The organism is Streptomyces sp. NPDC014006, from assembly GCF_043088925.1.
GTDB lineage: Bacteria > Actinomycetota > Actinomycetes > Streptomycetales > Streptomycetaceae > Streptomyces.
In genome coordinates this window covers 816079-871127 of record NZ_JBICAJ010000001.1, presented here as the reverse complement: position 1 = coordinate 871127, position 55049 = coordinate 816079, and the positions used below count along the sequence as shown (strand labels likewise).

The following is a 55049-nucleotide window of genomic DNA, read 5'->3' as shown; positions in this document are numbered from 1 at the left end:
ACGCGCCCGCGAGCGCAAGCGCCACGGGTCGCCGCGCGGCAGGTAACACGGCGAAGTTGAGAGCGTCCTCAAGGGCGGCGAGGTGCCCTGTCATCTGGTCTACCAACCCCGCCGCACCTATCTGCCTGTCCATCGTGCGGAGTAGTTCCGTCTGGTCGTTGAACGCCTTCACCATGGACGCGCTGACGCTGCTGGCGGAGTCGATCCGGCTGAGCAAGTCGTCGTAACCGTCGGCCACTGTCGGCGAGGCCTCCGGAGCGACGCCCCGCAGCTCAAGGTCTGTGACCCCCAGGAGCTTTCGCAGTATCGCTGCGTAGCGGTCCGAGATCGAACGCCGACCGTTCTCCCACTCGGAGACGTACACCCGCAGGCTCGCGGTGGAGGCAACGTCGGTGAGGCTCCGTCGGGCGTAATGCTCAATCTCGCGGATGAGTCGCTCTTGGGACCAACCGCGTGCCTTCCGGGCACTTCGCAGTCCTGATCCTTCGCTCACACGGCACCCCGCTCAGCATCGGTCCGATCACTGCTACCTCATGGTGCCTCACATTGCCGCAGGTCAAAAGGGGTTAACAGCGACCCTAATCCACCCCTTATGAAGGTCAGTTGGCTGCCGCAACGCCCCTCCACGGCGGTCTCCTAGAGGTGCACCGCGAGAGGGGATCACCACCCAATCTGGCGAATCGCCTTGACTCTGGTGCGCACCAGTTGCACTCTACTGGTGCGCACCAGTTCAAGGGGCTGGCTCCGATTCGTGGTGCGTGATGACGCCCGGAGGGCTCTGGGAGGGGCTCGAAGGAAGCGCAGGCACTTTGACAACTGCATGGGGATAACGCCGCCTCTCCTCGGGCCAAGTAGGCGGCCACGCGGGGCCACCCGCGTGATGTACAGCGCCAACCAAACCTTTCCGCAGCCTTCCAGCTGCGGCCGGTTGCCTCCGCTGCTCGTCTCGTACGAGCAGCGCTGAGGGGAGCCGGGCCCCGGACGCCCGTCGGCGTACCGGGTCGGTATCCACACACCCGTCGACCTGAGAGGACCCTTATGTCCGAGCGCTTGAAGGCCCAGGCCAAGAAGAACCGCGAGGCGGCTCGTGTGGTGCGTAACCGCGGAAACGAGGAGGGCGCCCAGCGTCTGGAGCGTCGCGCCGATGAGCTGCAGTCGGGACGTGTCACCGACGTCACCGACACCGTGAGCGGTCTCATCTCCTGGGCGTTCCGCCGCTGACCCCAGGCCGCACGACGCGGGAGCGACCCCGCTCGAAACGCCCCACCCACCGCTCATCAACGACATGCCGCGCCCTCTGCGCGGCTGATCACCCCATCAACGGCGCGCGCCCCCGGAGGTGCAACTCCGGGGGCGCTGTTCGGGCCGTACCAACCTGCAAGGGAGAACACGACCCAATGGACCACATCGTCACTGTTCAGGACGCTGTTACCGCGTTCGCCGATTGGCGTGAGCCGACGGCCGCGGAGCTGGACGCGATCGAGCAGGAGATGCCCGCCATCCTGGCGGAGGTCGACCTGCTCGACGCGCAGATCGTCACCCTGGACCGCACCCCGTCCGAGCTGGACGCCCGCCGCATCCGCCGCGCCCGCCGCCGGGTGCTCGCGGAGCGGGCCGCGCTCGCCAACCGCACCGCCACGGTGCCGACGGGGGGTGCCGCGTGAGCGCCACCGACTCGAACCTGACCGCGATGCTCGCCGAGGTGAAGGCGGAGATCGCGCGGACGGACACCAAGACCGGGCTGCTGCTGGCGTTCGTCGGCGCCGTGCTCGCCGGCGCCTGGTCCGTCGCCCGCGACCTGCCCCTGAACCTCGCCGCCTACATCACCGGCGGCCTTGGGCTCGCGGTGCTTGTGACGGCGGCCGGGCTGCTGCTGCGGTCGACGCGGCCGAACCTGCGCGGCCGACATGGTTTCCCGCACTGGGCCACGCTCACCACCGACCAGGTCGCCACCACCGCTGCCTCCCGGGATCTGTCCGCCGACGTCGCCGGCCTGTCCCGGCTGGCGGTCGCCAAGTTCGCCCACCTGCGCCGCGCGATCGACCTCACCTTCGCCGGTGGCGCGCTGCTCATCCTGGCCGCCCTGCTCGCCCTCGGGGGTGCGGCGTGAAGACCAGGACGGTTCTGCCCGCCGCCGTGATGACGGCGGTGTCCATGGTGCTCACTCTGGCCGTGGTTGTGATGTGGCTGGGTGGGGCGGTGCCGTGGCCGGTCGCGCTGGTCGTCGGTCTCGGGATCGACGGCGGATGGCTGGCCACCCTCGCCTATGAGCGCCGCCTCGCGGCGCAGGGCGACCACAGCGCGCCGGTGACCGCCGTCGGCTGGTCCTTCGGCCTGCTCGCCACCGGCGTCCTGGTCGCTCATGCGGTCACCGCTGACGATGCCCGTGGGGCGTGGCTGGCGGTGGCGTGGCTGCCGCTCGCCGCGAAGGCCCTGTGGCTGGTGCACGGGCTGTGGGAGCGCACGGCGCTCACCGCGGCCGCGTTGGACGCCATCGCCGGGATTCAGCAGGAGGCGCGCGACGAGGCGGCCGTGGCCCGTGCCCGGTTGCGCGCGGAGGCCGCAACCGAGGAAACCCGGTTGACGGCCGTGACGCAGGCCGGGGCGCGCGTCGCACGCGTCCAGGCAAGGACTGCCGAGACCCTTGCCGGTGCCTGGTCGACGCTGGAGGCGGCGCGGCGGGGGGAGGGCACCGGCAGGGCTCTGACCAGCGTGACGACTCCCGTCACACCGAGTGTCACGGCCCGCTGGGAACTGCCCGTCTGGGGCCCCAGTGAACCCGTCGCGGCGCTGGAGTCCGCACCTGCGCTCACCGATGAAGCCCTGGACGCGCTGGTGCACGAGATCCGGCACAGCGAGACCCCAGCCCTGTCCTACCGCGAGATGGCCACCCGCTTCCGGGCGGCCGGCCACTCCGCCTCCGAGGTCCGTCTGCGGGCCGCCTGGAAGCGGGGGGTCGCGTGAAGCTCCACCGCGAGAGTCCGGCAGAGGACAACGCCCGCACCCTGCGCCTGCTAGACGCCGCTGACGCCGCGTTCGAGCACGAGCCGACCAGCGCGCTGGCCGCCGACTTCGAGGCGGTCGTCATGGAGGGCCTGCTCACCGACCGCTCCGTCCCCGTCTATCCGCCCGCCCGCCACACCTACCCCCGGAGGGACTGACATGGGCAAGCCCGACACCCGCCGCCTGGACAAGGCGATCCAGCAGAACGAACGCAAGCTCGCCGCGGTGCAGAACCGCGAGATGTGGCCGCTGGACGGCCGCGAGCGCCGCGCCGTGCTCCGCGCGGTCGTCTCCGGCACCCGCAGCCTGCACAAGGGCAACGGCACCCGCCGCGCCGACCGGCAGATGGACACCGCCTGGCACAGCGCCGAAACCCGGCTCATCACCGAGATCACGGCGTTGAAGACCGAGCGGCAGCGCATCGTCAACGAGGCCGCCACCGCCAAGGCCGCGAAAAAGTCGTCGGGGTGGTGGTGAGCGCCCACCGCGCCTTGAACAGCCCGTAGCAATGCCCCCGGGGGCGGTCATCCCGGCCAAGGAAACAGACCGCCCCCGGGCCCCTTTCACCACCCGTTTACGAGTAGCAGGGAGCACTCAGCATGACGGACAGCACGATGGGCCCGCACCTGCGGCCCGTGCCCGACACCGGCCCCGACGAGGACGCCCCGGCGACGCCGGTGCCGGTGGACAACCCGGCCCTGCCGGACCCGAAAGTGACCATCGAAAAGCGCAAGCCGGTGCTCGCCGGATGGCTCACCAACAAGCGCGACTTCCTCGCCACCGCCCGCCACGCGGGCGCGAACGTCAGCTACGCCGCCCTGTTCCACGGGGTGCGCGTGCCGGTGTATGCCGGACGCCTGGCCCTGGTGTCGCCCCGCGGTGCGTGCCGGTTCGTCGCGGCGACGAACCGGTGGGTGTGGGACCGGGAGGCCGCGCCCCTGCGGGAGTTCGCCGTGCGCACCGAGGACGTCGAGGAGTACATGCGCCTGGCCCGGCTGCGTGCCGGCCGCATCCGCCTGCGCGGTCTGGTCACCCTGGTCGCCGCCGTGTTCGGTCTCGGGTTCGCCCTCTACCTGTACGTCCTCGCCCCCGCCTACCTGTACGCGTTCGCGGCCGGCGGTGTGCTGCTGCTCGGCCTGGCCGGGCAGCAGCCCGACGCCCCCGTGGTCGGCCCGGCAGTGCTGAAGACCGAGGTGCAGAAGCTGACCGGCTCCATCGTCCTGCGCGGCCTCGACAGCATCGGCAACGCGAAGATCACCGCCGCTATCAAGAAGGGCGGTGACATGAACGGCCTGCGGTTCGTCTCGGAGATCGTCCGGGACGGCCCCGGCTACCGCGCCGACCTGGACCTGCCCTACGGCGTGACCCCCGAGGACATCATGGACGCGCGCAAACCGCTCGCCTCAGGTCTGCGGCGCAAGGTCGGCTGCGTGTGGCCCTCACCGGACCCCGAACAGCACGAGGGACGGCTGGTGCTATGGGTCGGTGACCGGCCCATGAACGAGACGACGAAGCCGGCGTGGCCGCTGCTGAAGGACGGCCGCGTCGATCTGTTCAAGCCCGTCGTCTTCGGCAATGACCAGCGCATGCGGTGGGTTGAGGTGACGTTGATGTTCGTCTCGATCGTCATCGCCTCGGTGCCCCGCATGGGCAAGACCTTCCTGATGCGGCTGCTGCTGCTGATCGCCGCTCTCGATCCGCGCGCCGAGATCCACGCGTTCGACTTCAAGGGCACCGGTGACTTCGGCGCGCTGGAGCCGGTCTGCCACCGCTACCGCGCCGGCGACGACGAGGACGACATCGAATACGTCGTCCAGTCGCTGCGCGAGCTGCGCGAGGAACTGCGCCGCCGGGCGAAGGTCATCAAGTCGCTGCCCCGCTCGCGCTGCCCGGAGTCCAAGGTCACCCCGGAGCTGGCCAACGACAAGAGCCTGGGACTGCACCCGATCGTGATGGCGGCCGATGAGTGCCAGGTGCCGTTCGAGCACGCCAAGTACGGCGCGGAGATCGAGGAGATCTGCACCGACATCACCAAGCGCGGCCCCGCGCTCGGCATCATCGGCGTCTTCGGCACCCAGCGGCCGGACGCGAAGTCCCTGCCGCCGGGCATCAGCGCCAACGCCGTGTTGCGGTTCTGCCTGAAGGTCATGGGCCACACGGCCAACGACATGGTCCTCGGCACCGGCGCCTACAAGGCGGGCATCCGCGCCACGATGTTCTCCCGATCCGACCGGGGCATCTGCTGGATGGCCGGCGAGGGAGACGACGCCCGCATCGTCGCCTCCGCGTTCGTGGACGCGGTCGGCGCGGAACGCGTCGTCACTCGCGCGCGCAAGATGCGCGAGGACTACGGCAACGTCACCGGCCACGCCGTCGGCAAGGGCCCCGACAAGTCCGGCACTGGCTCGAACATCCTCGCCGACGTTCTGGACGTGATCGCGTCCGACGAGAAGGCCGTGTGGTGCGAGCGGATCGCCGCCCGCCTGGCCGCCGCCCACCCCGAGACGTATGCCGGCTGGGCCGGTGAGAACGTCACCGCCGCGCTCAAGCCCTGGGGCATCAAGCCGGGCCAGGTGTGGGGCACCACGGACGAGGGCGAAGGAGCCAACCGGCGCGGCATCAAGCGCGCCGACGTCACCGCCGCAATCACTCGCCGTAACGCCGATCGGGCCGCCGCCTGACCCAAGCGGCACTGCTAGACCTAGCAGCCGCCACCGCTAGGTCTAGCAGCCCCACTAGCGCCCCACAGGGCCGCTGATCAGCGAACTAGCGCCTAGCGGCCCATCTGCGAAATCCCCCGGAAACCGCCCCGAGAAGGGATGTGAGCCTCCGTGGCTCTCGCTAGCCTCGCCATCCTGCTCATCCTCGCCGGTTACACCGTGTTATGCGCGGTCCGGCCGTTCGCATCATGCCGCAGGTGCTCCGGGACCGGCATCCGGCAGGCCCGCCGCACCGTCAAAGCGTGCTCCCGCTGCCGTGGGCGCCGCTACCGGCTCCGCATCGGACGCCGCCTGCTCAACACCGGACGGGACATCCACCGCGCCGGCACCCAACCGCACCGCCGCCACGACTCCGACAGGGGGTTCACGCCGTGGCCGTGACCGTCTCACTCGTCGCCTTCTTCGGCCTCGTCCTGTTCTTCCTGCTGCGCTCCCGCAGCCTCACCCCAGGCGCCGCATTCGTCGCCGCCATGTTCGGGTTCTTCCTCGCCTCCACCGGCGCCGCCGGACCCATCAACCAGATGACCGCCGCCATCGTCCACGCCATCCCCACCCCCTAACCAGCCCAGCCACCCCGCCCCCGCACCGGAAGGAACTCCATGAACCCAGAACAGCACCTCCCGGCGCCCACGCTGCGGGCCGTCGAGACCCACCGCCCCGCCCCCACCACCCCGGCCACCGTCGTACCAGCGCCCCTCGCCCCCATACAGCCGGGCACCGTTCCCACGGTCGCGAGCATCGTCCTGCCCGACGGGAGGATCGTCACCGGCTACACCGTCAGCGCCATGCAGCCCGAACCGCTCACCGACAAGCCGGCCGTCTCCCGTGCGGCGGTGAACGTCGCCCTCGGGGGTGTGGGGTTCCTCGCCGTGTGCGGCGGCCTGCTGCTGCTCACTACGTTCATCGCCGCGCTCGCCGCGCTCATCCAGCAGCTCGTCATCCTCGCCGCCGTCATCTTCGGCGGCTTCATCGCCGTCCAGGTCTTCGGCCGCCGCCCCGACCGGGGCGGGACCACGGTCAACATCCGCAAGGCCGTCTTCAAGCGCAACCACTTCCACCGGTAGGGAGATCCGGCATGGACATCGACCCCGACGAGATCGTCACCGTCGAACTGAGCTGGGACAACGACGGCGAGCCGACCAGCTACAGCCGCGACATCAGCCGCCGCCAGCTCGGCGCCCTGCTCATGCAGGTCGACGACATGGCCGCCGACACCGAAGACCACACCGCCTAACCCCGAGGGAGTCCCGTGTTCGAGATCCGCGCTATCTGCGACCCGGCCGACGCCGACCGCGTCACCGCCGCGCTCAGCACCGCATTCACCACCGGCAGCGTGCGCCGGCACCCCACCCGCGACGGCCAGCGCGTGCGCCTGTACATCACCGCCGACCACCGCTCTGCCGCGCAGGCGTGGCCAACACCCGAGCAGGCGTACGCCATCGCGCCGAGCATCCTCGACGAGATCGACTGGACCGTGCAGACCATCTCTCACACCCCCTGCCACGTCCCGCTGGACCGGGAGTTCTGGCTGCGCAAAGCCGCCCTGCTGGACCGCATCGCCCTGGCCAAGAGCCCGGACGGCTTGAGCGACGTCGACCAGGACGCCAAGGAAGCCGCCTCCCGCCTGATGGAGGAGGACGACCCGCCCGTGATCTGCGACCCGCGCACCTACGTCCGTCAGCAGTACGCCCACTGGGCCCAGCACCACTAGCCACGCCAAGGGCGGCCCCCACTCCGCCAAGAACCGGGGCCGCCCCCGCCCACCGCCACCAATTGACCTGTGGAGGTCTCCCAGCATGACGCAACTGACCGACATCCGGCGAGAGAGCACCGTGCACGTCGCGCTCGATCTCGCTGTGTCCGGTGTGCCGGTGCTTCCCCTGCGCCGGGGCAAGGTGCCGTTCGGTAACTGCCCGGCGTGCGCGGACAACGCGTGCGGCGGCCGGCCGAACATGAAGACCTCGGGGCCGTGCCTGTGCCCGGATGTCTGCCACGCGTGGGCCGCGGCCACCGCCGACCCGAGCGTTATCGTCTCGTCCCCGTGGCGGGCGGCGTGGCGGCAGGCGGTGTGCGTCGGTTACCACCCCGGCGGCGCCGGACTGACCGTGGTGGACCTGGACGACGCGGACGCCATTGCATGGGCCCGTACCACCCTGCCCGCCACACGGACGGTGGCGACGACGCGCGGGGAGCACTGGATCTACCGGGGCGTGATGGCCTCCCGCAACGCTGTCCGGTCCGGCGTCGACATCAAGTCGACCATGGCCTACGCCCGCTACCTCGGTCCCGGCACCGGCGCCATGGCCGACCTGCCCGACGCGGTCCGCGCCCTGGCGGTCAAGGCACCCTCCCCGGTCCGGCCGGTGTCTCTGTCCAGCGGCGCGTCGGCCGGGGGCGGGGAGTGCCCCCACCGCACCCCCGTCTACCTGGAACGCGGCATCGCCATGGCCGAGCACCACATCACCGCTGCCCGCAGCGCCATCCATGCCACGGTGTACCGGACGTTCCTGGCCGTGCTGTCCCGGCACGGGCGGTGCGGCTGCCTTACTGACGCCCACATCGAGCGGCTGTTCACCGCCGCCCAGACCAAGGGCGAAACCCCGCGACACTGCACCGACGCGTGGACCAACGCCCGCACCACGTTGGGACTGTGACCCATGACGGACGACGACAAGAACCCCGCCCGCCAGGTCATCACCGACTACGCCCAAACGCACTTCCGGTACTTCCGCACCGCCGACGGCACCGTGTACGCGCAGAAGAACGGCCACCCCGTGGCCCGCCCGATCCGCTCCCAGGGCACCACCGGCAGCCACCGCCAAGAACTCATGGTCGGACTCTTCCGCGACGGAGTCGGCGTCTTCAACGGAACCGCCCTCAAGGAGGCTCTGGACTTGATCGAAGCACTCGCGCTGACCGAGGACGTGCAGCCTGTCAACATCCGCGTCGCCCCCGGATTCGACGGGGCGACGTGGCTGGACCTCGGGCGCAGCGACGGGCAGTCCGTCCGCATCCACGCCACCGGATGGGACATCGCCGTGCCCGACCCGCGCGAGGTGTGCTGGCGGCGCACTCAGCTCACAGGGGAGTTGCCCCTGCCGGCCAAGGACACCAACGGCAAGGGCATCGACGCCCTGCTGAGGCTGTGCAACTTCGCCAATGCGGAGACCGAGTGCCTAGCCATCGCCTGGCTCATCGGCTGCCTGGAGCCGTCCGTGCCCGTCCCCGCCCCGTTCCTCACCGGACCGCAGGGCGCGGGCAAGTCCACCGGCGGCCGGATGCTCGTGCGAGTCATCGAGGGCATGAGCGGCGACCTGCGCCGGGCACCGAAGGACGAGGAGAACCTGATCGCGGCCGTGGCGGCCGGATGGGTCACCGCCCTGGACAACCTCTCCCACATGACCCCCGACCTGTCGGACGCCATGTGCTGCATCGTCACCGGGGCCGAGAACGTCAAGCGGGCGCTGTTCACCGACGGGGACGTCTTCCGCGCCCGCTACCGGCGCCCCCTGCTCCTCACCGGTATCGACGTGGGCGTGATCCGACCGGACCTCGCGGAACGGCTGCTGCCGCTGCGGCTGGAGCGGCCCAAGGTCAGGCGCACCGAGGCGGAGCTGTGGGCGGAGTACGCCGAGGCGCTGCCGGTCATCCTCGGGTCCCTGCTCGACCTCACGGTCAAGGTCCGCGCGGCACAGGCGGACATCCCGACCGACCTGCGGATGGCCGACTTCGCCCACCTGTGCGCCCAGCTCGACGCCGCCACCGGCTTCGGGTCGCTCGCTGCCTACCGGGCCAGCCTGGACGACCTCAACGACGATGTCATCGAGGGCGATCTGTTGGCGCAGACGGTGCTGAAGCACGCCGCCGAACTGGAGCCGGGGACAGAGCAGCGGATGACGTCTGCAGAGTGGCTGCACTGCCTGTCCGGTCTCTATAGCGGCGAGGACTGCCGTCCCCTGCCTAAAGGGTGGCCGACCACCGGCAAGGTGCTCTCAGACCGCCTCAAGCGCCTCCAGCCCACCCTTGCGGCCCGGGGCGTCCTCATCGACTGGGGCCGCACCAACAAGGCCCGGTACATCGAAATGGCCCGCCCGCCGGCCGCGCCCCTGCACCAGCAGCAGCCCGCCTTCTGACCAACAGCGCCGCCGGACCCCATGCACAAGCAAGAAGAGCACCCGCACCCGCGTGCTCTTCTTGCTGTTCGGCGGCGACGCCGCCGCTCAATAGGCGTGCCGCAACGCGGCTCCTTCTTTCGTTCTGAGCCGCGCACCACAACAGACACCACCCTCTCTTGTCCGAAGTAGAGAGACGCTGCGTCACCTGCGTCACCCAAGACCGGAAAACGGCCCCTGACCAGCCGCTACAGCGGTGACGCAGACAGGCGGCGGCTGCGTCACCCAGCGTCACCCGCGTCACGGGTAACGAAAGCATGCGTCACCCGTGACGCACTCCTGCCCGCCTTGCGTCACCCATCGCCGCAGGTCAGAGCCTCGCGCGACGCAGATGACGCAGTGACGCAGAGATCCATACCTCGGACAGGTGCGGCCATGCCCTCACCGCTTGGAGTCTCTTTGGCAGAGCCGATAGATCCCGACGCCCGCGCCACCCTCCGGAGCGGCCTCCCGGACCGGTACCTCACCCCCGACGACATCGCCGAGATGTTCGAGGTGCCCTTGGAGACCGTCTACCAGTGGCGCAAGAAGCGCACCGGCCCGCGCGGCTTCCGGATCGGCAAGCACCTGCGCTACGACCCCGCCGACGTGCGGGCCTACGTCGACCAGCGCAAGCAGGCCGAGACCGCCGCCTAACGAGCACCCCCCACGGTAGGGAGGGCCGCCCATGCGGCTCTCCCTGCCGCATGTCGAGAGGACCACTGCCTGATGGCAGGACACATCCAAGACCGGTGGTACAAGACCGAACCCAACGCCGCCGGCAAGCCCCGCCGCGTCCGCACGGACCGATACGGCACCGGAATGCGCTACCGGGCCCGCTACATCGGCCCGGACGGAACCGAGAAGAGCAAGTCATTCCCCGACGGACAGAAGCGACTGGCCGATCAATGGCTCGCACACATCGAGGCGGATATGTCTCGGGGGCTGTACGTAGACCCGGCGGCGAGCCGAGTGACCTTCCGGCAGTACGCCGAGAAGTGGCTGAACACCCAGACCACCGATGTGACGACGCGAGAGTCTGTGGAGTCCGCCATTCGCGGCCACGCCATCCCATACCTGGGACCGCGACCGCTCGGCTCGTTCAAGCCGGAACACATCCGGGATTGGCTCAGCGAACTGGAACGGGCCGTCCCTGCGTCGTCCTACCGGCGCGTGATCTACAACAACGTGTCCACGGTTCTCAACGCGGCGGTGGACGATGGGCACCTGTCGAAGAACCCGTGCCACGCGCAATCGGTGCGTCCGCCTGCTGCGGGACGTGGACGCGTTGTGCCGTGGAGTGCGGAGCGTGTCTTCGCCGTGCGAGCGGCGCTACCGGAGCGCTACCGCGCAACGGTCGACCTCGGGGGCGGATGCGGACTCCGGCAAGGGGAGATCTTCGGATTGCCCGTCGATGAAATCGGCTTCGACTCCGGATGGCTGCACATCGTGAACCAGGTGAAGGTGACGAAGGAAGGTCTCGTGTTCGCCCCGCCCAAGCGGAACAAGATCCGCGACGTACCCTTGCCGGACCGCGTGGCGCACGTCCTCAAACAGCACATGGAGGCGTTTCCCCCGGTAGAGATCACGCTGCCGTGGCTTCGAGTGGACGGTCCGCCGGTCACGAAACGGCTACTGTTCACCCGCCTCGACGGCGCGGGCGCGGTTCGGCGTACCGATTTCAACGACCGCGCATGGAAGCCTGCTCTCGTGGCCGCTGGGGTGATCCCAGCACCGAAGCCGGGAGAGCGGCACCAGGCTGCCCGCGAACACGGCATGCACGCTCTCAGGCACTTCTACGCCTCGGTCCTGTTGGATGCCGGCGAGAACATCAAGGCACTGAGTCACTACCTCGGACACAACGATCCGGGATTCACACTGCGTGTCTACACACACCTGATGCCGAGCAGCGACGCACGGGCCCGGAAGGCCGTGGACGGCCTGTATGAAAAGGTCCGGAACCCATTGACGATTCAACCTCCCGCACCATAAAACCAGCGGTTGAAATGCCCCGACTGGGGGTCTAGCCTGCAAATAGGCCAGCCATCTCAGCTCGGCGTCCCACCGGTTGTGAAAGCCCTCAGAGTCGGCGTGGTACGCCTGGCGTGTTGCGTCGGCCTGGCATCAGTCGATGCCAGGTGAGCTGATGAGAGGGTGTGGTCAAGATGGCTAGGAAGAAGGCAAAGGGCCAAGCTAAGGCAGAACTCAAGGTAAGAGCAAGATTCCGTTTCAGGTTCAATTACCGACTGTTTCTTGTTGTTATCTTTGTTCTAACCTTTGGTGCAGGAATCTTTACCGTCTCCTAGTTGGGAAGGCGGGAAGGATTCAGCTACGGCTGAGTCCTTCCCTTGAATGTCCGGGCCGGGTCGTTGGGCCGGCCGTCCAGCTAAGACGTTCTGCCACGTCCCGGAGGTGCACATAGCCCAGCCTCAGGACGGCTAGGGCAGGAGATGCGCCCGGACGGCCCAGAGACGGCCCAGGCTCTCATCGACACGGCGGGGCCGGCGGTCCATGACCGTCGGCCCCGCCGGTCTGTTTCAGCGGGCTCACGCCCTGAGCTGGGCTTATAGCACCGGCAGGTTCTTCCGCAGCTCGAACGCCGTGACCTCCGAGCGGTACTCCTCCCACTCCGAGCGCTTGTTGCGCAGGAAGAAGTCGAAGACGTGCTCGCCGAGGGTTTCGGCGACGAGGTCGCTGTTCTCCATCAGGGTCAGGGCCTCGCCGAGGTTCTGCGGGAGGGGCTCGATGCCCATCGCGCGGCGTTCGGCGTTGGACAGGGCCCAGACGTCGTCCTCGGCGCCCGGCGGGAGTTCGTAGCCCTCCTCGATGCCCTTGAGGCCGGCGGCCAGCAGGACGGCGTAGGCCAGGTAGGGGTTCGCGCCGGTGTCCAGGGAGCGGACCTCCACGCGGGCGGAGCCGGTCTTGCCGGGCTTGTACATCGGCACGCGGACCAGGGCCGAGCGGTTGTTGTGGCCCCAGCAGATGTAGGAGGGGGCCTCGCCGCCGGCGCCGGCGGTGCGCTCGGAGCCGCCCCAGATGCGCTTGTAGGAGTTCACCCACTGGTTGGTGACCGCCGAAATCTCCGCCGCGTGCCTCAGCAGACCCGCGATGAAGGAGCGGCCGACCTTGGACAGCTGGAACTCCGCGCCCGACTCGTAGAAAGCGTTGCGGTCGCCCTCGAAGAGGGACAGGTGCGTGTGCATGCCGGAGCCGGGGTGCTCGGAGAACGGCTTCGGCATGAAGGTGGCCTGCACGCCCTGCTCCAGCGCCACCTGCTTCATCACCAGGCGGAACGTCATCACGTTGTCGGCGGTGGACAGCGCGTCGGCGTAGCGCAGGTCGATCTCCTGCTGGCCGGGCGCGCCCTCGTGGTGGGAGAACTCCACCGAGATGCCCATCGACTCCAGCATGGTGATCGCCTGGCGGCGGAAGTCCATGCCGACGTTGGTCGGGGTGTGGTCGAAGTAGCCGGAGTTGTCGGCGGGGGTGGGGCGGCTGCCGTCGAGCGGCTTCTCCTTGAGCAGGAAGAACTCGATCTCGGGGTGCGTGTAGAAGGTGAAGCCGAGGTCGGAGGCGCGGGCCAGGGCGCGCTTGAGCACGTAACGGGGGTCCGCGAAGGAGGGGGAGCCGTCCGGCATGAGGATGTCGCAGAACATGCGGGCGGTGCCGGGGGCCTCGGCGCGCCAGGGCAGCACCTGGAAGGTGGACGGGTCCGGCTTGGCGATCATGTCGGACTCGTAGACCCGGGCGAAGCCCTCGATGGCTGAGCCGTCGAAGCCGATGCCCTCGTCGAAGGCCTGCTCCAGTTCGGCGGGGGCCACGGCGACGGACTTGAGGAAGCCCAGCACGTCCGTGAACCACAGGCGTACGAACCGGATGTCGCGCTCCTCCAACGTCCGGAGCACGAACTCCTGCTGCTTGTCCATCTTCCGCTTCCCCATCCTTGCTGGTCAGGCCGCCTGTCCGCGGTGAGGCGGGAGGCGGTCGGGCACCTGAGCAGCATCCCATCACACGACCGTTTCATGCGCGTTGCGGACCATGATCGACCGGGCGGCTGCGGGCCGAACGTCCCGTGCGGCTGCGGGCGTGCTGCTCTTGACGCCCATCTTGCCTGCTCGGGCCCGCATCCGTAACGGCCGGATCGGTGTGCGACGTGAGCGACGACACGCCCCGATAATTTGCATCTCAGATGCAAATTTTCATACCGTCCGCATCAGTCGAGCCAGGAGGAGTCCTGATGCTGTCCGAGCAGTCAGCAGCCACCGTCCGTGCCACCCTGCCCGCCGTCGCCGGCGCCATCACGGAGATCACCGAGCGCTTCTACGCCCGGCTCTTCGAGGCCCACCCCGGACTGCTGCGGGACCTGTTCAACCGCGGCAACCAGGCCTCCGGCGCCCAGAAGCAGGCCCTCGCGGGTTCCATCGCGGCCTTCGCCGTGCATCTGCTGGACCACCCGGACCAGCGGCCCGACGCCATGCTCGGCAGGATCGCCCACAAGCACGCCTCCCTCGGCGTGACCCCCGAGCAGTACGAGGTCGTGCACGAGCACCTCTTCGCAGCCATCGTCGAGATCCTCGGCGAGGCCGTCACCCCCGAGGTGGCCGCCGCCTGGGACGAGGTCTACTGGCTGATGGCCAACGCGCTCGTCGCGATCGAGAAGCGGCTGTACGAGGAGAGCGCCCGGACGGGCCTGCGGACGTGGGAGGTCGTCGAGCGCATCGAGGAGACGGCGGACGTCGTCACGTTCCGGCTGCGCCCGGCCGACGGCGGCCCGGTGCGCGACTTCCGCGCCGGCCAGTACGTCTCCGTGCAGGTCGAGCTGGGTGACGGCGCCCGGCAGATACGCCAGTACAGCCTGTCCGGTGCGCCGGGCGAGACCGTGCGCCAGTTCAGCGTCAAGCGCGTGAGCGGTGACGCCGCCTCCCCCGACGGCGAGGTCTCCAGCCACCTCCACGCGCGTGTGCGGGTCGGCGACACCCTCGAGCTGTCCGAGCCGTACGGCGACCTCGTCCTCGACGACGCCCCCGGCGCCCCCGTGCTGCTCGCCTCCGCCGGTATCGGCGTCACCCCGATGATCGCGATGCTCGCCCAGCTCGCCGAGGACGCGCACGCCGCCCCGGTCACCGTCGTGCACGGCGACCGCTCCCCCGCCGACCACGCCCTGCGCACCGAGCAGGAGGCCTACGCGGGCAAGCTCGCCGACGCCACCGTGCACTTCTGGTACGAGCAGGACGCGCCCGCCGGCGCCCGCGGCGGCCTCGTCGATCTCACCGAGGTCACCGTGCCTGCCGGCACGCGCGCGTACCTGTGCGGTCCGCTGCCCTTCATGCGCGCCGTGCGCGAGCAGCTCCTCGCCAAGGGGGTGGCCGCCGCCGACATCCACTACGAGGTGTTCGGGCCCGACCTGTGGCTGGCCCAGGGCTGAGCCGTCGCCTCACGGGGCTCTGGTGATCCCCAGCAGCAGCGGTCCCGTCGGGTCGGCGACGATGTCCGCCACCGAGACCGGGTCCAGCGCCGCGAAGAACGCCTCCTGGGCCCGGCGCAGGGCGCCGCGCAGGCGGCAGCCGGAGTTCAGGGGGCAGGGCGCGGACCCCTCGCAGTCGACGACGTCGCCGTCGCCCTCGAAGGTGCGCACCACCGCGCCGACGGAGGCCGTCCGGCCCTTCTCGGTGAGCGAGAGGCCGCCACCGCGGCCCCGGCGGGCGTCCACCAGGCCCAGATGCTGCAGCTCGGCGACGACCTTGGCGGCGTGCGTGTACGGCACGTCCATGTCCGCGGCCACCTGCCGGGTCGGCGGTGTGGACGTGCCCGCGACGGCGAGCCGCATCAGGACGCGCAGCGCGAGGTCGGTGGAGCGCAGGAGCCGCATACCGCCAGCCTAGGTAATGCGCATCCTGGAGTCCAAATATCGCGCGGGCAGGTGCAGGCGCCCGCGCGGGCACAGGAGCCCGGGCGGTCACCGGATCGTGGCGCTTCGCGTACCGCGGCCGGTGTCTGCCTACTGCGCGCCCCTGCTCCCCCACTACGATCAGCGGGCCCCACCGTCCCCGTCCCTTTCCCCGAAGGACACGCCCCATGGGTTCCGCGAACACCGATCACGACACCAGCGCCGCCCGCAAGGCCCACGTCGCCGCACTGCGCCAGGCCGAGCAGGCCCGTCAGCGGCGCCGCCGGGGTCTCACCGCCGCCGCGAGCGCGGTCGTCGTGGCGGCGCTCGCCGCCGGTGCCGTGTTCGTGGTGAAGGCGCGGTCCGGCGACGGTGGTGGCGGCAAGGCCGAGGCGGCCGCCAGTGCCAGCGCCGACGGCAAGAACACCGGCGTCGGTGCCAAGAGCGCGGCGGGCGGGCAGTTCGTCCCCGGCCCGGACGGCGTGCGGACCTGGAAGGGCACGCTGAGCCGCAACCACGTCACCACGCCGGTGGCCTATCCGATGCACCCGCCGGTCGGCGGCGACCACAACCCCGTGTGGGCGGACTGCAACGGCACCGTCTACACCGAGCCGGTGAAGGACGAGATGGCCGTGCACTCCCTCGAACACGGCGCCGTCTGGGTGACGTACACCGGCAAGGCGGCGAAGTCGGACGTGGCCGCGCTCGCCGCTCGGGTGAAGGCGACGCCGTACACGCTGATGAGCCCGTACGCGCAGCAGTCCGCCCCCATCGTGCTGTCGGCGTGGGGACACCAGGTGAGTGTGCGCAGCGCCGACGACCCGGCTGTGAACACGTTCCTCTCCACCTATGTGCAGGGCGCCCAGACGCCGGAGCCCGGCGCGTCCTGCTCCAGCGGGATGATGAAGTGAGGCACGTCGGGCTGATCGCCGGCGCGGCCGCGGCCGCGCTCGTCGCCGCCGGTGCGATCACCTACGCCGTCGCCGAGGACGAAGGGTCCTCGGCCCGCACGCCGGGTACGGAGTCCGCGGACGCCGGGTTCGCCCGGGACATGGCCGTCCACCACCAGCAGGCCGTGGAGATGTCGTACATCGTGCGCGACCGCACGAAGGACGAGGACGTGCGGCGGCTCGCCTACGACATCGCGCAGACGCAGGCCAACCAGCGCGGCATGCTGCTCGGCTGGCTCGACCTGTGGGGGCTGCCGAAGGTCACGTCCGAGCCGCCGATGACCTGGATGGACATGGGGGGCATGGCCTCCGGCAAGGCCTCGGACGGCGCGTTGATGCCGGGCATGGCGACCAACGCCGAGCTGAGGGAGCTTCAGGGGCTGAGCGGGAGGCGCGCCGAGGTCCTCTACCTCCAGCTGATGACGGACCATCACAAGGGCGGCATCCACATGGCCGAGGGGTGCGTCCGCAGGTGCACGGTGGAGGTCGAGAAGCGGCTCGCCCGGGGCATGGTGGAGGGGCAGGAGTCCGAACTGAAGGTGATGGCCGACATGTTGAAGGAGCGAGGAGCCGCACCCAGGGCCTAGCAGACTTTATTGGGTTCCTCTTGGCCTTCTTATTCCCCTGACATGAACAGTTCATCGACAGAGTGTCACCGTCGAGTGATCCACTCGTCGACGAACCGCACAGGGGGTTCCATGAGATCCAACCGCGCCGCGCTGCGCGCCTCCGTGAGCCTGGCAGCCACCCTGCCCATGCTCGCGGGCGCGCTCGCGCTCGGCATACCCGCGGCCAGCGCCGCGGACAACCCGCACCGGGACGCGCTGGCCGGGACCAAGCCGGCGTGGGCCACGGCCAAGGCGGACAAGGGCGCGACGGCGGACACCTCACAGGTGTCCGCGCGCGTCTACCTCGCCGGCCGGGACGCGGCCGGGCTGGCCGCCTACGCACGGGCCGTCTCCGACCCGTCCTCGCCGCAGTACGGCAAGCACCTGTCCGCGCGCCAGACCCAGGCGCGCTTCGGCGCGACGGCGGCGCAGGTGGCCGCGGTCAAGTCCTGGCTGACGTCCGCCGGACTGAAGGTCACGTCCGTCAGCGCCCACTATGTCGCCGTCAGCGGTGACGTCGCGGCCGCGGAGAAGGCGTTCGGGACGCAGCTGCACAACTACGCCAAGGGCGGCGCCACTTACCGCGCGCCGGTCTCCACCGCGTCCGTGCCCGAGGGCGTGCGGGACGCCGTCCTGACCGTCACCGGTCTCGACAACGCGCCGCACAAGGCGAGCCACAAGGACCAGCTGCCGCCGCCGGACGCCGTGTTCCGCAACTCCGGGCCGTTCTCGTCGTACTACGGCTCGAACATCGCCTCCACCCTGCCGGACGCGTACGGGCAGAAGATCCCGTACGCCGTGCGCGGGTACACCGGCAAGCAGCTGCGCGCCGCGTACGGCGCGGGGACGTACACCGGCAAGGGGGTGCGCGTCGCCATCACCGACGCCTACGCCTCGCCGACCCTCGCCTACGACGTGGCCACCTACGCCGGCAAGCACGGGGACGCCCGCTGGAGCACCGGGCAGCTGCGGCAGGTGCTGCCGAAGAACTACACCAAGACCGAGGCGTGCGGGGCCGCCGGCTGGTACGGCGAGGAGACGCTCGACGTCGAGGCCGTGCACGCGGTGGCGCCTGCCGCGCAGATCACGTACGTCGGTGCGGCTTCTTGTTACGACGACGATCTGCTGGACTCGCTCAGCAAGATCGTGGACGGGCACCTGGCCGACATCGTCTCCAACTCGTGGGGCGACATCGAGGCCAATCAGACGCCCGATCTCGCGGCCGCCTACGACCAGGTGTTCCAGTTCGGTGCCGTCGAGGGCATCGGGTTCTACTTCTCCTCCGGTGACAACGGCGACGAGGTCGCCAACACCGGCACCAAGCAGGTGGACACGCCGGCGAACTCGGCGTGGGTGACCGCGGTGGGCGGTACCTCGCTGGCGGTCGGCAAGGGCGACAAGTACCAGTTCGAGACCGGCTGGGGCACCGAGAAGGCCGCGCTGTCGGCCGACGGTCGCAGCTGGGTCGGCTTCCCCGGGGCGTTCACCTCCGGTGCGGGTGGCGGTACGAGCCGGACCGTGGCCCAGCCGTACTACCAGAAGGGGGTCGTGCCGGACGCCCTCGCCAAGGCCAACGGCGCCGCGGGGAACCGGGTCGTGCCGGACATCGCCGCGATCGCCGACCCGAACACCGGGTTCCTGGTCGGGCAGACGCAGACGTTCCCGGACGGAACGCAGCGCTACGACGAGTACCGGATCGGTGGTACGTCGCTGGCGGCGCCGGTGATCGCCGGTGTGCAGGCGCTGGCCCAGGAGGCCGGGGGCGGTCAGGCGCTCGGATTCGCGAACCCGGCGATCTACGCCCGGTACGGGTCGAAGGCGTACCACGACGTCACGGACAACCCGACGGGGAAGGGGCTGGCCGTGGCCCGCGTCGACTTCGTCAACGGGGTGGACGCGAGCGGGGGGCTGAGCACGTCGGTGCGGAGCCTGGGGAAGGACAGCTCGCTGCAGGCCGTGAAGGGGTATGACGACGTGACGGGAGTCGGGTCGCCGGCCGGTGGGTACGTGGCGTCGTATCGGCGTCACTGAGGTTGTTGTGCGGCGCCTGGCCCCTTGCGGGGGGCCGGGCGCCGTTTTTGTGTGCGGGTGGGGGTGCCTGCGGGTCTGGGCCGGTTTTTCTCTGCGGGTGCGTTGTGGCTGGTGGCCGTACGCGGGTGCACCAACGCCGTGGCGCGTGTGGCTGCGGGCCACCGTCCAGGTGGCTGCGGGCAGTAGTGCCGCTGGGGCGGCACGGGTGGGCTGGGGGTCCCCCCTGCTCGAAGAGCTTGGGGGAGGAGCCCCGCCAGCGCCGGTGAGCGCACCCACCCCCGGTCGGCCCGGCGCCGGGCAGCCAGGAAACGCCGGGTGCGTAGCCCTATGCGGCCCGTCGGGGGACATTATGTCGAGGTGACGATTACACTGGGCGGCGTGCCTCAACTTCGTCTCGCTCTGAATCAGATCGACTCGCGCGTCGGCGACCTCGCCGGGAACACCGAGACGATCGTCCGCTGGGCCCGGCACTCCGCCGAGCAGGGGGCGCATCTCGCGGTCTTTCCGGAAATGGCGCTGACCGGCTATCCCGTCGAGGACCTGGCTCTCAGGTCCTCGTTCGTGGAGGCGTCCCGCACCGCGCTGCGCGCGCTCGCCGCCCGGCTCGTCGAGGAGGGGCTCGGGGAGCTGCCCGTGCTCGTCGGCTACCTCGACCGCTGCGAGACCGCCCAGCCGAAGTACGGCCAGCCGGCCGGCGCGCCGCAGAACGCCGCCGCGGTGCTTTACCGGGGGGATGTGGTGCTCACTTTCGCCAAGCACCATCTGCCGAACTACGGCGTCTTCGACGAGTTCCGCTACTTCGTGCCCGGTGACTCCATGCCCGTGCTGCGGCTGCACGGCGTCGACATCGCCATGGCCATCTGTGAGGACCTGTGGCAGGACGGGGGGCGGGTGCCGGCGGCGCGTTCCGCCGGAGCGGGGCTGCTGGTCTCCGTCAACGCCTCGCCGTACGAGCGCAACAAGGACGACACCCGGCTGGAGCTGGTCCGCAAGCGGGCCCAGGAGGCCGGCTGCACCACCGCCTATCTCGCCATGATCGGCGGGCAGGACGAGCTGGTGTTCGACGGTGACTCGATCGTCGTGGACCGTGACGGGGAGGTCGTCGCCCGGGCGCCGCAGTTCTCCGAGGGGTGCGTGGTGCTCGATCTGGAGCTGCCCGCCGCCGATCCCGGGGCGCCCGACGGGGTCGTGGACGACGGGTTGCGTATCGATCGGGTGGTGTTGTCCGAGGAGCCGGTGGCGCCTTATGTGCCGGAGCACCGCGGTGGGTACGCCGAGCGGCTCGACGACGAGGAGGAGGTCTACTCCGCCCTCGTCGTGGGGCTGCGTGCGTATGTGCAGAAGAACGGGTTCCGGTCCGTGCTCATCGGGTTGTCCGGGGGCATCGACTCGGCGCTCGTCGCGGCAATCGCCTGCGACGCCGTGGGGGCCGAGAACGTTCACGGCGTGGCGATGCCGTCCAAGTACTCCTCCGAGCACTCCCTCGGGGACGCCGCCGAACTGGCCCGGCGTACCGGGCTGAACTTCCGTACCGTGTCGATCGCGCCGATGTTCGACGCCTACATGGTGGCGGCCGAGCTGACCGGGCTCGCGGAGGAGAATCTGCAGTCCCGGCTGCGGGGCACGCTGCTCATGGCCCTCTCCAACCAGGAGGGGCACATCGTCCTCGCTCCGGGCAACAAGTCCGAGCTGGCGGTCGGTTACTCGACGTTGTACGGCGACTCGGTGGGCGCTTACGGGCCCATCAAGGACGTCTACAAGACGTGGATCTGGCGGCTGGCCGAGTGGCGCAACCGGGCCGCCGTCGAGCGGGGGCAGACGCCGCCCATTCCGGAGAACTCCATCACCAAGCCGCCGAGCGCCGAGCTGCGGCCGGGGCAGGTCGACACCGACTCGCTGCCGGACTATCCGGTGCTCGACGCCATCCTCGAGCGGTACGTCGACCGGGATCTCGGGGCCGATGCCATCGTCGCCGCCGGGTACGACCCCGGGCTGGTGACCCAGACGCTGCGGATGGTGGACACCGCCGAGTACAAGCGGCGGCAGTATCCGCCGGGGACGAAGATCTCGCCCAAGGGGTTCGGGAAGGACCGGCGGCTGCCCATCACCAACGGGTGGCGGGAGTCCTTCTGAGACGGCCGGGGGCGCCTTCGGGCGCCCCCTTCGTCGTCAGTGGTGCAGGGTGGGCGCCTCGTGCGGGACGTGCGTCGCCACCACGCGGCCCGCGTGCGGGGACCTGCGGTCCACCGCGTAGGCGATCGCCGCAACGCCCAGACCGAGCACGGCCAGCAGGGCGCCGGCCAGCGCCGGGGACGTCGCGCCGAAGCCCGCGGCCAGGGCCAGGCCGCCGATCCAGGCGCCGCCCGCGTTGGCCAGGTTGAACGCCGCCTGGTTGGCGGAGGAGGCCAGGGACGGGGCCGCGGACGCCTTCTCCATCACCATCAGCTGCAGCGGGGAGCCCGTGACGAACGCCGCCGTGCCCAGGAGGGCCACGGCGAGGGCCGCGGTGATCTGCGTGTGCATCAGCAGGGGGAACAGGGCCAGGACCGCGGCCAGTGACACCAGGCCGCCGAAGAGGGTGCCGCGCAGCGAGTGGTCCGCCAGGCGTCCGCCCAGCAGGTTGCCGATCGTCGCTCCCACGCCGAACAGGGCCAGCAGGACGGTCACGCTGGCGTCGGCGTAACCGGCGGCGCCGGTGAGCATGGGCGTGATGTAGCTGTAGGCCGCGAACAGCGCGCCGAAGCCGGCGACCGTGGTGCCCAGGGCCAGCCACACCGGCAGGGAGCGCAGGGCGGCCAGTTCGCCGCGCAGGCCCGTGGCGGACGCGTGGGTGTGGTCGTGCGGGATCAGCGCGGCGAGGGACGCGATCGCCGCCAGGCCGATCACGCTGACGCCGAGGAACGCGGCCCGCCAGCCGAGGTGCTGGCCGACCAGGGTGGCCACCGGGACGCCCGCGATGTTGGCGACCGTCAGGCCGAGGAACATCAGGGAGACCGAGCGGGCCTTGCGTTCCGGCGCCACCATGGTCGTGGCGACCACGGCTCCCACACCGAAGAAGGCGCCGTGCGGGAGGCCGCTGAGGAAGCGGGCGGCCAGCAGGGTGGCATTGGTGGGGGCGAACGCGGAGAGCGCGTTGCCCACGACGAACAGGACCATCAGCGCGATCAGCACCGTACGGCGGGACATGCGCGCCGTGAGCGCCGCGAGGAGCGGGGCGCCGATGACCACACCCAGGGCGTACGCCGAGACCAGGTGGCCGGCGGCCGGGATCGAGATGTGCAGGTCGTCCGCGACGTCGGGCAGCAGCCCCATCATCACGAACTCGGTCGTACCGATGCCGAAGGCGCCCACGGCGAGGGCGAGCAGGGCCAGGGGCATGAAGTACCTTTCGAGACTTTGGGGGCGTTCGGAAACTCTCTATGTTTCCATTCGGAACAAAGTCTCTCAGGCGGAGTATTCCGCCAGGTGGCGCCCGGGTTACGGCCCTGCTGCGACCTGCGGTTTTACGCCTCCGGTGTGGTCACCTTCACACGGGCGGCGACCGGGAGGTGGTCGCTGGACGTGGCCGGCAGGGTCCAGGAACGCTCCGGCTCGACACCCTTGACCATGATCTGGTCGATCCGGGCCATCGGGAACGACGCCGGCCAGCTGAAGCCGAAGCCGTCACCGGCCGCGCCCTGCGTGGAGCGCATCTGGGAGGTGACCGCGTTCAGGGCGCGGTCGTTCATGGTGCCGTTGAGGTCGCCGAGCAGGATCACCCGGGGCAGCTTCTCGCCGGCGATGGCCTCGCCGAGGGCGTCGGCGCTCTTGTCGCGCTGCCGGGCCGTGAAGCCGGCGGCCGCCTTCACCCGCACCGACGGCAGGTGGGCGACGTAGACCGCGACCGGGCCCTCGGGGGTGGCGACCGTGGCGCGCATCGCCCGCTTCCAGCCCAGCCGGATGTCCACGGCCTCGACGCCGGACATCGGGTACTTGCTCCACAGGCCCACCGTGCCCACGACCGCGTGGTGCGGATAGGTGGCCGCCAGCGCTCGTTCGTACGTGGGGACCGCGGACGCCTTGATCTCCTCCAGGGCGACCATGTCCGCGCCGGACGCGGCGACCTCACGGGCGGTACCCGAGGGGTCGGGGTTGTCGGCGTTGACGTTGTGGGTGGCCACCATCAGGTCGCCGCCGCTGCCGCTCTTGTCGCTCAGCAGCCCGCCGAACAGGTTCAGCCACACGATCGCGGGCAGCACCACAGCGATCAGGGCGGTCGCCGAGCGGCGGACCAGGGCACCCACGACGAGGAGCGGGATCAGCACACCCAGCCAGGGCAGAAACGTCTCGGTGAGGCTGCCCAGGTTGCCGAAGGTGTTCGGGATGCGGGAGTGGATCAGCATCACGAGGGCGAGGGCCACCGCGACCGCCGCGAGGAGGAGCCCGCGCCGCCAGATGTTTCTGTCCCCGCGCCACGACCGCAGCCAGCGGGCCGCAACGCGCCGGATCCGGGTTCCCGGGCGCTGGTCCCCCGCGCCACCGTCGGCCGTCTCCGTCACGTATGCCTGCTGCGCCATACCGTCGCCTCACTACCTGCCGTGCACACCGTCGTCCCCCGCGCCTCTACGACCCTAGGGGATGATCGGCTCTGTCCCTGCCGTCTCGGACGGCCGTACGGGCACGAGGACGAATGGGGTGGCGCGTGGAGTTCCGTCTGCGCCCCCCGGGCGCGGTGGTTGTGACGAAACATGCACATTACGGCTGGGAACTGACGGGGCGTAGTCCTTCCATGACCGCGTCGACGATCCTCTCGGCCAGCCCCTCGGGCAGGTCCGCCTCGGGGCGCAGCAGGGTGCGGATGAGGATGGGGCCGACGAACATGTCGTTGGCCAGTTCCAGGTCCACGTCGGCGCGGATCTCACCGCGCTGCCGGCCGCGGCGCAGCACCTCCAGGCCGAGGTTGCGCCGGGGCACGATGACATTGGCGTGATAGGCCGCCCAGATGCGGGGGCTGGACTTCATCTGCACGTGCGCGTTGTGCAGCAGGGCCGAGGAGCGGCTGGCCAGGGCGCGCTGCCGCAGCGACTCCAGCAGGGCGATCAGGTCGTCGCGCATCGACGTGCCGGGCAGCTCCGGGTCCGGCGGTTCGGCGGCCCGGATGACGTCGACGAACAGTTCCTCCTTGCCGCTCCAGCGGCGGTAGATGGTGGCCTTGCCGACGCCCGCGGTGCGCGCGATGCGCTCGATGGACAGCTCGGCCAGCGGCACGCCCTCCTCCAGGAGTTTCATCGCTCCCTCGAGGATGGCGCGCTCCACGGCCTCGCTGCGGGGCCGGCCCCGGGCCGGGGCCTCGCTGCGGCTGTCGGCAAGACTCACGTCGTCCCGTCCCTTCGTCCGTTCCCGGCCTGCGGGAATTCTCCCTCGGCCGGGCAGCGCTACTCCGCGGCCGCGACCAATTCCGGCTCGTCCTGGCCGCGCTGACCCTGCGTCGGACGGCCCGGCAGGAACACCGCGACGACGACCGCGCCGACGACGGCCACGGCGGCGCCGCACAGGGCGGTGACGTGCATGGCGTGCAGGAAGGCGTCGTTGGCCGGGGCGACGAGGCCCTTGCCGCGCGGGCCCAGCTTGGCGGCGACACCGAGGGTGGCCTCGATGGACTCGCCCGCGACGTCGCGCAGACCGGCGGGCAGCGCGCCGAGCTTGCCCTCGATGCCGTTGCGGTAGGCCGCGGAGAGCACCGAGCCGAGGACGGCGATGCCGAGGGCGCCGCCGACCTGGCGGAAGGTGTTGCTCAGCGCGGACGCGGAGCCGGCCTTCTCGCGCGGCAGGGCCTGCATGATGACGACGCTGACCGGGGTCATGATGTGCGCCATGCCGGTGCCCATCAGGAAGAAGATGACTTCCAGCAGCCAGATCGGGGTGTCGGCCTCGAGCGTCGCGAACGCCGCCAGCATCGCGGCGATCACGATCATGCCGGCCGTGGTGGTGGCCCTGTTGCCGAAGCGGTCGACGACCAGCCGGGCGCGCGGCGCGAAGATCATCTGGGCTGCGGCGAGGGGCAGCATCAGCAGGCCGGTCTGCAGCGGGGTGTAGCCGCGCACGCTCTGGGTGTAGAAGACCGAGAAGAACGTCACGCCCATCAGCGCGAAGAAGACCAGCGCTATCGCGCCGATGGCGGCGGAGAAGACCTTGTTCTTGAAGTAGGTGACGTCGATGGACGGGTGGTCGCTGCGCTTTTCGAACACGACGAACGCGGCGAGGACGAGCACACCGGCGCCGATGGACGCGAGCACCGTGGGGTCGGTGAAGTCGGCGAGCTGGCCGCCCTTGATGATGCCGTAGACCAGCAGGACCAGGCCCACGACGGAGAGCACCACGCCGACGGGGTCGACACGGCCGGGGCTCGGGTCGCGGGAGTCGGGCACCAGCCACAGCATCAGCGCCAGGGCGAGCAGCACGATGGGCACGTTGACCAGGAAGACCGAGCCCCACCAGAAGTGGTCGAGCAGGACGCCGCCGGTGATCGGGCCGATGGCGATGGCCAGGCCGACGCCGCCCGCCCAGATGCCGATGGCCTTCGGCTGCTCCTCGCGCTCGAAGACGTTCATCAGTACGGCGAGGGTGGCGGGCATCACGAAGGCCGCGCCGAGGCCCATCACCGCGCGGAACGCGATCAGCTGCGTCGGCGAGCCGGACTCGGCGGCCAGCGCCGAGCCGATGCCGAACACCGCGAGCCCGCCGAGCAGCACCTTCTTGCGGCCGAGGCGGTCGCCGAGCAGGCCGGCGGTGAACAGCAGGCCGGCGAAGACGAGGGTGTAGGCGTTGATCGCCCACTCCAGCTCGCTCTGGGTGGCGCCGAGGCCGGTCGGGGCCGGGGTGGAGATGGTCTTGATCGCGACGTTCAGGATGGAGTTGTCCAGGACGACGATCAGCAGGCTGAGCATCAGGACCCCGAGGATCGCCCAGCGACGCCGGTGCACGGCTTCGGGTATCCGGGGGGCGGAAGCGGCGGGAGTGGTCATGGAGCGAGCGTAATCATTTTCGATACGGCACCGTGTCGTATCGAAAGTGTTTTTACCGCCTCCTTACGTCGGGTGCCTTGCCGGGGTGGGTGACGCGGTCCGTGGCGGGGCCCCCTGGACCTGTCGTTCGGATCGGGCCGGCTATGAGGTCCGGTACTTCCGGGCCCCGCGGTGCCCGAGTGATCCGAACGACAGGGCCTAGCCGTGTCTGGCACGAGGTGCCACCATGGAGGCGGTCCGGGGACGCCGTCAGGGCGCCTCGAGATGACGTAAGGAGCCGTGCCATGACGCAGCTTTCGGCTGCCTCGAACGCGCAGAGCGGTCCCTCCGACGGCAGCAAGGCGCTGTACGGGGGCAAGTCCAACCGCCGCATCACCGTCCGGGACATCGCCGCCGCCAAGGAGCGGGGCGAGAAGTGGCCCATGCTGACCGCGTACGACGCGATGACCGCGTCCGTCTTCGACGAGGCCGGGATCCCTGTGCTGCTCGTCGGTGACTCGGCGGGCAACTGCCACCTCGGGTACGACACGACCGTACCCGTCACGCTCGACCAGATGACCATGCTGTCCGCGGCCGTCGTCCGCGGCACCCGGCGTGCGCTGATCGTCGGGGACCTGCCGTTCGGGTCCTACCAGGAGGGGCCGGTGCAGGCGCTGCGCTCGGCGACCCGGCTGGTGAAGGAGGCCGGGGTCGGCGCCGTGAAGCTGGAGGGCGGCGAGCGTTCCCACGAGCAGATCCGCCTGCTGGTGGAGTCCGGCATCCCGGTGATGGCCCACATCGGGCTGACCCCGCAGTCGGTGAACGCCATGGGTTACCGCGTGCAGGGGCGCGGTGAGGAGGCCGCGCAGCAGCTGCTGCGGGACGCCAAGGCCGTGCAGGACGCGGGCGCGTTCGCCGTCGTGCTGGAGCTGGTGCCGGCCGAGCTGGCCGCCGAGGTGACCCGGGTGCTGCACATCCCGACGGTCGGCATCGGGGCGGGGCCGGAGACGGACGCGCAGGTGCTGGTGTGGACCGACATGCTCGGGCTGACCGGCGGGCGGGTCCCGAAGTTCGTCAAGCAGTACGCCGATCTGCGGTCCGTGATGGGCGACGCGGTGAAGGCGTTCGCCGACGATGTGGTGGGCGGCGCGTTTCCGCTGGAGGAGCACTCCGTCCACTGACGGACTGCGTCCTTCGGGGGCGGCGGCCACTGTGAGCGTCGTCCACTGAAGCCAACGCCGATCGGCCCCGCCGGTTTCCCCCGCCGGCGGGGCCGTGTGCTGCGCGGCTTGTGCGGCTGGGTTGCTGCGGTGACCGTCCCAGGGGGCTCTGGTCCTGGACCCGGAGGGGTTCCCACCCACCCGACCGTCTCGGTACGCCAAGAGACGCCGTCAAGGGGCTCCGCCCCCAGCACGCCGGCACCCCCTGCACGCCCTGCACCCCCGTCCGACCCCTGCCACCGGCTCCGCCGCGCCCAGCGCCCGCCCGATCGGTCCCCCGGCCCCTGCCCCGGCCCCCCGATCCTCCCTCACACCTCAACCGCGCCAAGCTGGCGCAGTTGCGCCAAGACGTCGACGACGCCCCAGATCTCGGTGATGCGGCCGCCGGACTGGCGTACGACGAAGATCTCGTCGTAGCGGACGGGCCTGCCGGTCGGCGTCAGGTTTCGGTAGTCGCCGAGATGGGTGCCCGTCACGGTGTTGCGATAGACGGCCTTGTCCCCCTGCGTGATCACGTCCTGGATCTCGACGTGCAGGTCGGGGAAGGCGGGCAGGAGCACCCGCCACACCTGCTTGAGCGCCTGCACCCCGCTCACCCCCGTCGGCACCGGTGCGTGGAAGACGAGGCCGGGGTCGCAGACCTCGTCGATGGTCTTCTCGATCAGTTCGAGGTCGCCGCTGTTCACGGCGTCATGCATCCGGCTGAAGGCCGTCGTGTCGGTCATGTGCGTGTCCTTGGCTCGTCCGTCGGTGTCCGCACCCTTATGACGTCTCAGCGCCCCGGTCTGTGACATGTCGGCGGGATGTCGGCGCTGCCGGTGGGCTGTCGGCCGGGTGTCGGCGGTTTGTCGGTGGGGGCTGACAACGTCGTGGGCATGACGCGAATCGACAACAACCCCGGCGGCGCGGGCAGCGCCGTCACCGTGCGGGGGCTGGTCAAGCACTACGGCGAGACCAAGGCGCTGGACGGCGTCGACCTGGACGTGCGCGAGGGCACCGTGATGGGTGTGCTCGGGCCGAACGGCGCCGGGAAGACCACGCTCGTGCGCATTCTGTCCACCCTGCTGGCCCCGGACGCCGGGCAGGCCCTCGTGGCCGGCTACGACGTCGTACGGCAGCCTCGCCAGCTGCGGCGGGTGATCGGGCTCACCGGGCAGTACGCCTCGGTGGACGAGAAGCTGCCGGGCTGGGAGAACCTGTACATGATCGGGCGGCTGCTCGACCTGTCCCGCAAGGACGCGCGGGCCCGGGCCGACGAGCTGCTGGAGCGGTTCTCGCTCACCGAGGCGGCCAAGCGGCCCGCGGGGACGTACTCCGGCGGCATGCGGCGGCGGCTCGACCTCGCCGCCTCCATGATCGGGCACCCGGCGGTGCTGTACCTGGACGAGCCCACCACCGGGCTCGACCCGCGCACCCGCAACGAGGTGTGGGACGAGGTCAAGCGGATGGTCGGCGACGGCGTCACCGTACTGCTGACCACGCAGTACATGGAGGAGGCCGAGCAGCTCGCCTCCGAGCTGACCGTCGTGGACCGCGGCAAGGTCATCGCCGGCGGCGGCATCGAGGAGCTGAAGGCGAAGGTCGGCGGGCGCACGCTGCGGGTCCGCCCGCTGGATCCGCAGGAGCTGCAGCCGCTGGCCCGGATGCTCGACGAGCTGGGCATCACCGGGCTCGCCACCACCACCGTGGACACCCAGGCCGGTGCCCTGCTCGTGCCGATCCTCAGCGACGAGCAGCTGACCGCCGTGGTCGGCGCGGTCACCGCGCGCGGCATCACCCTGTCCTCCATCACCACCGAACTGCCCAGCCTGGACGAGGTGTTCCTGTCCCTCACCGGCCACCGCGCCAGTGCCCCGCAGGACGCCACGCCCGCCGACGAACTCCAGGAGGTCGCCGTATGAGCGCCGCCACCGCAACCGCCATCACCACGGCCACCGCGACCGACGCCCGTATCCCGCTGCGCGGGCATCTGCGGCACACCGGCGCCCTCATCCGCCGCAACCTGCTGTGGATCCGGCAGGACCCCGAGTCGATGTTCGACGCGCTGCTGATGCCCGTCGTCTTCACGCTGCTCTTCGTGTACGTCTTCGGCGGCTCCATCGGGCAGTCGCTCGGCGGCGGCCAGGACCAGTACGTCCAGTACGTCATCCCGGGCATGATCGCGATGATGAGCATGACCCTGTCGCAGGGCGTCGGCACCGGCTTCAGCCAGGACTTCAACAGCGGTGTCATGGACCGGTTCCGCACGCTGCCCATCGGGCGCGGTTCCGTGCTGTTCGCGAAGATCACCGTGGAGCTGGGGCGGATGTTCTTCGCCACCACCGTGCTGATGATCGTCGCCGTGCTGGTCGGGTTCGACATCACCAACTGGCCGGGGCTGTTCGCCGCGGTCGGGCTGTCCGCGCTGTTCGCCTCCTCCATCATGTGGGTCTTCCTCACGCTCGGCGTGATGCTGAAGAACGCGCAGTCCGTGCAGGCGATGGGCTTCCTGGTGCTGTTCCCGCTCCAGTTCGGCTCGTCGATCTTCGCGCCGACGCAGTCGATGCCGGGCTGGCTGCAGGCCTTCACCGACTACAACCCGCTGTCCACGCTCGCCGACTCCGCCCGTGGCCTGATGGTCGGCGGCCCGGTCGCCCACGACCTGTGGGTGACGGTGGCCTGGTCGGTGGCGATCACCGCGGTGATGGCCCCGGTCGCCATCCACAAGTTCCGCACCAAGAACTGACGCCGGATGCGCGGGCGTCGGTGCGCGTCAGACGAGGGCGACGGCCTCCTCGGGGGAGAGGCCGGCGCCCTCGGCGTATGCGGCGGCGTACTGCTCGTCGTCGCCGAGCGCGGCACGCACGGCCTCCTCGGCCCGGTCGCGGGCGGCGCGTTCGGCGTAGCCGGAGACATGGCCGGGCGGCAGCAGCGCCTCGGCCGCGCCCAGGCAGCGGGCGCCGTCCCGGGCGCGGGCGCCGCCGTCGGCGCCCGCCAGGGCGGCCGCGGCGAGGACCAGGCACAGGGCACGCATGTGCGGCACGATCGTGCGCGACAGCGGCTCGTTCGCCTGGGCCAGCGCCCGCCGGGTCTTGGCCAGCCCCTCGTCGTGGTGGCCGTCGACCACGTCGAGCCAGGCCTCCTGGGTGCGGATGAAACCGTCGAAGACGAAGAAGGAGGCCGGGCCGAAGTCCTCCCGCAGCCGTCTGATCAGCTCGCGGGCCTCGGCGGTACGGCCGGTGATGCTGAGCCAGCCGGCGAGGAAGAGTCGGGCGGCCGGCATGGCCTCGGTGACCGCGCCCTCCGGCCGGTCGGCCACCTCGCGCAGCAGCGCCTCGCCGCGCTCGGGATCGCCCGCCTCCAGCAACGCCGTGCCCAGCCGGGCGGTGAGCACGGTCTGCTGGGCGCGGGCGCCGAGCCGTTCGGCGACGGCGGCGGCGGCCTCGTAGTCCGCGGCGGCGGCCGCGTACTCGCCCGTGCGCTCGTGGGCCTCGCCGCGCGCCGACAGCGACTCCGCGACGCCCCAGTCGTCGCCGAGGCGGCGGAAGATCTCCAGTGCCTCGTCGGCGTCGGCGGCGGCGTCGCCGGCCCAGTCGGTGCGGTTGGCCAGGAGGTTGGCGCGCATCTGGAGGCAGAGGGCGAGCTCCCACTCGTAGTCGGGCCGGGTGCGGCAGGTGTTCACGGCCGCGTCGCCGATCACGCGGATCCGGTCGATGTCGCCGCTCAGCACCACGGCGAAGAACCAGACGTAGCCCGGCGGACGGCAGGCCTGCGGCAGGCCCGGGGCGTAGGTGCGGCTGACGATCCGCAGCTTCTCCTGGGCCTGCGGGGTCTGCCAGGCGTCCATCTCCGTGTCCATGCAGGCGAGATGGATCAGGTGGACGCCGCGGCGGGCCTCGTCGAGCACCTCGCCGGTCATCGGGGGCGGCGCGTCGGTGCAGCGTTCCCACAGCGGGGCGGCGGGGCGCACCGGCTCGGTGAACGGGTCGGGGCCGAGGGCCATGACCTCGGCGGCCCAGTTGCGGGTTTCGATGCGCAGGTCGCGCATCTGCCAGTACCAGCACAGCGACAGCACCAGGCAGAGCGCCTCCTGCTCGTCGCGGGCGGCGACGGCGTGCCGCAGGGCGGTGCGCAGGTTCTCGTACTCCCGCTCGATGCGCTCGATCGCGGCGCGCTGCCCGTGGCCGCGCAACTGCGGGTCGGTGGTGCGGGCGAGTTCGCGGTAGTACGTCAGATGGGCGCGCTCGGCACCGGCGCGGGCGCCGCAGTCGTCGAGGCGTTCGGCGGCGTACTCGGCGACCGTCTCCAGCAGCCGGTAGCGCATGGAGCCGTCCTCGCCGGTCGGGGTGGCGACGACGAGGGACTTGTCGACGAGGGAGGCGAGCGCGTCGAAGGCGGCGGGGCCGCACACGGCCTCCGCGGCCGGCAGGTCGCAGCCGCCCGCGAAGACGGACAGCCGCCGCAGGACGTCGCGTTCGTCCTCGTCGAGCAGGTCCCAGGACCAGTCGACGACCGCGCGCAGGGTCTGCTGGCGGGGCAGGACCGTGCGGCTGCCGGAGGTCAGCAGGCGGAAGCGGTCGTCGAGGCGGTCGGCGATCTGGCGCGCAGTCAGCATGCGCAGCCGGGCCGCGGCCAGTTCGATGGCGAGCGGCAGGCCGTCGAGGCGGCGGCAGATCTCCGCGCAGGCCGCCGCGGTCTCCTCGTCGTCGTCGACCCGGAAGCCGGGGCGGGCGGCGGCGCCGCGGTCGGCGAGCAGCCGCAGCGCGACCGGCTCGGGCAGCGGCTCCACGGGGCGCAGTACCTCACCGGGTACGCCGAGGGGTTCGCGGCTGGTGGCCAGCACCGTCAGCTCCGGGCAGCGGGCCAGCAGCTCCTCGGTGAGGCGGGCGGCGGCGTCCACGACGTGTTCGCAGTTGTCGAGGATGAGCAGCATGCGGCGCCGGGCGCAGTGCTCGGCGAGGCGGACGACGGGGTCGTCGTGGCGTTCGGCCACGGCCCGCATCTCCTCGGCGCCGGCGCCGCGCAGCACGGTCTCACGGGCGCCGACGGCGGTCAGTACGGCCTCGGGGACGGCGCCGGGGTCGTCCACGGGCGCGAGTTCGGCGAGCCACACGCCGTCACGGGCGACCTCCCGGACGCTCTCGGCGGCCTCCTGCGACAGGCGTGTCTTGCCGGCCCCGCCGGGCCCGAGGAGGGTGACCAGCCGGGCGGTGCCGAGGTCCTGGCGGATCGCCTCGATGTCCGTCTCCCGGCCGACGAAGGAGGTGAGCCGGGCGCGGAGGTTGCCGGGGGGCTGCGGAGCGCAGGCGGCGGGGCCGGTGCCGGGCGGAGAGGGGGCCGTCGGGGGTGTGACCTGGGCGGCGGGGGCCGGTGGGACCTCGGACGGGCCGGGCACGGCGTCCTGCGTGTCGTCGGGGTTCAGCAGCCGGGCGTGCAGGGCGCGCAGTTCCGGGCCGGGGTCGGAGCCGAGGCGGTCGGCGAGCAGGTGGCGTATCTCGTCGTAGGCGGCGAGGGCCTGCGCGGTGCGGCCGGTGTCGCGCAGGGCGCGCAGCCGCAGCGCCTGCAGCGGTTCGTCCAGGGGGTGGGCGTCGCACAGCGCGGTCAGCTCGGGCAGCGCCTGGTCCGCCTCGCCGAGCGCGAGCGCGGCGGTCAGCCGGGCGCGCCGCGCGTCCAGGCGGCGGGTCTCCCAGCGGGCCGCCTCGGCGGTGCGGTCGGGCAGGTCGGCGAGGGCCGGCCCCTGCCACAGGGCGAGGGCGTCGTCCAGCAGGGCGGCCGCCTTGGCGGGGTCGCCGTCGGCCAGGGCGCGCAGTCCGTCGGCGGCCAGCCGCTCGAAGCGGTGCAGGTCGACGTCGTCGGGGCCGGCGGCGAGCCGGTAGCCGCCGTCGGCGGAGGCCACGGCGGCCGCGCCGAGCGCCCGGCGCAGCCGCCCGACCAGCGCCTGCAGCGCCCCGGGCGCGTCGGCGGGAGGATCGTCGCAGGCCCACACCTCCTCCACGAGCACCGTCGCGGGCACGGTACGGCCGGCCCGCAGGGCGAGCACGGTCAGCAGGGCGCGCAGCCGCGCCCCGCCGAGTGCGACGGCCGAGCCGTCGGGGCGGAGTACCTGGGTGGTGCCGAGGATGCGGTAGCGCACAAGGGCCATTGTGTCGGGGGACGCCGGGACACCGCTCCCGGGTTTCCGATACGCGCCGCCGGCAGGAACCCGGGGCTCCCCGCCGGACGTTCTCCCCGCGTCACCGGTACGGTCGACCCGCGTGCCGCCGCCGACCCCAGTCAGGAGCCCCATGACGACCGCCGCCACCCGTCACAGTGACCGCCGGATCAGTCCCGTCTTCCTCGGGATCGTGGCCGTGGCGGCGGTGGCGGGGTGGGCCGCCTGGAGCGGGTTCGCCGAGCAGCCGAGGGTGGCGGTGTTCCTGTTCGTGACGGCGGCCTGGGTCGTCTCCCTGTGCCTGCACGAGTACGCCCACGCGCGCACCGCGCTGCACAGCGGGGACGTCACGGTCGGCGCGAAGGGCTACCTCACGCTCAACCCGATGAGATACACCCACGCCCTGTTGAGCATCGTGCTGCCCGTGGCGTTCCTGATCATGGGCGGGATCGGGCTGCCGGGCGGCGCGGTCTTCATCGAGCGGGGCCGCATCCGGGGCCGCCGGCGGCACAGCATGGTCTCGGCGGCCGGCCCGCTGACGAACGTCGTGTTCGCCGTGGTGTGCACGGCCCCGTTCTGGCTGGGCTCGCCGGACGGCATGCCCGGCGACTTCCGCTACGCGCTGGCGTTCCTGGCGCTGCTGCAGGTGACGGCGGCGATCCTGAACTTCCTGCCGGTGCCCGGGCTGGACGGCTACGGCGTGCTCGAGCCGTGGCTGTCGCCGAAGGTGAAGCGGCAGGTGGAGCCGTACGCGCCGTTCGGGCTGCTGTTCGTGTTCGCGCTGCTGTGGGTGCCGTCGGTGAACGCCGTGTTCTTCGACGCGGTCCACGCGATCCTGCGCGTCCTGGGCGTGAGCGACTTCGACGCCTTCTGGGGCCGGGAGCTCTACCGGTTCTGGTGAGCCGGCCGGGCCGCCGCGCGGCCGCGCCGCAGGTAGTACCAGGCCATGTTGGACGAGACACCCGCCAGCAGCACCCAGACGACACCCAGCCAGCTGCCCTGGACGAAGGAGACGACGGCCGCGACCACGGTCAGGACGCAGACGGCGAGGGCGTAGAGGGCGAGGCGGGGCATGGGGGTCGGCTCCTGTCGGGACGGTCGGGCGGTCGGGGGCTGTGTGCGGCGCCGGGGCTGCTCGCAGGGGTGCCAGGAGGCGGTGGGGGACACTGCGGGCATCTCCGACGCCCCCAGTGTCCCCCATCGCTCACACGTCGGTGATACGCAGCCCCGCGTGCGCCTTGTACCGGCGGTTGACGGAGATCAGGTTCGCGACCAGCGACTCCACCTGGTGGGCGTTGCGCAGCCGGCCGGCGAAGACGCCGCGCATGCCGGGGATGCGGCCGGCGAGGGCCTGGACGATCTCCACGTCGGCACGGACCTCGCCGAGCACCATCACGTCGGTGTCGATCTGCTCGATCTGCGGGTCCTGCAGCAGGACCGCCGACAGATGGTGAAAGGCGGCCGTGACCCGCGAGTCGGGCAGCAGGGCGGCGGCCTGCTCGGCGGCGCTGCCCTCCTGCGGCTTCAGCGCGTAGGCGCCCTTCTTGTCGAAGCCGAGCGGGTTGACGCAGTCCACGACGAGCTTGCCGGACAGTTCCTCGCGCAGGGACTCGAGCGTCTTGGCGTGGCCCTCCCACGGCACGGCGACGATCACGATGTCGCTGCGCCGGGCGGTCTCGGCGTTGTCGGCGCCCTCGATGCCGTGCCCGAGTTCCGCGGCAGCGGCCTGCGCCCGCTCGGCGGCCCGCGAGCCGATGATCACCTTCTGCCCGGCCCGGGCGAGGCGGTAGGCCAGCCCCTTGCCCTGCGGCCCGGTCCCGCCGAGCACGCCGACGACGAGCCCGGAGACGTCCGGGAGGTCCCAGGGGTCCTTGGCGGGGGCCTTCTGTGCGCTGTCGCTAGTGGTCATGGGGCGACAATACGTGGCCCTGTGCACGGCGCCACGGGCGGCGGCGGGGAGCTGCGTCCGTCCCCGGGTCGGGCGAATCCGGGCCGAAGTCCGGGGCGCGCGGCGCCCGGTTGCGCAAGGATGCGGGCCCATGGACGCCGTACGGGTCGCGCTGCTGCGGGAAGTGCTCGCCGGGACCGAGTGGCTCGGGGCCACGCGGAGGTTCGCGGGGGCGCTGCGGGGGTCGGTCGTGTCGCACGGGGGCGGGCTGCTGCTCGTCGGCACACCGGAGTACGAGCCGTGGCATCTCGCGGCTCATCTGCTGGACGAGGCCACGTGGTCGGGGACGCCGGAGCTGGCGCCCACGCTGGTCCGGCACGGAGCGCGGCCGTCGGATCCGGCGCATCTGGCGGTCGGGCCTGGCCGGATCGAGGCGGCGCGGCGGGGCGAGACGCTGCTCGTGGTGGCGCCCGGGGAGCCGGAAGCCCTGCTCCAGCGGGTGCACGACGCCCGGCGGGCCGGGGTGACCGTGCTGGCGCTCGGCGGCGCGCAGGGCGAGCTGGCGGGGATGGCGCACGAGGTGCTGGCGGTGCCCGAGGGGGCCGAGCTGGACCTGGACACGGTGCAGCACCTGGTCAGCGCGGCGGCAGGGGAGAGCGCGGTGCCGGGCGCCCCGAGAGGCCGGCGCAGGTTCCGCGACCGTCTGTCCCGGCTGGCGGAGTCCCTGACGGCCCCGCCCCCGGCACCCTGGTGACAGCGCGGCCACCCGTCCCGGCTCGACCGCACCGCCGCCCCTCCCGGTAGGGAGGAAAAGCGATTGCCCCCGGGGCGGCCGGCCCTCCAGCATGTCCCCTCGTGAACGCCCCCTCCCGCCTTCGTGCGCTGCTTCCCGACCTCGCGCCCTGGAAGGCGTCCGCCGACTTCCGGCGGCTGTGGAAGTCGGGGCTGATCTCCGGCTTCGGGAGCTTCCTGACGTTCGTCGCGCTGCCGGTGCAGCTCAAGGAGCTGACCGGGTCCGCGGCGGCGGTGGGCGCCCTGGGGGCCGTGGAGCTGGTGCCGCTGGTGGTGTGCGGGCTGTACGGCGGCGCGCTGGCCGACGCGTTCGACAAGCGGAAGCTGATCCTGTGGACGGAGGCCGGGCAGGGCCTGCTGTCGGCGCTGCTGCTGGTCGATGCGCTGTTGCCGCGTCCCGCCGTGTGGCCGCTGTATCTCGTCGCCGCGCTGTCCTCCGCGCTGGTCTCGGTGCAGCGGCCGGCGCTGGACTCGTTGTGGCCGCGGATCGTCGCGCACGACGACCTGCCCGCGGCGGCCTCGCTGAACTCCCTGCGCTGGACGGTGGGCGGGGTGGCGGGCCCCGCCGTCGCCGGTCTGGTCGTCGCCTACGCCGGTCTCGGCTGGGCGTACGCCGCGGACCTGGCGACCTTCGTCGTGTCCGTGGCGTACGTCGTCCGCATCGCCGCCTCCCCCGCCGCCCACGAGGCCGCGAAGCCGTCGTTGCGTTCCATCGCGGAGGGTGCCCGGTACGCGTGGGGCCGCAAGGAGCTGCTCGGCACCTACGCGATCGACCTGGCGGCGATGTTCCTGGCGATGCCGCTCGCGGTGCTGCCGTTCCTCGCGGACGACCTGGGCGCGCAGTGGTCGCTGGGACTGATGTACGCGGCGGTGCCGTTGGGTTCACTGCTGGTGAGCCTGACCGGCGGCTGGGCCTCGCGGGTGCGCCGGCACGGGCGGATGGTCGTGCTGGCGGCCGCCGGGTGGGGTCTGGCGGTCGCGGCCGCCGGTATGGCCGGGAACGTATGGCTGGTGCTGCTGTTCCTGACCGTGGCGGGCGGTTGCGACATGGTCAGCGGGATCTTCCGCTCCGCGATGTGGAACCAGACGATCCCGGACGAGCTGCGCGGCCGGCTCGCCGGGATCGAGCTGCTGTCGTACTCGGTCGGGCCGACGGTCGGCCAGGTCAGATCGGGCGGCTTCGCCGCCTGGTGGGGCGTGCGGGCGTCCGTCTGGTCCGGTGGGCTGCTGTGCGCGGGCGCGGTGGCGCTGCTGGCGCTGTGCCTGCCGCGGCTGATGGCGTACGACGCGCGGACGAACGAGCACGCGGTGCGGCTGCGCGAACACCGCGCAGCCGCGGCCGAGGCGGTGTCGGGCTGATCAGTCGTCCTCGGCGGCCCCGGCGGCGGGGGCGTCGTGCCACTGGGGGTCGTTCTCCCACTGGAGGTTGCGCTCGCGGGCCGTCTCCATCGCCTGTTCCGCCTCCCGACGGGACGCGTAGGGTCCGAAACGGTCCTTGCCCGGGCAGTCCGGGCCCTCCTCGACCTTCTTGTGCTCCAGGCAGTAGTACCACTCGCCCGGCTTGCCCGCCGTGCGCTTCTTGAACAGGGCCATGGCCTCGCTCCTCTCGCCACCGACATGTTCCCCCATGGCTGCTGGTTAGGCCCTGTCGTTTGGATCAGGTCGGCCATGAGACGCGGTGCTTTCGGGCGGACCCGAGCGGGGGCGACGGGGGTGACCCCGCGCGAACTCGGATCGAGCGTCGGGGAGCCTGCAGATGCGAGGCGGAGGGCGCCAACGCGGTGGGGGCCCCTGTTCGAAGAGCTCGGGGGAGCGTGCCAGACCCCGCGACGCCGAGATGATGCAAACGACAGGGCCTAGACTCGCTGGCATGTCTGGCCAGTCGCTGCTCGTCCCAGGGGAGCTGTCTCCCACCCGTTCCGTGCCCGGTAACATCCGCCGGCCCGAGTACGTCGGCAAGCCCGCGCCGACGCCGTACACCGGGCCGGAGGTGCAGACACCGGAGACGATCGAGGCGATGCGGATCGCGGGCCGGATCGCGGCGCGGGCCATGGAGGAGGCCGCGAAGCTGATCGCGCCCGGCCTCACCACGGACGAACTGGACCGGGTGGCGCACGAGTACATGTGCGACCACGGGGCCTATCCCTCCACGCTGGGCTACCGCGGGTTCCCGAAGTCCCTGTGCACCTCGGTCAACGAGGTGATCTGCCACGGCATCCCGGACTCCACGGTGCTGCGCGACGGCGACATCGTGAACCTGGACGTGACGGCGTACATCGGCGGGGTGCACGGCGACAACAACGCCACCTATCTGGTCGGGGACGTCGACGAGGAGTCCCGGCTGCTCGTGGAGCGGACGCGGGAGGCGCTGAACCGGGCGATCAAGGCCGTCCGGCCGGGCCGGCAGATCAACGTCATCGGCCGGGTCATCGAGTCGTACGCCAAGCGCTTCGGGTACGGCGTGGTGCGGGACTTCACCGGGCACGGCATCAACTCGTCGTTCCACTCGGGTCTGATCGTCCCGCACTACGACAGCCCGCACGCAACGACCGTGATGCAGCCGGGGATGACGTTCACGATCGAGCCGATGCTGACGCTCGGCACGCACGAGTACGACATGTGGGACGACGGCTGGACGGTCGTGACGAAGGACCGTAGGCGGACCGCCCAGTTCGAGCACACGCTGGTGGTGACGGACACCGGCGCGGAGATCCTCACGCTGCCGTGACGTCGTCCCTCGGCCGTGCGGCGTTGAGCGGGACTACCGGGAGCCCACTGGACGGCATCGGCGTGGACGCGCTGAACACGGCGGTGCTGCGGGCACCGGGCGAGGAGTTCCCGCTGTCGGCGGGAGCGGCGGCGCGCCCCGCAGACGTCCGAGGGAGCCGGAACCGCCCGCACACGCCACCCGAGCGCTCGCGCTACCGCCCGAACGGGCGCGCTCCTCGGCCGACAGCGCCCGGCGCCCTGTTCAGTGCTCCAGGACGACCCTGCCGCCGATCTCCACCCAGCCGTCGGGCTGGGGGGCCGTGAGGATCTGGGAACCGGCGCCCTGGGTGATGTTGAGGGCGCGGCCGAGGTGGTCCGTGAGCAGCAGCGCCGCCGCTCCGGTCGCCTCGTCCTCGGTGATGCCGTCGTCACGGCCGGGGAAGGCGCGGGCGCGGACCCGGCCTGCGGGCTCGTCCTCCCACGCCCAGGCGTAGATCCATTCCCCCGGCGGCGGCACGGGCAGGGCGTCGACCTCGGCGGCCGTCGCGTACCGGCGCAGGGTTCGCGGCGGCGCCCACTCGGCGCGGGCCTCGATCCAGCAGAACTCCCCGTCCTGCCGGGCGCCGACCACCCCGGCGGGCGTGACGAGTTCGGGCACGTCGAGAAGCCAGGCGCTGCCCACGCAGGGGTGGCCGGCGAACGGCAGCCGCAGGGTGGGCGTGTAGATGTCGATCAGGCCGCGCTCGGGGTCGTCGACGAACACGGTCTCGCTGAAGCCGAGCCGGCCCGCGAAGGCCTGCCGTTCGGCCGGATCGGGCATCCGGGAGCCGTCGCGGACGACGCCCAGCTCGTTGCCGTAGCCGCCGTTCGGCGCACAGAAGACGCGCAGCACGTCGTAGTCGGTCACCGGGGCATTGAAGCATCGGGGGCGGCGTGCGCCGTCGGCGCATCGGTGCGCCCGGTGTGCCACGACCGGCGGGGCACCCTGGGCCGTGGGCGCGCTGGGGCCGCTGTCACAGGTCCTGGCCGACGGACGGGGAACCCTTGAATGTTCCTTTACTGTTCTTTGGCGTTCCATTTGAGTCACCGTGATCAAGTCGCACCCTTACAGCGTCCATGAGAGCTGAATCACGGCATGCGGGTACGCAGCACAGGTAAGCCTCGGTTAAGTTAGGCGAGCCTCACCAACCTCGTGAGGCCCGACACGACGTTTTTCAGCCACCGCCGGGAGCCCCGCATGCGAGCCGCCAGACTGACCGTCACCGCCGCCGTCGCCACCGCGGCGGCTCTGGCCGCCGTCACCGGCTGCACCCAGAAGAGCAAGGCCGAGGGCGGCGACGGTGCGATCCAGGTGACCGCGACGGACGACAAGTGCGAGGTCTCCAAGAAGGAGGTCCCCGCCGGACACGTCGAGCTCTCCATCGAGAACAAGGGCACCAAGGTCACCGAGGTCTACGTCCTCTTCCCGGACGACCGCGTCGTCAGCGAGCGCGAGAACATCGGCCCCGGCACCAAGCAGAAGGTCACCGCCGAGGTGAAGGCCGGCGAGTACCGGATCGCCTGCAAGCCCGGCATGAAGGGCAAGGGCATCCGCCAGACCCTCAAGGTCACCGGCGGCGCCACCGCCGCCCAGCGCGACCCGCGCCTGGACCAGGCCGTCGCCGCCTACCGCACCTACGTGCAGGAGCAGGCCGACGAGACGCTGCCCAAGGCCGAGGCGTTCGTGAAGGCCGTCCAGGCCGGGGACGTGGAGGCGGCGAAGAAGACGTACGCGCCCTCCCGCCTGGGCTGGGAGCGCACCGAGCCGGTCGCCGAGTCCTTCGGCGACATCGACCCCAAGGTCGACGTCCGCGAGGACGGCCTCGAGGCGGGCCAGAAGTGGACCGGCTGGCACCGCCTGGAGAAGGCGCTGTGGCAGGACGGGAAGATCGGCGCCGAGGAGAAGACCCTCGCCGGCCAGCTGGTCACCGACCTGAAGGACTGGCAGAAGCGGGTCGGCACCGCCGAGATCACCCCGACCTCCATGGCCAACGGTGCCAAGGAGCTCCTCGACGAGGTCGCCACCGGCAAGGTCACCGGCGAGGAGGAGCGCTACTCGCACACCGACCTGGTCGACTTCAAGGGCAACGTCGACGGCGCGCAGAAGTCCTACGAGCTGCTCAAGCCGGTCGCGCAGGCGAACGACAAGGCGCTCACCGCCGAACTGGACAAGCAGTTCGCCGCGCTCAACACGCTGCTGGACAAGTACCGCGCCGACAAGCAGTCGTACGACTTCACCTCCTACGACAAGGTCGGCGCCGGCGACCGCAAGCAGCTCTCGGACGCGGTCAACGCGCTGGCCGAGCCGCTGTCCAAGCTCGCCGCCGCCGTCGTGAAGTGACCGAGGGACGAATCGATGACGGACACACAGGCCTCTGAGACGACCGGCGCCAAGGCGCCCAGCAGGCGCGCGCTGATCGGCTGGGGCGGGGCCGGGCTGGCGCTCGGCGCCGCAGTCGCCGGCGGCGCGGTCGCGGTCACCCGCACCGGCGACGACATGGACCCGGCCGCCGCCGACGCGGGCGGCGCCGTCGAATTCCACGGCGCCCACCAGGCAGGCATCGCCACGCCCGTGCAGGACCGGCTGCATTTCGCCGCGTTCGACGTCACCACGTCCGACCGCGCCGCGTTCGTGCAGATGCTGAAGGACTGGACCGAGGCGGCGCGGCGGATGACGGCCGGCAAGGCGGTCGGCGAGGGCGCCTACGGCGGGCTCGCCGAGGCCCCGCCGGACGACACCGGAGAGGCGCTCGGCCTCAAGCCGTCCCGGCTCACCCTCACCATCGGCTTCGGCCCGTCGCTGTTCGACAAGTTCGGCCTGAAGGACAAGCGGCCCGAGGCCCTGGTCGACCTGCCCAAGTTCCCCGGCGACAACCTGGACAGGACCCGCAGCGGCGGCGACCTGTGCATCCAGGCCTGCGCCGACGACCCGCAGGTCGCCGTGCACGCCATCCGCAACCTCGCCCGCATCGGCTTCGGCAAGGTGGCCATCCGCTGGTCCCAGCTCGGCTTCGGCAAGACGTCGTCGACGACACCGGGCGCGCAGACCCCGCGCAACCTCTTCGGCTTCAAGGACGGCACCCGCAACATCGCGGGCACCGAGACCGACCGGCTGAAGAAGTTCGTGTGGGTCGGCGAGGGCGACGGCACCGACTGGATGACCGGCGGGTCGTACCTGGTCGCCCGGCGCATCCGGATGAACATCGAGACCTGGGACCGCACCTCGCTGCAGGAGCAGGAGGACGTCTTCGGCCGCGACAAGCGCGAGGGCGCCGCCGTCGGCAAGGCCAAGGAGCACGACGAGCCGTTCCTGAAGGCGATGAAGCCGACCGCGCACGTGCGCCTCGCCCACCCCGACTCCAACAACGGGGCGACGATCCTGCGCCGCGGCTACTCCTTCACCGACGGCACCGACGGCCTCGGCCGGCTGGAGGCCGGTCTGTTCTTCCTGGCCTACCAGCGCGACGTGCGCAAGGGGTTCATCCCGGTCCAGCGCAACCTCTCGCGCATGGACGCGCTCAACGAGTACACCCAGCACGTGGGTTCGGCGATCTTCGCGATCCCGCCGGGAGTCGAGGACGCCGGCGACTGGTGGGGCCGCACGCTGTTCTCCGAGGAGGCGTAGTTCGATGTTCAGCAACTACCTGATCGGGCTGCGCGAGGGCCTCGAGGCCAGCCTCGTGGTCTGCATCCTCATCGCCTACCTGGTCAAGACCGGGCGGCGGGACGCGATCCGGCCCATCTGGATCGGCATCGGCATCGCGGTGGCCATCGCGCTCGGCTTCGGCTGCGTCCTCGAATTCGGCTCGCAGGAGCTGACGTTCCAGGCGCAGGAGGCGCTCGGCGGCTCGCTGTCCGTCGTCGCGGTGGTCCTGGTGACGTGGATGGTGTTCTGGATGCGGCGCACCGCGCGGCATCTGAAGTCCGAACTGCACGGCAAGCTGGACGCCGCCCTGAAGATGGGCACCGGCGCGCTGGTCGCCACCGCGTTCCTCGCCGTCGGCCGCGAGGGCCTGGAGACCGCGCTGTTCGTGTGGGCGTCCGTGCACGCCGCATCCGACGGCACCCCGCGCCCGCTGATCGGCGTCGCGCTGGGCCTGGCCACGGCCGTGTTCCTGGGCTGGCTGTTCTACCGGGGCGCGCTGAAGATCAACCTGGCGAAGTTCTTCACCTGGACCGGCGCCATGCTGGTCGTCGTCGCGGCCGGTGTGCTGGCGTACGGCTTCCACGATCTGCAGGAGGCCGACTGGCTGCCGGGACTGAACAACCTGGCCTTCGACATCAGCTCCACCATCGAGCCGGACAGCTGGTACGGCACGCTGCTCAAGGGCGTGTTCAACTTCCAGCCCGACCCGACGGTCCTCCAGATCACGGTGTGGCTGCTGTACCTGATCCCGACGCTCGCCGTCTTCTTCGCCCCGGTAGGGTTCGCCTCCGGGAAGGGGAAGGTGAAGCAGCCCAATGACACGGGAGACAAGGGTTCCCAGCCGTCGACGGCTTCGCAGGCGTGAGCGCGCCGCGCTGGCGACGGCCTCACTGACCGCGCTGGCGCTGACCGCGAGCGGGTGCGTGGTGGTGCACGGGGAGCGCGAGGTGCTCCCCGCCACCACACGGGCCGAGGCCGCGCAGGCGCTGACGCAGTTCACGACCGCGTACAACAAGGCCGACAAGGCCTACGACGCCTCCCTGGACGCCGACTTCACCACGGGGGCGTTCGGCGACATCGACGCCGCGCGGCTCAAGGCGCGGCACGCCAACAGTCCGCAGGGCAACTCCGCGCACACGCCGCTGGTGCTGTCGGACGTGACGTACACGATCCCGAAGAAGGCGGGCTGGCCGCGGTGGTTCGTGGCTCAGGCGCGGGGGAACCGGGCGGAGAAGCTGCGGTGGCTGCTGGTGTTCCTGCGGCACGATCTGGACGAGCCGTGGCAGGTGGCGTACCTGACGCTGGCCAAGCCGGGCAGTGTGCCGCGGTTCAAGACGGACGCGGACGGGTTCGCGGAGGCGGTGGACGCCGACGCCGCGGATCTGGCGGCCACGCCGGCGTCGTTGAGCCGGCGGTACACGACGTACCTCAAGAGCGGTGGCGACGGCTTCGCGGACGGGCCGCACACGAGTGTGTGGCGGGCGGCGCGGAAGAAGCAGGCGCGGCGGCCGGGGCTGGCGAACCAGTACATCGACACGCCGCTGACCCGCGGGGACTACGCGCCGCTCGCGCTGCGTACGGCGGACGGGGGTGCGCTGGTGTTCTTCACCACGCGGCACTACCAGAAGCAGACGGCCGCGCCGGGGGCGTCGGTGCCGAACCCGGGTCCGGATGTGCTGGCGTTGACGTCCGGGGAGATCAAGCAGTCACTGATGATGGAGTTCGTGTCGAACGAGGTCGCGCTCGATCCGGCGAAGTCCTCCGGACGGTCCCAGGTGAGTGTGCTGGGGCGGACTCAGGGGATGACGTCGGCGCAGGGTAGTTAGAGCGGGTTGCCGCCGGCGGCTCGGGCGGGGTTCTGCGCGGGTTTTGTTGTGGTTGCTCGCGCCGTTCCCCGCGCCCCCTGGGGTGCCTGCGGCGGCCTGTGCGGGTTTCGTCGTGGCTGGTCGCGCAGTTCCCCGCGCCCGTGAACGCCTGCGGCGTTCCTCTCGTCCCTTGAATGCCGGAGGCGTCAGTGGCGCAGGGGCCAGGGGGCCGGGTCCTGGCCCGTGTAACGGGCGCAGGCGTCCGTGAGGGTTTCCAGGAGTGTCAGGGGGTCGGGGAGCGGGTGTTCGGGGCCGCGGAGCCAGTGGACCGACTCGCCGTCGTCTCCGGGGAGGCGTGCGGGGGGTACCAGGACGTAGGAGCCCCGGCAGTGCCAGCGCAGGCCGGGGTGTTCGTCCATGGTCTCGGGGTGGCAGTCCAGCTCGCACGGCCACCACTCGTCCTCGTCCTCGGGCGTGCCCCGGGTGAGGGTGAAGAACAGCATGCGGCCGTCGTCGCTCTGCGCGACCGGGCCGACGTCCACGCCCTGCGACTGGAGGCGCTCCAGGGCCTCGCGGCCGGCCTGGAGGGGGACGTCGAGGACGTCGTGGACCATGCCGGTCGCGGTGATGAAGTTGGCCTGCGGCTGGTGGCGGGCCCAGCGTTCGATCTGGGAGCGGTCGGTGGTGGACTGCGTCTGCCAGGCGAACGAGACCGGGTGCCGGGCCGGGGTGGGACAGCCCACGCGGTCGCAGGAACAGCGGTAGCCGGGCGCCGGGTGCGCGGCGGGCGCGAGCGGCAGTCCGGCTCCGGCCGCGGCGAGCAGCAGGGCCTCACGGCCGTCGGCGTCGGCGGCCTGTTCCGGGCCGCGTCCCCGCAGCCACTGGGTGAGTTTGCCCCTCAGGCTCATCGGACCGCCGAACTCCGCGCTCATCTATCCCCTCGCCTCGCTGTGGTGCCGCCAGCATGCCCTATGGTCGCACCATCCGGTGCATCGGGGGGCCGGTGCGGACATCCCGGGTACCGGGGACGAGACGTACCGCACACGCTCAGCGCGGGGCGAGGCCGTACAAGGCGTAGTCGACCAGGGCGTCGGTGTAGGCGTGCGAGATCGGGCCGGTGCGCTGCAGCCAGCGCTGGGCGAGGGGTGAGACGAAGAGCTCCAGGGCGATGCGCGGGTCGATGTCGGGGCGGACGTGGCCGGTGGACTGTGCGGCGCGCAGGCGGTCGACGTAGAGCTGGAGCTGGGGTTCGAGGAGCTCGGTGATGAACTGCCTGCCGACCTGTTCGTTGACCACGCCCTCGGCGGTCAGGGCGCGGGCGGGTGCCTCGAAGCCGGGGTCGAGCAGTTCGTCGACGGTGGCGCGCAGTACGGCCTTGAGGTCGGCGGCGAGGTCGCCGGTGTCGGGGATGGCGTAGGGCTCCTGGCCGGCGGTTTCGGCCGTCCGGTGGGTGAGGTCCAAGAACGCCTCGAGCAGGACGTCGGCCTTCGACGACCACCAGCGGTAGATGGTCTGCTTGCCGACGCCGGCGCGGGCGGCGATCCCCTCGATGGTGGTCTTGGGGTAGCCGGCCTCGGCGACGAGCGCGAGCGCGGCGTCGTAGATCGCGCGCCGGGACTTCTCGCTGCGGCGGCTGGTGTCGGGGGTGGACTTCCTGGTGGCCATGGGCGCAACTTATCAGGTTGACAAGACGGTGCGTCTCGCTGAAGCTGGAAAGCGTCCACTGCGAGACGGAACGTATCGTCTCTTACTTTCCGGGAGGAGATCGTCATGGCGCGAGGTGGAGCAGGGAGCATGCTGGGCGTCGGCGGCACGCGGAAGAACCTCGGGCGCGCGGCGCTGCGCGGCGGTGGCCGTGGGGGCCGGACCGCGGGCGCCGCGGACCCGCAGGCTCAGAAACGGGAGCTGCTGCGCAGGCTCCGGGAGAAACGCGGGTAGTGCCGCTGCGCGGCTACTCCCCCGGCGGTGGCCAGGGGTCGCCCCAGTCGGCGTCCCTGGCCGCCTTGTAGAGGTCGCCGTGCCGCTTGGTGACCGTCGTGCGGCGCAGCTGCTCGTCGCTCTCGCACAGGTCCAGCAGGACCTGGCCCTTGCGGATCTGCGGTCGGCGTACGACCCGGGAGGACGCCGGGGTGACGGGGAAGCGGGTGGCGGCGACGTACGCGAACTTCTCGTCCTCGTACGGCAGGGAGCCGCCCTTGACCTGGCGGTGCAGGGAGGAGCGGCTGACCCGCGCGGAGAAGTGGCACCAGTCGGTGCCGGGCACGATGGGGCAGGCGGCGCTGTGCGGGCAGGGCGCGGCGATGTGGAAGCCGGCGGCGACGAGGCGGCCGCGGGCCTCGATGACGCGGGCGTAGCCGTCGGGGGTGCCGGGCTCGACGATGACGACGGCCCGGGCGGCCGAGGCCGCCGCGTCGACGAGGGCGGCCCGGTCGGCGGCCGTCAGCTCGTTGAGGACGTAGGAGACGGTGACCAGGTCGGTGGGGTCCAGGGTGAGGGCGGCGCCGATGCGGGCGCGCTGCCAGCGGGCCTCGCGCAGCGCGGGGTGCCCGGCGGCCAGCTCCCTGCCGAGGGCGAGTGCGGGCTCGGCCCAGTCCAGCACGGTGACGCGGCGCTCGCCGGACCAGGTCGCGGCGGCGGCCCAGGTCGCGGCCCCGGTCCCGCCGCCGACGTCGGTGTGGCTGCCCGGCGTCCAGTCCGGGGCGGCCTCGGCGAACGCCTCCAGCGCCGCGTGCACCGCCTCGAACGTGGCGGGCATCCGGTAGGCGGCGTACGCCGCCACGTCCGCGCGGTCGCGCAGGATCGGCGCGTCGGTCGGGGTGGCCCCGCGGTAGTGGGCGATCAGCCGCTCCACGGCCTGCGCGGCCTGCTTGGGCGGCAGCCCGTCGAGCAGGTGTGCCAGGCCGGTGCGCAGGGCTTCGGCCGGGGAGGAGGAGACGGGGGCGTTCACCCCGGAATTCTCTCAGGTCCCGGCGGGTCCCTTTCCCGCCCGCACCGACCGTGCCAGGCGCGTGGCCGCCGCCGCTCTCGGGCGGCTGTCCGGGGGGCGGCGGCGGGGGTGGACCGTGGTGGCCAGCAGAATCAGGAAGGTGTCCGTGGCCGGGTCCAGGACCAGGGACGTTCCGGTGAAGCCGGTGTGGCCCGCCGCGCCGCGGCCGGCCAGGGCGCCCATGAACCACGGCTGGTCGACGGCGAAGCCGAGCCCGGGCGGGGTCAGCAGCAGCTCCACGAAGTCGGGGCCGAGGATGCGGGCGGGGCCGTAGGAGCCGCCGGCGAGCAGGGTGCGGCAGAAGACGGCCAGGTCGTGGCCGGTGGAGAAGAGACCGGCGTGGCCGGCCACCCCGCCCAGCGCCCAGGCGTTCTCGTCGTGCACGACCCCGCGCAGCAGGCCCCGGTCCGCCTTGGCCCAGGGGCGGCGCTGGTCCTCGGTGGCCGCGGCGCCGGGGCACGGGCCGAAGGCGGTCGCCGTCATGCCCAGCGGGCGGGTGATGCCGTCCCGGACGAGGACGTCGAGGGTGCGGCCGGTCAGCCGTTCCAGCAGGTGCTGCAGGAGCAGCATGTTCAGGTCGGAGTACACGTGACAGCCGGGCTGTGTCGTCGGTGCCTCGGCACGCAGCACACTCAGGCGTTCCGCGTCGTCCGCGCAGTCGTACAGCGGCAGCTCCGGGCGCAGGCCGGAGGTGTGCGTGAGCAGCTGCCGTACCGTGATGCCGTGGTCGGCGGCCGCCCGGAAGTCGGGCAGGTAGGCGCCGACCTTGGCGTCGATGCCGAGGGTGCCGCGCTCGATCTGCTGCACGGCCGTGACCGCGGTGAAGAGCTTGGTGAGGGAGGCCAGGTCGAAGGGGGTGTCCACGGTCATCGGCACCCGGTCCGGCTCGGGCAGCTCGACGCCGCTGTCCGTCCCGGGGTCGTAGGCGGCGTACCGCAGGGCCCAGCCCGCCGCCTCCTCCACGGCGACGACCGGCCCGCGCCCGGCGACCACGACCGCGCCCGCCGCCCAGGGCCGCCGGCCGGCCGTGAGGGCGCGCACGTCGGTGACCAGGCGGCGCAGCTCCTCGGGGTCGAGGCAGGCCTTCTCCGGGGTGTCCCTGCGCAGTCTCGGCGCGCTCAGTTCCCTGCTCCCTTTGCATCCGCACGTGTGTTCCAGGGATGGCACATTCCCACGAAGCAGGCCATCGCCACCACCGCGCCCGCCAGTTGGACGACGGCCATGGGGACGGCCGTGTGCTCACCGGCGATACCGACGAGCGGGGAGGCGACGGCGCCGACGAGGAAGGAGGACGTGCCGAGCAGCGCGGAGGCCGAGCCGGCGGAGTGCCGGGTGCGCAGCAGGGCCAGGGACTGCGTGTTGGGCATCGTCACGCCCATCGCGGACATCAGCACGAACAGGGCGGCCGCGACCGGCGCGAGCCCCACCTCGCCGAACGCGCCCGTCGCCATCAGCAGCAGCGCGGCAGCGGCGAGGATGACGACCGTGAGCCCGGCGGCCAGGACCTTCTCCAGGGCGACCCGGCCCACCAGCACCTTGCCGTTGAGCTGGCCGACGGCGACCAGGCCGACGGAGTTCAGCCCGAACAGCAGGCTGAAGGTCTGCGGGGAGGCGCCGTAGATCTCCTGGATGACGAACGGCGAGGCGGAGATGTACGCGAACAGCGCGGCGAAGGCGAAGCCGCCGGCCAGCATGTAGCCGGTGAAGGGCAGGTCGGCCAGCAGGGCGCGCATCGAGCGCAGCGCCTCGGTGACGCCGCCGCCGTGGCGGTCCCCCGGCTCGAGGGTTTCCGGCAGCCGCGTGAAGACCAGGGCGCCGAGCAGGACGCCGACCACGGTGAGCACGACGAACACGCCCCGCCAGTCCGTCACGCGCAGGATCTGCCCGCCGATGAGCGGCGCGACGATCGGGGCGACGCCGGAGATCAGCATGAGGGTGGAGAAGAAGCGGGCCATGGCGACACCGTCGTACAGATCGCGCACGACCGCCCGGGCGATGACGATGCCGGCCGCGCCCGCGAGTCCCTGCGCCAGCCGGAAGGCGACCAGCGTCTCCACGTTCGGCGCGAGCGCGCACAGGGCGGTGGCGACGACGTAGACGGCGAGGCCGATGAGCAGGGGCCGGCGGCGGCCCCACTTGTCGCTCATCGGGCCGACGACGAGCTGGCCCAGCGCCATGCCGGCCAGGCAGGCGGTGAGGGTGAGCTGCACGGTGGCGGCGGGCGCGTGCAGGGACCGGGTCACCGCCGGCAGCGACGGCAGGTACATGTCCATCGCGAGCGGTGGGGTGGCGGTCAGGCCGCCCAGGACGAGGGTGACGAGCCATCCGGTACGGCGGTGCGCCGCGCGGGCGGCGGCCTCGGCGGCGGTGCCGGTGGCGGCCGCACTGCCGGCCTTGGTGGCCGTCTCGGTGGCGGCCGGATGCGCGGCCTCGGGTATGTGGGCCCCTCCCTCGGGCATGCGGCCCTCCCTTTCCAACTCCCTCGGCGACGGATCGGCACCTATGCTCTCAGCTCGGAACGACTGCTTGAAGACGCAACAGAGGGTGGGGCGGGTATGACGGCGGACGGCGTGCGGTGGGGCATCCTCGCGACCGGCGGGATCGCGGCCGCGTTCACGGCGGACCTGGTGGATCTGCCGGACGCGCGGGTGGTTGCGGTGGCCTCACGGTCCGAGGAGTCGGCGACGGCGTTCGCGGAACGCTTCGGGATCGAGCGGGCCTACGGCGACTGGCGCGCGCTCGCCGAGGACGCCGAGGTGGATGTCGTGTACGTGGCCACCCCGCACGCCGCGCACCGGGCGGCGGCCGGGCTGCTCCTGCGGGCCGGGCGGAACGTGCTGTGCGAGAAGCCGTTCACACTGAACCTGCGCGAGGCCGAGGAGCTGGTCGCGCTGGCCCGCGAGCACGGGCGCTTCCTGATGGAAGCCATGTGGATGTACTGCAACCCGCTGGTGCGGCGGCTGAAGGCCCTCGTCGACGACGGGGCCGTCGGTGATGTGCGCACGGTGCAGGCCGACTTCGGGCTCGCCGGGCCCTTCCCGCCCGCCCACCGGCTGCGCGACCCCCGGCAGGGCGGCGGCGCGCTGCTCGACCTCGGCGTCTACCCGGTCTCCTTCGCCCAGCTGCTGCTCGGCGAGCCGTCCGACGTCGCGGCCCGCGCGGTCCTCTCCCCCGAGGGCGTCGACCTGCAGACCGGAGCCCTGCTGTCCTTCGACTCCGGCGCGCTGGCGTCGGTGCACTGCTCCATCGTGGGGGGTACGGCCGTCACCGCGTCGGTGACCGGATCGGCCGGCCGGATCGACATCCCGAACGGCTTCTTCCACCCCGACCGCTTCGTGCTGCACCGCGACGGCAAGGAGCCCGAGGAGTTCGCCGCCGACCCAACGGACGGTCCGCGCACCAGCTTCCGGCACGAGGCGAAGGAGGTCATGCGGGCGCTTCGGGCGGGCGAGACCGAGTCGCCGCTGGTACCGCTGGACGGCACGCTCGCGGTGATGCGGACGCTCGACGCGATCCGGGAGCGTGTCGGTGTGCGTTATCCGAGCGAGACGGGCGAGCCGGGGGACCTCACGGGCGAGGCCGCACTCACCTCGGTGTGAGCGCCGGTGCGCCTGCCCGGGTGACGGCTCTCCCGCGCAAGGTGTTCGTATGACGGAAGGCTGGTTCCGGAGTGTGGACCGTTGTCTACGCTTCGGGACCATGAACGCTGAACGAAACACCGAACAGCGCGGCGTCGCGGTGGTGACCGGCGCCGGGTCCGGGATCGGGCGCGCGGTCGCCGTCGAACTGATGCGCGGGGGGTGGGCGGTGGTCCTGGCCGGGCGCCGGGAGTCTCCTTTGCAGGAGACGGGGGCACTGGTGCCGGACGGCGACCGGCTCGCCGTGCGGACGGACGTGACGGAGCCCGGGTCCGTGGCCGCCCTGTTCGCCGCGACCGTGGAGCGGTTCGGGCGCGTGGACCTGCTGTTCAACAACGCCGGCACGTTCGGGCCCGGTGGGCTGCCGGTGGAGGAACTGCCGTACGACGCCTGGCGGCACGTGGTGGACACCAATCTCAACGGGGCGTTCCTGTGCGCGCAGGCGGCGTACCGGCAGATGAAGGAGCAGACGCCGCAGGGCGGCCGGATCATCAACAACGGGTCGATCTCCGCACACGCGCCGCGGCCGCACTCGGCGCCGTACACCGCGACGAAGCACGCGCTGACGGGGCTGACGAAGGCGCTGTCGCTGGACGGGCGGCCGTACCGGATCGCGGTGGGGCAGATCGACATCGGCAACGCGGCGACGGACATGACGGCCCGTATGCAGACGGGCGTGCTGCAGGCGAACGGGGCGGTGGCCGCCGAGCCGGTGATGGACGTGGCCGATGTGGCGCGCACGGTGCGGCACATGGCGGAGTTGCCGCTGGAGGCGAATGTGCAGTTCGCGACGGTGTTGGCCACGACGATGCCGTATGTGGGGCGGGGTTGAGAGGCGCCGGGGCGTCAGATGCGTGACCGGCACAAGTGGAATTCGAAGGTCCGTGGCATTGCGGCCGATGGGGGGTCTGTGTTCAACTTTCCTCCATCGGACCTTCACAGTTGGAGCACAACAACTCCACCGTAGGGCCGCAAGCCATGGTGAGCGGGGAGACGGCAGCCGTCCCACGGCACCGGGGGGGTGCGTCCTGCGGGGCGCGCGACGGTGCGGGTGGGACGGCTGCCGTTGTGTCTGCGGGGGCCTGTTGCCTGCGGCGGCCCCTTGCTCCTCTCAGCGTGGGAGTGTCCAGGCCGGTACCCAGGTTCCGGGGGCCGAGTGGGCGGCGGCTGTCGTGGTCAGGTGGGTGTGGAGGGTGGGCATCGCCGGGTGGGGGTTGTCGCGGTGCCAGAGGAGTGAGTGCGGGTAGACCGGGGTCGGGTCCGTGACCGGGATGCGTCGCAGGCCGTGGCCGGCGGGCCAGATGAGGCGGGTGTGCTCGCCCATGAAGGTGGCCAGGGCCGGGGTGTCGGCGATGGTGTCCAGGAGCGCGTCGGAGCCGAAGTTGGGGCCGGTCGCCTCGATGGTGAGGCCGAACTCGGCGACGAGGTCGTCGTAGTAGGCGGCCCACTCCGTGCCGGGGACGATGCCGGGCATCCAGATCCGGTGCCCGGCGAGCTGGGCGAGGGTCACCGAGCGGGCGCCCGCCAGCGCGTGGTGGGGGCCGGTGAGCAGCTGGAGCGGTTCGTCGATCACCCGCACGGACTCGATGTCCTCCGGCAGGGGCCGGCCGGGCGCGGCGACGGCGCGGAAGGACGCGTCGACCGTGCCGGAGCGGATGGCGGCGACGGCCGTCTCGATGTCGAGCAGCATCACCACGTCGAGGTCGATGTCGGGGTGCGCGCGGTGGAAACCGCGCATCAGCCCCGAGGCCGCGCCGCGCGAATTGATCACATCCACGCGCAGGGGGCGGCGGCCGGTGCGCACGGAGGTGACCGCGCGCTCGGCGACGCGCAGCAGCTCACGCGCGTGGGGCAGGAACGCCTGCCCGTCGATGGTCGGCTCCGCGCCACGCGGCGTGCGGGTGAACAGCCGTACGCCGAGGTCGCGCTCCAGCGCCGCGATGCGTTTGGAGACGGCCTGCTGGGTGATCGACAGGTCGGCGGCGGCCTTCTGGAACTGGCCCGCTTCCGCGACGGCGACGAAGGTACGGACGGCTTCGAGATCCACGCCGGGTCACCTTAGTGAACAACGGATGGTTGTGGCTGGACGGCAGGGCGGTTGTTTGACCTCGTGTGGTGCCGCTCGCTTAGCTCTCGGCGGGCAACGTTCGCTTGTCGGGGCGGGAGCATGGTGGGCAGAAGACGGTTGGGCCGGCAGTTCGGTTGGCTGTGGGCGGCCTACGCGGTGAGCGCCTACGGGTCCGGGCTGGGGTTCGGGGCGTTCCCGCTGATCGCCGTCATGGTGCTGCACGCCGGTCCGGCCGAGGTGTCCGCGCTGTCCGCGGTGGGGCCCGCCGTGGGCGCGGTGATCGCGGTGCCGCTCGCGCCGTGGGTGGAGTTCCGGCGCAAGCGGCCGGTCATGATCGCGATGGACCTGATCCGGTTCGCGGTCATGGCGACGATCCCGGTCGCCTACGCCTTCGGTGTGCTCGGTTTCGTGCAGCTGCTCGTGATCTCGGCCGTGGTCGCCGCGGCCAAGATCGCCTTCAACGCGGCGAGCGGCGCCTGCCTCAAGGCCCTGATCCCGCCGGACGACCTGCTCGTGGCCAACGCGCGGCTGGAGTCCACCAACTGGAGCTCCATCGCGGTCGGGCCTCCGCTCGGCGGGGCGGCGATCGGGCTGTTCGGGCCGGTCACCACCGTGGTGGCCGACGCGCTCAGCTACCTGCTCTCCGCGCTCGGCATCACCGCCGTGCGCGGCCGGGAGGAAGCGCCGGGAACAGCCGGCGGGAGTCCGGTCCGGACTGGCGCGCTGCTCGACGGCTGGCGGCACATCATGGGGCATCCCGGGTTGCGGGCGCTGTACCTGAACAACATGCTCGTCGCCGGACTGATCATGGCCACCGAGCCGCTGCTGGCCGTGCTCCTGCTGCGCCGGCTCGGCTTCCCGCCCTGGCAGTACGGCCTCGCCTTCGCCGCCCCCTGTCTCGGCGGGCTGATCGGCTCCCGGCTGGCCCGCCGGGTCGTGGCCCGCCATGGCCGGCAGTGGGTCTTCCGGACCGTCGGCACCCTGCGCGCCGTGTGGCTGATCGGCCTGGCCTTCGTCCGCCCCGGCGTTGTCGGCCTCGTCACCGTGATCGCCGTCGAGCTGGCGATCATCGTCAACATGAGCCTGTACACCCCGGTGCTCGCCACCTACCGGCTCGAGCAGACGCCCCGGCATCTCGTCGCCCGCACTCTGTCGGCCTGGTCGATCGGCCAGCAGGCGGCCATCGCCGTCTGCACCGCGCTCGGCGGGCTGCTCGCCGGCGTCACGAGCCCACGCACCGCTCTCACGGTCGCGGGAGCGCTCATCCTGACCACCCCGCTCCTGCTCCCCCGGCACGACCTGACGTCGCACCAGGGGGAACCGCTGCCCGAGCCCAGCCCCCGCTGACCCCGCGTACCCGAACGGATGCGGGCGCAGGTGGGGCGGGGCGCTGCGTGGCACCGTGGGAGGGGGCCGTTTCTCGTGGGCTCAGGGAGTGACCGTGACGACGTTCGATCGACGTGATCTGGGGCTGTTGCTGCTTCGACTGGGGACCGGCGGGGTGCTGGCCGCGCACGGGGCACAGAAGTTGTTCGGCTGGTTCGGCGGGCACGGGCTGGAGGGCACCGGGCAGTTCATGGAGTCCGTCGGCTACCGGCCCGGCAAGGCCAGCGCGATGGCGGCCGGGCTGGCCGAGAGCGGCGGCGGGGTGCTGCTGGCGCTGGGGCTCGCCACGCCGGCCGCCGGGGCGGCCGCGGCCGGCGCGATGGCCGGGGCGGCCGCTGTGCACGCGCCCAACGGCTTCTTCAACCAGGGCGGGGGGTACGAGTACGCCGCCTCGCTGGGCCTGACCGCC

Annotated in this window: 55 protein-coding genes (2 of these 55 only partly in view); 36 read left to right on the top strand and 19 right to left on the bottom strand. The window is 71.7% G+C overall.

From position 1 onward, the window contains the following. Positions 1-364 carry the start of an XRE family transcriptional regulator gene (locus tag ACF1GV_RS04015; protein WP_391677575.1) on the bottom strand. 644 nt of this gene lie to the left of the window's left edge, so 364 of the gene's 1008 nt are visible here — the first part of the coding sequence; it begins with the start codon at positions 362-364; its stop codon lies beyond the left edge, outside the window. Positions 365-1038: 674 nt separating this feature from the next. Here ACF1GV_RS04015 and ACF1GV_RS04010 point away from each other — a divergent pair. From ACF1GV_RS04010 to ACF1GV_RS03940, 15 genes are all read left to right on the top strand, one after another. Continuing rightward, the gene (locus ACF1GV_RS04010; RefSeq protein ID WP_391677574.1) at positions 1039-1221 is read left to right on the top strand and encodes a hypothetical protein; all 183 of its coding nucleotides are present in this window, start codon (positions 1039-1041) and stop codon (positions 1219-1221) included. 176 nt (positions 1222-1397) lie between these two features. Further along, complete coding sequence (locus ACF1GV_RS04005; protein ID WP_391677572.1) at positions 1398-1664, top strand: DUF6284 family protein; 267 nt, start codon at positions 1398-1400, stop codon at positions 1662-1664. Beyond that, positions 1661-2110 (top strand): Pycsar system effector family protein, encoded by a 450-nt coding sequence (locus ACF1GV_RS04000; RefSeq protein WP_391677570.1) that lies wholly within the window; start codon positions 1661-1663, stop codon positions 2108-2110. Before ACF1GV_RS04005 ends, ACF1GV_RS04000 begins: the two co-directional genes overlap by 4 nt. Then, positions 2107-2964, top strand: coding sequence for a protein spdB (locus ACF1GV_RS03995; protein ID WP_391677567.1), 858 nt, complete (start codon positions 2107-2109; stop codon positions 2962-2964). The genes ACF1GV_RS04000 and ACF1GV_RS03995 overlap by 4 nt, the downstream gene beginning before the upstream one ends. Next, positions 2961-3161: a hypothetical protein gene (locus ACF1GV_RS03990; protein WP_391677566.1), complete on the top strand. Its 201-nt coding sequence runs from the start codon at positions 2961-2963 to the stop codon at positions 3159-3161. The genes ACF1GV_RS03995 and ACF1GV_RS03990 overlap by 4 nt, the downstream gene beginning before the upstream one ends. Before the next feature lies 1 nt (position 3162). After that, positions 3163-3480, top strand: a complete 318-nt coding sequence (locus ACF1GV_RS03985) for a hypothetical protein (RefSeq protein ID WP_391677565.1) — start codon at positions 3163-3165, stop codon at positions 3478-3480. A gap of 122 nt (positions 3481-3602) precedes the next feature. Beyond that, positions 3603-5684: a cell division protein FtsK gene (locus tag ACF1GV_RS03980; protein WP_391677562.1), complete on the top strand. Its 2082-nt coding sequence runs from the start codon at positions 3603-3605 to the stop codon at positions 5682-5684. A 410-nt stretch (positions 5685-6094) separates the two neighbouring features. Then, on the top strand, positions 6095-6283 hold the full coding sequence (locus ACF1GV_RS03975; RefSeq protein WP_391677560.1) for a hypothetical protein: 189 nt from the start codon (positions 6095-6097) through the stop codon (positions 6281-6283). A 39-nt stretch (positions 6284-6322) separates the two neighbouring features. After that, positions 6323-6787, top strand: coding sequence for a hypothetical protein (locus ACF1GV_RS03970; RefSeq protein ID WP_391677558.1), 465 nt, complete (start codon positions 6323-6325; stop codon positions 6785-6787). A gap of 11 nt (positions 6788-6798) precedes the next feature. Continuing rightward, positions 6799-6957 (top strand): hypothetical protein, encoded by a 159-nt coding sequence (locus tag ACF1GV_RS03965; RefSeq protein WP_391677556.1) that lies wholly within the window; start codon positions 6799-6801, stop codon positions 6955-6957. 15 nt (positions 6958-6972) lie between these two features. After that, positions 6973-7434, top strand: a complete 462-nt coding sequence (locus ACF1GV_RS03960) for a hypothetical protein (RefSeq protein ID WP_391677553.1) — start codon at positions 6973-6975, stop codon at positions 7432-7434. Between the two features lie 85 nt (positions 7435-7519). Beyond that, complete coding sequence (locus ACF1GV_RS03955) at positions 7520-8377, top strand: bifunctional DNA primase/polymerase (protein WP_391677550.1); 858 nt, start codon at positions 7520-7522, stop codon at positions 8375-8377. A gap of 3 nt (positions 8378-8380) precedes the next feature. Continuing rightward, positions 8381-9856 carry an ATP-binding protein gene (locus ACF1GV_RS03950; RefSeq protein ID WP_391677548.1) on the top strand — a complete coding sequence of 492 codons (1476 nt, stop codon included), beginning with the start codon at positions 8381-8383 and terminating at the stop codon, positions 9854-9856. A gap of 414 nt (positions 9857-10270) precedes the next feature. After that, entirely contained in the window at positions 10271-10531 is a 261-nt protein-coding gene (locus ACF1GV_RS03945) for a helix-turn-helix transcriptional regulator (protein WP_391677545.1), read from the top strand. Between the two features lie 72 nt (positions 10532-10603). Then, the gene (locus ACF1GV_RS03940) at positions 10604-11866 is read left to right on the top strand and encodes a tyrosine-type recombinase/integrase (protein WP_391677543.1); all 1263 of its coding nucleotides are present in this window, start codon (positions 10604-10606) and stop codon (positions 11864-11866) included. Between the two features lie 572 nt (positions 11867-12438). On the opposite strand, the gene glnA is transcribed toward ACF1GV_RS03940, so the two are convergent. Beyond that, positions 12439-13800 (bottom strand): type I glutamate--ammonia ligase, encoded by a 1362-nt coding sequence (gene glnA / locus ACF1GV_RS03935; RefSeq protein WP_363267650.1) that lies wholly within the window; start codon positions 13798-13800, stop codon positions 12439-12441. 311 nt (positions 13801-14111) lie between these two features. Here glnA and ACF1GV_RS03930 point away from each other — a divergent pair, with 311 nt between their 5' ends. Next, positions 14112-15299 carry a globin domain-containing protein gene (locus tag ACF1GV_RS03930; RefSeq protein ID WP_391677540.1) on the top strand — a complete coding sequence of 396 codons (1188 nt, stop codon included), beginning with the start codon at positions 14112-14114 and terminating at the stop codon, positions 15297-15299. 9 nt (positions 15300-15308) lie between these two features. On the opposite strand, the gene ACF1GV_RS03925 is transcribed toward ACF1GV_RS03930, so the two are convergent. After that, positions 15309-15743: an RrF2 family transcriptional regulator gene (locus ACF1GV_RS03925; protein ID WP_391677537.1), complete on the bottom strand. Its 435-nt coding sequence runs from the start codon at positions 15741-15743 to the stop codon at positions 15309-15311. 206 nt (positions 15744-15949) lie between these two features. On the opposite strand from ACF1GV_RS03925, the gene ACF1GV_RS03920 reads away from it, so the two are divergent. The 4 genes from ACF1GV_RS03920 to ACF1GV_RS03905 all read left to right on the top strand — a co-directional run bounded on the left by ACF1GV_RS03920 (position 15950) and on the right by ACF1GV_RS03905 (position 21483). Further along, positions 15950-16672, top strand: coding sequence for a DUF3105 domain-containing protein (locus ACF1GV_RS03920; RefSeq protein WP_391677534.1), 723 nt, complete (start codon positions 15950-15952; stop codon positions 16670-16672). Continuing rightward, on the top strand, positions 16669-17298 hold the full coding sequence (locus ACF1GV_RS03915; RefSeq protein WP_391677531.1) for a DUF305 domain-containing protein: 630 nt from the start codon (positions 16669-16671) through the stop codon (positions 17296-17298). The genes ACF1GV_RS03920 and ACF1GV_RS03915 overlap by 4 nt, the downstream gene beginning before the upstream one ends. Positions 17299-17409: 111 nt before the next feature. Next, positions 17410-19350, top strand: a complete 1941-nt coding sequence (locus tag ACF1GV_RS03910; RefSeq protein ID WP_391677529.1) for a protease pro-enzyme activation domain-containing protein — start codon at positions 17410-17412, stop codon at positions 19348-19350. A gap of 378 nt (positions 19351-19728) precedes the next feature. After that, a complete protein-coding gene (locus tag ACF1GV_RS03905) occupies positions 19729-21483 on the top strand; it encodes an NAD+ synthase (RefSeq protein WP_391677526.1) in 1755 nt (584 codons plus the stop codon). A 36-nt stretch (positions 21484-21519) separates the two neighbouring features. On the opposite strand, the gene ACF1GV_RS03900 is transcribed toward ACF1GV_RS03905, so the two are convergent. The 4 genes from ACF1GV_RS03900 to ACF1GV_RS03885 all read right to left on the bottom strand — a co-directional run bounded on the left by ACF1GV_RS03900 (position 21520) and on the right by ACF1GV_RS03885 (position 26354). Continuing rightward, positions 21520-22728 (bottom strand): MFS transporter, encoded by a 1209-nt coding sequence (locus ACF1GV_RS03900; protein ID WP_391677524.1) that lies wholly within the window; start codon positions 22726-22728, stop codon positions 21520-21522. Between the two features lie 125 nt (positions 22729-22853). Beyond that, positions 22854-23906: an endonuclease/exonuclease/phosphatase family protein gene (locus ACF1GV_RS03895; RefSeq protein ID WP_391677522.1), complete on the bottom strand. Its 1053-nt coding sequence runs from the start codon at positions 23904-23906 to the stop codon at positions 22854-22856. Positions 23907-24084: 178 nt separating this feature from the next. After that, positions 24085-24705 carry a TetR/AcrR family transcriptional regulator gene (locus ACF1GV_RS03890; protein WP_391677519.1) on the bottom strand — a complete coding sequence of 207 codons (621 nt, stop codon included), beginning with the start codon at positions 24703-24705 and terminating at the stop codon, positions 24085-24087. 59 nt (positions 24706-24764) lie between these two features. Continuing rightward, a complete protein-coding gene (locus tag ACF1GV_RS03885) occupies positions 24765-26354 on the bottom strand; it encodes an MFS transporter (protein WP_391677516.1) in 1590 nt (529 codons plus the stop codon). A 284-nt stretch (positions 26355-26638) separates the two neighbouring features. Between ACF1GV_RS03885 and panB the strand changes: the two genes are divergently transcribed. Next, a complete protein-coding gene (panB, locus tag ACF1GV_RS03880; RefSeq protein WP_363267637.1) occupies positions 26639-27514 on the top strand; it encodes a 3-methyl-2-oxobutanoate hydroxymethyltransferase in 876 nt (291 codons plus the stop codon). 347 nt (positions 27515-27861) lie between these two features. Here the strand turns inward: panB and ACF1GV_RS03875 are convergent, their stop codons facing one another. Continuing rightward, positions 27862-28278, bottom strand: coding sequence for an ester cyclase (locus ACF1GV_RS03875; RefSeq protein WP_391677513.1), 417 nt, complete (start codon positions 28276-28278; stop codon positions 27862-27864). Positions 28279-28428: 150 nt separating this feature from the next. Here ACF1GV_RS03875 and ACF1GV_RS03870 point away from each other — a divergent pair, with 150 nt between their 5' ends. Both ACF1GV_RS03870 and ACF1GV_RS03865 read left to right on the top strand, forming a co-directional pair. Then, positions 28429-29454: an ATP-binding cassette domain-containing protein gene (locus ACF1GV_RS03870; RefSeq protein WP_391677510.1), complete on the top strand. Its 1026-nt coding sequence runs from the start codon at positions 28429-28431 to the stop codon at positions 29452-29454. Beyond that, positions 29451-30278, top strand: a complete 828-nt coding sequence (locus tag ACF1GV_RS03865; protein WP_391677508.1) for an ABC transporter permease — start codon at positions 29451-29453, stop codon at positions 30276-30278. The genes ACF1GV_RS03870 and ACF1GV_RS03865 overlap by 4 nt, the downstream gene beginning before the upstream one ends. A gap of 27 nt (positions 30279-30305) precedes the next feature. Here the strand turns inward: ACF1GV_RS03865 and ACF1GV_RS03860 are convergent, their stop codons facing one another. Beyond that, the gene (locus tag ACF1GV_RS03860) at positions 30306-33674 is read right to left on the bottom strand and encodes a BTAD domain-containing putative transcriptional regulator (protein ID WP_391677507.1); all 3369 of its coding nucleotides are present in this window, start codon (positions 33672-33674) and stop codon (positions 30306-30308) included. Positions 33675-33816: 142 nt separating this feature from the next. On the opposite strand from ACF1GV_RS03860, the gene ACF1GV_RS03855 reads away from it, so the two are divergent. After that, complete coding sequence (locus tag ACF1GV_RS03855; RefSeq protein WP_391677504.1) at positions 33817-34584, top strand: site-2 protease family protein; 768 nt, start codon at positions 33817-33819, stop codon at positions 34582-34584. Here ACF1GV_RS03855 and ACF1GV_RS03850 read toward each other — a convergent pair. Together ACF1GV_RS03850 and npdG are read right to left on the bottom strand one after the other, a co-directional pair. Beyond that, positions 34569-34757 (bottom strand): hypothetical protein, encoded by a 189-nt coding sequence (locus tag ACF1GV_RS03850; RefSeq protein WP_363267628.1) that lies wholly within the window; start codon positions 34755-34757, stop codon positions 34569-34571. The two genes, ACF1GV_RS03855 and ACF1GV_RS03850, sit on opposite strands and share 16 nt — an antisense overlap. Before the next feature lie 130 nt (positions 34758-34887). Continuing rightward, on the bottom strand, positions 34888-35592 hold the full coding sequence (npdG, locus tag ACF1GV_RS03845; RefSeq protein ID WP_391677501.1) for an NADPH-dependent F420 reductase: 705 nt from the start codon (positions 35590-35592) through the stop codon (positions 34888-34890). A gap of 130 nt (positions 35593-35722) precedes the next feature. On the opposite strand from npdG, the gene ACF1GV_RS03840 reads away from it, so the two are divergent. Further along, positions 35723-36325 (top strand): hypothetical protein, encoded by a 603-nt coding sequence (locus ACF1GV_RS03840; protein WP_391677499.1) that lies wholly within the window; start codon positions 35723-35725, stop codon positions 36323-36325. A gap of 101 nt (positions 36326-36426) precedes the next feature. After that, positions 36427-37722, top strand: coding sequence for an MFS transporter (locus ACF1GV_RS03835; RefSeq protein ID WP_391677496.1), 1296 nt, complete (start codon positions 36427-36429; stop codon positions 37720-37722). Here ACF1GV_RS03835 and ACF1GV_RS03830 read toward each other — a convergent pair whose 3' ends face one another. Continuing rightward, positions 37723-37956, bottom strand: a complete 234-nt coding sequence (locus tag ACF1GV_RS03830; RefSeq protein ID WP_363267624.1) for a hypothetical protein — start codon at positions 37954-37956, stop codon at positions 37723-37725. 277 nt (positions 37957-38233) lie between these two features. On the opposite strand from ACF1GV_RS03830, the gene map reads away from it, so the two are divergent. Beyond that, positions 38234-39091, top strand: coding sequence for a type I methionyl aminopeptidase (gene map / locus ACF1GV_RS03825; RefSeq protein ID WP_391677493.1), 858 nt, complete (start codon positions 38234-38236; stop codon positions 39089-39091). Positions 39092-39334: 243 nt separating this feature from the next. Here the strand turns inward: map and ACF1GV_RS03820 are convergent, their stop codons facing one another. Next, on the bottom strand, positions 39335-39979 hold the full coding sequence (locus ACF1GV_RS03820) for a PhzF family phenazine biosynthesis protein (protein ID WP_391677491.1): 645 nt from the start codon (positions 39977-39979) through the stop codon (positions 39335-39337). 330 nt (positions 39980-40309) lie between these two features. On the opposite strand from ACF1GV_RS03820, the gene efeO reads away from it, so the two are divergent. From efeO to ACF1GV_RS03800, 4 genes are read left to right on the top strand one after another with little or no spacing between them, the layout of a single operon-like run. Continuing rightward, entirely contained in the window at positions 40310-41452 is a 1143-nt protein-coding gene (efeO, locus tag ACF1GV_RS03815) for an iron uptake system protein EfeO (protein ID WP_391677488.1), read from the top strand. A gap of 15 nt (positions 41453-41467) precedes the next feature. Then, positions 41468-42736 carry an iron uptake transporter deferrochelatase/peroxidase subunit gene (efeB, locus tag ACF1GV_RS03810; RefSeq protein ID WP_391677486.1) on the top strand — a complete coding sequence of 423 codons (1269 nt, stop codon included), beginning with the start codon at positions 41468-41470 and terminating at the stop codon, positions 42734-42736. Positions 42737-42740: 4 nt separating this feature from the next. Continuing rightward, positions 42741-43622 (top strand): iron uptake transporter permease EfeU, encoded by an 882-nt coding sequence (efeU, locus tag ACF1GV_RS03805; protein WP_391677484.1) that lies wholly within the window; start codon positions 42741-42743, stop codon positions 43620-43622. After that, positions 43573-44583, top strand: coding sequence for a hypothetical protein (locus ACF1GV_RS03800; protein ID WP_391677482.1), 1011 nt, complete (start codon positions 43573-43575; stop codon positions 44581-44583). Before efeU ends, ACF1GV_RS03800 begins: the two co-directional genes overlap by 50 nt. A 185-nt stretch (positions 44584-44768) precedes the next feature. Here the strand turns inward: ACF1GV_RS03800 and ACF1GV_RS03795 are convergent, their stop codons facing one another. Together ACF1GV_RS03795 and ACF1GV_RS03790 are read right to left on the bottom strand one after the other, a co-directional pair. Then, positions 44769-45494 (bottom strand): bifunctional DNA primase/polymerase, encoded by a 726-nt coding sequence (locus tag ACF1GV_RS03795; RefSeq protein ID WP_391677480.1) that lies wholly within the window; start codon positions 45492-45494, stop codon positions 44769-44771. 115 nt (positions 45495-45609) lie between these two features. Continuing rightward, positions 45610-46227 carry a TetR/AcrR family transcriptional regulator gene (locus ACF1GV_RS03790; RefSeq protein ID WP_391677477.1) on the bottom strand — a complete coding sequence of 206 codons (618 nt, stop codon included), beginning with the start codon at positions 46225-46227 and terminating at the stop codon, positions 45610-45612. A 105-nt stretch (positions 46228-46332) separates the two neighbouring features. Here ACF1GV_RS03790 and ACF1GV_RS03785 point away from each other — a divergent pair, with 105 nt between their 5' ends. Next, entirely contained in the window at positions 46333-46500 is a 168-nt protein-coding gene (locus ACF1GV_RS03785; protein ID WP_391677474.1) for a DUF6243 family protein, read from the top strand. A 13-nt stretch (positions 46501-46513) separates the two neighbouring features. On the opposite strand, the gene ACF1GV_RS03780 is transcribed toward ACF1GV_RS03785, so the two are convergent. Genes ACF1GV_RS03780 through ACF1GV_RS03770 form a run of 3 tightly spaced genes read right to left on the bottom strand, consistent with a single transcriptional unit; the run spans position 46514 to position 50007 of the window. Then, positions 46514-47509: a small ribosomal subunit Rsm22 family protein gene (locus ACF1GV_RS03780; protein WP_391677472.1), complete on the bottom strand. Its 996-nt coding sequence runs from the start codon at positions 47507-47509 to the stop codon at positions 46514-46516. A gap of 12 nt (positions 47510-47521) precedes the next feature. Then, positions 47522-48715 (bottom strand): serine hydrolase domain-containing protein, encoded by a 1194-nt coding sequence (locus tag ACF1GV_RS03775; RefSeq protein ID WP_391677470.1) that lies wholly within the window; start codon positions 48713-48715, stop codon positions 47522-47524. Further along, positions 48667-50007: a multidrug effflux MFS transporter gene (locus tag ACF1GV_RS03770; RefSeq protein WP_391677467.1), complete on the bottom strand. Its 1341-nt coding sequence runs from the start codon at positions 50005-50007 to the stop codon at positions 48667-48669. Before ACF1GV_RS03770 ends, ACF1GV_RS03775 begins: the two co-directional genes overlap by 49 nt. A 96-nt stretch (positions 50008-50103) precedes the next feature. Here ACF1GV_RS03770 and ACF1GV_RS03765 point away from each other — a divergent pair, with 96 nt between their 5' ends. Continuing rightward, positions 50104-51147, top strand: a complete 1044-nt coding sequence (locus ACF1GV_RS03765) for a Gfo/Idh/MocA family protein (RefSeq protein ID WP_391677464.1) — start codon at positions 50104-50106, stop codon at positions 51145-51147. A 100-nt stretch (positions 51148-51247) separates the two neighbouring features. After that, on the top strand, positions 51248-52018 hold the full coding sequence (locus ACF1GV_RS03760) for an SDR family oxidoreductase (RefSeq protein WP_391677461.1): 771 nt from the start codon (positions 51248-51250) through the stop codon (positions 52016-52018). 279 nt (positions 52019-52297) lie between these two features. Here the strand turns inward: ACF1GV_RS03760 and ACF1GV_RS03755 are convergent, their stop codons facing one another. After that, a complete protein-coding gene (locus ACF1GV_RS03755) occupies positions 52298-53233 on the bottom strand; it encodes a LysR family transcriptional regulator (protein ID WP_391677459.1) in 936 nt (311 codons plus the stop codon). A 120-nt stretch (positions 53234-53353) separates the two neighbouring features. On the opposite strand from ACF1GV_RS03755, the gene ACF1GV_RS03750 reads away from it, so the two are divergent. Beyond that, complete coding sequence (locus ACF1GV_RS03750; RefSeq protein WP_391677456.1) at positions 53354-54601, top strand: MFS transporter; 1248 nt, start codon at positions 53354-53356, stop codon at positions 54599-54601. 94 nt (positions 54602-54695) lie between these two features. Beyond that, positions 54696-55049, top strand: partial view of a DoxX family protein gene (locus ACF1GV_RS03745; RefSeq protein WP_363267605.1) — the 5' portion only. 195 nt of this gene lie beyond the right edge of the window; 354 of the gene's 549 nt are visible here — the first part of the coding sequence; the start codon lies at positions 54696-54698; the stop codon falls past the right edge of the window.

What these genes read in the sequence shown, in the direction of transcription:
- ACF1GV_RS04010 (WP_391677574.1), top strand. Translation starts at nt 1,039, where the DNA reads ATGTCCGAGCGCTTGAAGGCCCAGGCCAAGAAGAACCGCGAGGCGGCT.
- ACF1GV_RS04005 (WP_391677572.1), top strand. Translation starts at nt 1,398, where the DNA reads ATGGACCACATCGTCACTGTTCAGGACGCTGTTACCGCGTTCGCCGAT.
- ACF1GV_RS03985 (WP_391677565.1), top strand. Translation starts at nt 3,163, where the DNA reads ATGGGCAAGCCCGACACCCGCCGCCTGGACAAGGCGATCCAGCAGAAC.
- ACF1GV_RS03980 (WP_391677562.1), top strand. Translation starts at nt 3,603, where the DNA reads ATGACGGACAGCACGATGGGCCCGCACCTGCGGCCCGTGCCCGACACC.
- ACF1GV_RS03970 (WP_391677558.1), top strand. Translation starts at nt 6,323, where the DNA reads ATGAACCCAGAACAGCACCTCCCGGCGCCCACGCTGCGGGCCGTCGAG.
- ACF1GV_RS03965 (WP_391677556.1), top strand. Translation starts at nt 6,799, where the DNA reads ATGGACATCGACCCCGACGAGATCGTCACCGTCGAACTGAGCTGGGAC.
- ACF1GV_RS03955 (WP_391677550.1), top strand. Translation starts at nt 7,520, where the DNA reads ATGACGCAACTGACCGACATCCGGCGAGAGAGCACCGTGCACGTCGCG.
- ACF1GV_RS03950 (WP_391677548.1), top strand. Translation starts at nt 8,381, where the DNA reads ATGACGGACGACGACAAGAACCCCGCCCGCCAGGTCATCACCGACTAC.
- ACF1GV_RS03945 (WP_391677545.1), top strand. Translation starts at nt 10,271, where the DNA reads ATGCCCTCACCGCTTGGAGTCTCTTTGGCAGAGCCGATAGATCCCGAC.
- ACF1GV_RS03940 (WP_391677543.1), top strand. Translation starts at nt 10,604, where the DNA reads ATGGCAGGACACATCCAAGACCGGTGGTACAAGACCGAACCCAACGCC.
- glnA (WP_363267650.1), bottom strand. Translation starts at nt 13,800, where the DNA reads ATGGACAAGCAGCAGGAGTTCGTGCTCCGGACGTTGGAGGAGCGCGAC.
- ACF1GV_RS03930 (WP_391677540.1), top strand. Translation starts at nt 14,112, where the DNA reads ATGCTGTCCGAGCAGTCAGCAGCCACCGTCCGTGCCACCCTGCCCGCC.
- ACF1GV_RS03925 (WP_391677537.1), bottom strand. Translation starts at nt 15,743, where the DNA reads ATGCGGCTCCTGCGCTCCACCGACCTCGCGCTGCGCGTCCTGATGCGG.
- ACF1GV_RS03920 (WP_391677534.1), top strand. Translation starts at nt 15,950, where the DNA reads ATGGGTTCCGCGAACACCGATCACGACACCAGCGCCGCCCGCAAGGCC.
- ACF1GV_RS03910 (WP_391677529.1), top strand. Translation starts at nt 17,410, where the DNA reads ATGAGATCCAACCGCGCCGCGCTGCGCGCCTCCGTGAGCCTGGCAGCC.
- ACF1GV_RS03900 (WP_391677524.1), bottom strand. Translation starts at nt 22,728, where the DNA reads ATGCCCCTGGCCCTGCTCGCCCTCGCCGTGGGCGCCTTCGGCATCGGT.
- ACF1GV_RS03895 (WP_391677522.1), bottom strand. Translation starts at nt 23,906, where the DNA reads ATGGCGCAGCAGGCATACGTGACGGAGACGGCCGACGGTGGCGCGGGG.
- ACF1GV_RS03885 (WP_391677516.1), bottom strand. Translation starts at nt 26,354, where the DNA reads ATGACCACTCCCGCCGCTTCCGCCCCCCGGATACCCGAAGCCGTGCAC.
- panB (WP_363267637.1), top strand. Translation starts at nt 26,639, where the DNA reads ATGACGCAGCTTTCGGCTGCCTCGAACGCGCAGAGCGGTCCCTCCGAC.
- ACF1GV_RS03875 (WP_391677513.1), bottom strand. Translation starts at nt 28,278, where the DNA reads ATGACCGACACGACGGCCTTCAGCCGGATGCATGACGCCGTGAACAGC.
- ACF1GV_RS03870 (WP_391677510.1), top strand. Translation starts at nt 28,429, where the DNA reads ATGACGCGAATCGACAACAACCCCGGCGGCGCGGGCAGCGCCGTCACC.
- ACF1GV_RS03865 (WP_391677508.1), top strand. Translation starts at nt 29,451, where the DNA reads ATGAGCGCCGCCACCGCAACCGCCATCACCACGGCCACCGCGACCGAC.
- ACF1GV_RS03860 (WP_391677507.1), bottom strand. Translation starts at nt 33,674, where the DNA reads ATGGCCCTTGTGCGCTACCGCATCCTCGGCACCACCCAGGTACTCCGC.
- ACF1GV_RS03855 (WP_391677504.1), top strand. Translation starts at nt 33,817, where the DNA reads ATGACGACCGCCGCCACCCGTCACAGTGACCGCCGGATCAGTCCCGTC.
- ACF1GV_RS03850 (WP_363267628.1), bottom strand. Translation starts at nt 34,757, where the DNA reads ATGCCCCGCCTCGCCCTCTACGCCCTCGCCGTCTGCGTCCTGACCGTG.
- npdG (WP_391677501.1), bottom strand. Translation starts at nt 35,592, where the DNA reads ATGACCACTAGCGACAGCGCACAGAAGGCCCCCGCCAAGGACCCCTGG.
- ACF1GV_RS03840 (WP_391677499.1), top strand. Translation starts at nt 35,723, where the DNA reads ATGGACGCCGTACGGGTCGCGCTGCTGCGGGAAGTGCTCGCCGGGACC.
- ACF1GV_RS03830 (WP_363267624.1), bottom strand. Translation starts at nt 37,956, where the DNA reads ATGGCCCTGTTCAAGAAGCGCACGGCGGGCAAGCCGGGCGAGTGGTAC.
- map (WP_391677493.1), top strand. Translation starts at nt 38,234, where the DNA reads ATGTCTGGCCAGTCGCTGCTCGTCCCAGGGGAGCTGTCTCCCACCCGT.
- efeO (WP_391677488.1), top strand. Translation starts at nt 40,310, where the DNA reads ATGCGAGCCGCCAGACTGACCGTCACCGCCGCCGTCGCCACCGCGGCG.
- efeB (WP_391677486.1), top strand. Translation starts at nt 41,468, where the DNA reads ATGACGGACACACAGGCCTCTGAGACGACCGGCGCCAAGGCGCCCAGC.
- efeU (WP_391677484.1), top strand. Translation starts at nt 42,741, where the DNA reads ATGTTCAGCAACTACCTGATCGGGCTGCGCGAGGGCCTCGAGGCCAGC.
- ACF1GV_RS03800 (WP_391677482.1), top strand. Translation starts at nt 43,573, where the DNA reads ATGACACGGGAGACAAGGGTTCCCAGCCGTCGACGGCTTCGCAGGCGT.
- ACF1GV_RS03795 (WP_391677480.1), bottom strand. Translation starts at nt 45,494, where the DNA reads ATGAGCGCGGAGTTCGGCGGTCCGATGAGCCTGAGGGGCAAACTCACC.
- ACF1GV_RS03790 (WP_391677477.1), bottom strand. Translation starts at nt 46,227, where the DNA reads ATGGCCACCAGGAAGTCCACCCCCGACACCAGCCGCCGCAGCGAGAAG.
- ACF1GV_RS03785 (WP_391677474.1), top strand. Translation starts at nt 46,333, where the DNA reads ATGGCGCGAGGTGGAGCAGGGAGCATGCTGGGCGTCGGCGGCACGCGG.
- ACF1GV_RS03770 (WP_391677467.1), bottom strand. Translation starts at nt 50,007, where the DNA reads ATGCCCGAGGGAGGGGCCCACATACCCGAGGCCGCGCATCCGGCCGCC.
- ACF1GV_RS03765 (WP_391677464.1), top strand. Translation starts at nt 50,104, where the DNA reads ATGACGGCGGACGGCGTGCGGTGGGGCATCCTCGCGACCGGCGGGATC.
- ACF1GV_RS03760 (WP_391677461.1), top strand. Translation starts at nt 51,248, where the DNA reads ATGAACGCTGAACGAAACACCGAACAGCGCGGCGTCGCGGTGGTGACC.
- ACF1GV_RS03750 (WP_391677456.1), top strand. Translation starts at nt 53,354, where the DNA reads ATGGTGGGCAGAAGACGGTTGGGCCGGCAGTTCGGTTGGCTGTGGGCG.